The sequence below is a fragment of the Klebsiella sp. 141162 genome, assembly GCF_050600755.1.
GTDB classification, from domain to species: domain Bacteria; phylum Pseudomonadota; class Gammaproteobacteria; order Enterobacterales; family Enterobacteriaceae; genus Klebsiella; species Klebsiella aerogenes.
This window is the reverse complement of record NZ_JAQIRI010000009.1, coordinates 57,672-114,223: the sequence shown is the minus strand read 5'-3', so window position 1 is coordinate 114,223 and position 56,552 is coordinate 57,672. Positions and strand designations below refer to the sequence as shown.

Here is a 56,552-nt window from a genome sequence, read left to right as displayed (position 1 = left end):
CGGCCAGCTGAGAATGTTTGCTGGGGTGATCCAGCGCGGCGATACCTTCACCGCCCGTATTGATACCGCCTTAGCCGACCGTCAGCCGCTGCCGCGCCCGGACCTGCGCCAGTATCAGCTGGCGTTAGGGCCGGTGGCGGTGTTTGGCGCCAGCAACTTTCCGTTGGCCTTTTCCACCGCCGGCGGCGATACCGCCTCGGCGCTGGCGGCTGGCTGCCCGGTGGTGGTGAAGGCCCATCCGGGCCATATGGCCACCGCCGAGCTGACCGCTGAAGCGATCGTCCGGGCGGTGGTGCGGTGCGGTTTACCCGGCGGCGTATTCAATATGATTTTCGGGACCGATATTGGCGCCGAATTGGTCCGCCATCCGGCGATTCAGGCCGTTGGCTTTACCGGTTCGCTGGCCGGTGGTAAGGCGCTGTATCAGCTGGCGCAGCAGCGCCCGCAGCCAATCCCGCTGTTTGCTGAAATGTCGGCGATTAACCCATTGATTATTCTGCCGCAGGCGCTGCAGACGCGGGCCGAGGCGCTGGCAAACGAGCTGGTGGCGTCATTCACCCTCGGCGGCGGCCAGTTCTGTACCCGTCCGGGGCTGATTCTGGCGCTGCGCGGCGCCGGGCTGGAACGCTTTAAGTCGGCGCTGTGCGCGGCGGTAGCGGGCTCCCCGCCGCAGGTGTTGCTCAATGCGCCGACCCTTCAGCACTACCATCAGGGCGTGGCGGCGCTTGCGGCGCACCCGCGTATCGAGAAGCTGGCGAACGGCATCGCCGCCGGCGCCGGGCAGGCGCAGACCCTGCTGTGGCAGGCTCAGGCCGAGGATCTACTGGCGCAGGATACGCTGCTGCAGACTGAGGTTTTCGGCCCGTTATCGCTACTGGTGGAAGTGGACGACGTGGCCCAGCTGCAGGCGGTGGTGAAAGCGCTGCAGGGGCAGCTCACCGCGACGCTGCATGCCGAGGCGGATGATGGCCCGCTGGCGGCGAGCCTGCTACCGCTGCTTTGCGAAAAGGCCGGACGGGTACTGTTTAACGGTTATCCCACCGGCGTGGAAGTGTGCGATGCGATGGTCCACGGCGGCCCGTGGCCGGCGACCACCGACGCGCGCGGGACTTCGGTTGGCAGCCGGGCGATTGAACGCTTTCTGCGCCCGGTCTGTCTGCAGAACGCGCCCGCCGCCCTGTTACCGCCGGCGCTGCAGGATGCGAACCCTTTGAACCTGCTGCGCCTGGTCAACGGCCAGTGGACCCGGGAAGCGATTTCCTCCTCTCATTGACGCAAGGGCATCACCATGACCATTCACTCTACGCATAACAGTCAAACCCGCGTTGCAGAGTCGGGTAAGTTTAAAAAACAGCTGACCCTAACGGATCTCACGTTTATCGGCCTGGGCGCGATTTTCGGCTCCGGATGGTTATTCGCCGCCAGCCACGTGGCCTCCATCGCCGGTCCGGCCGGGATCGCGTCGTGGGTGATCGGCGGTTTTGCAGTATTGCTGTTGGGGATTGTCTACTGCGAACTGGGGGCGGCGCTGCCGCGCGCCGGCGGCATTATTCGCTACCCGGTCTTTTCCCACGGTGAGCTGATGGGCTATCTGCTGGGGTTCATCACCTTGATCGCTTTCTCCAGCCTGATCTCAATTGAAATCGTCGCCGCCCGGCAATATGCCGCGGCCTGGTTTCCGGCGTTGACCCAGCCGGGTTCCAGTTCGCCGACGCTGCTGGGGTGGGTGGTGCAGTTCCTGCTGCTCTGTTTCTTCTTTGCGCTGAACTACTACAGCGTCAAGACCTTCGCCCGATCGAACAACTTCATCAGCGTGCTCAAGTTTCTGGTGCCGCTGCTGGTGGTGGTGACGCTATTCGCCTTCTTTAAACCGGAGAACCTGCACGCTCAGGGTATTGCGCCATTCGGCATGTCCGGGGTGGAAGCGGCGATCAGTGCGGGGGGAATTATCTTCGCTTATCTAGGATTGACGCCGATTATCTCGGTAGCCAGCGAAGTGCAAAAGCCGCAGCGCACTATCCCTATCGCGTTGATTTTATCAGTGGTGCTGTCGACGATTATCTACGTGCTGCTGCAGCTGGCGTTCCTTGGCAGTATCCCCACCGAGATGCTAAGCGGCGGTTGGGCCGAGGTGAGCAAACAGTTCTCGCTGCCGTATCGCGATATCGCTATTACCCTCGGCATGGGCTGGCTGGCCTTTATGGTGATAAGCGATGCGATCATCTCCCCGAGCGGCACCGGCAATATCTATATGAACGCGACGCCGCGGGTGATCTACGGCTGGGCGAAGGCGGGTACCTTCTTTAAAGCCTTTACCCATATTGATAAAGAGTCCGGTATTCCGCGCCCGGCGCTATGGCTGACTTTTGGACTGTCGATTTTCTGGACGCTGCCGTTCCCCTCCTGGGAACAGCTGATTAGCGTGGTGTCGGCTGCCCTGGTGCTGAGCTACGCCATCGCCCCGGTAACCGCCGCCGGGCTGCGCCGCAACGCGCCGGATCTGCCGCGGCCTTTCCGCGTGCGCGCCTTCGGCATCATCGGCCCGGTATCGTTTATGATCTCGGCGCTGATTGTCTACTGGTCCGGCTGGAATACGCTCTCGTGGCTGTTGGGGCTGCAAATCGTGATGTTTGTCGTCTATGTGATGTGCAAAGGTAAGGTGCCGGAACATACCGTGAGCCTGGCGCAGCAGGTGAAATCGTCGCTGTGGCTGATCGTTTTTTATGCGTTGATTATCCTCTTTTCCTGGCTGGGCAGCTTCGGCGGGCTTAATGTCATAGGTCACCCCTGGGATACGGTGCTGGTGGCGGCGATGTCGTTGGGGATTTACTACTGGGGCGCGCGCAGCTGCCTGCCGCAGGCTAACTTTAGCGGAGACGAAGAAGAGTAAAGGAGAACAGTATGGAGTCGGTAACTCTATCGTTACCTGAAGCTTATGACCTGGCGCTGGAGGTACTCAGCGCCAATGGATTTAGCGCCGACCACGCGGCGGCCATTGCACGTAATGTGGCCGCCGGGGAGCGCGACGGCTGCGCTTCCCACGGCCTGTGGCGGCTGTTGGGCATTGTCGATACCTTGCGTAAAGGCAAGGTATCGCCTGATGCCGAGCCGCAAATCCACGATCAGGCGCCGGCGATTGCGCGGGCGGACGCCGGCGGCGCCTTTTCGCTGCTGGCCTACGAGCGCGCGCTGCCGTTACTGCTGGAGAAGGCGCGGCACAGCGGCATTGCGGCGTTGGCGATTAACCGCTGCGTCCATTTTTCCGCGCTGTTTGCCGATATTGAGCCGTTGACCGAGGCAGGGCTGGTGGGGCTGTCCTGCACGCCAAGCCACGCCTGGGTCGCCCCGGCGGGCGGCACGCGTCCGCTGTTCGGCACCAACCCTATCGCCTTTGGCTGGCCGCGGCGGGATAAGCCGCCGTTTATTGTTGATATGGCGACCAGCGCCGCGGCGCGCGGCGAGATCCAGCTGCATCAGCGCGCCGGCAAAGCGCTACCGCAAGGGTGGGGAATCGACAGTCAGGGACAGCCGACGACCGATGCCGCGGAGGTGCTGAACGGCGCGATGTTAACTTTCGGCGGCCATAAGGGCTCGGCGCTGGCGGCAATGGTCGAGCTGCTGGCCGGGCCGCTTATCGGCGATATGACCAGCGCCGAATCGCTGGCGTGGGATAACGGCGCGGGCGGTCTCCCCTACGGCGGCGAGCTTATCCTGGCGCTGGATCCGCAGCGCTTTCTCGGCGCGCAGGCACAAGAGCAGCTGGAGCGCGCCGAAACGCTGTTCAATGCGATGCAGGATCAGGGCGCGCGGCTGCCGGGCGAGCGGCGTTTCGCCTGCCGCCAGCAGAGTGAGCGGCAGGGGGTAGTCATCAGCCGTTCATTGCATGATGAGATTTGCGCCTTGCGCCAGGGCGGGTAAGGCGCAGCCGCCACCCGGGACATCCCCCGGCTTGCGCTACGCTTAGTCGGGCTACCGAACGCCGCGGGTTGTGTAGCCCGGGTAAGGCGCGAAGCGCCGCCACCGGGACATCCCCCGGCTTGCGCTACGCTTAGCCGGGCTACCGAACGTCGCGGGTTGTGTAGCCGGGGTAAGGCGCGAAGCGCCGCCACCCGGGATATCTGTCAAAACAGCGTGTCGAGCTCGTCCAGCACGTTGTAGTCGTTATCGACCAGCAGCAACGTCTTCCACTTATCAAAGGTCAGACACGGGTGCGAGGTGCCGAACAGCAGAATATCGCCGACCTGCACATCGCTGCCCGGCGCCAGGCGCAGCATGCAGTGCTGGTCCATGATGCCGGTGCTGACGATCGACTCCGCGCGCAGCGCTAACTGGAGGCCGTTACGATAATGGGCGATCGGCTGCGGCAGCCCGGCGTCGAAAGCGCAGTCGCGCTTGCCGAAATTCACCACCGCGCGATCCGCCTCCGGCACCGATTGCACCATCGCCATCAGCTCCAGCGCTGAAGTGAGATCGCCGGCGAGATCGCAGGCAATCGGATCGCGGGCGATCAGCTCTTGTTGTGCGAGATCGTAGATCCCGCGATCGTGGGTGATATAACAGCCAGGGCGAATAACGATACGGCAGCGGCGCGGTTTTGCCGCCGCCAGCCAGATGTTGCACACCACGTCATACCAGACTGTGCCCGCGCCGGTGAGAATAAATTCGCCGTCAACCAGCGGCTCCATGCGGCAGGCAAGCGCCGCGGCCTGCTGTAACAGCGCCTCTACCTGCGGCTGCGGATCGTCGCCGTGCAGCACTCCTTCATACAATTCCAGTCCGCGTAGCCGTAACCCCGGCAGGTCGCTTACCCGCTGCGCCAGCGCCAGCGCGTCATCGACGCTACGACAGCCGCAGCGCCCGCCCGGCACGCCAAGTTCAATCAGCACATCCAGCGTTTGCCCCTGGGCGGCGAAGAACTCGGAGAGGGCGCGCACATTGGCCTCGCTATCGACGCAACAGATAAAATCCACTGCCCGATAGTGGGCTTTTAGCTGCGCGACCACCTGCATATTGGCCTTGCCGACCAGTTGATTGACCATCAGGATGCGTTGGATGCCGCTGGCCATCGCCGCGCTGGCCTGCCAGGCGCTACCCACGCCGATCCCCCACGCTCCCGCTCGCTGCTGCGCCTGAAATATCCATGGCGTCATTGTCGTTTTACCATGCGGCGCCAGCGACACGCCGCGGGCGTCGGCATAGCGCTGCATCCATGAAATATTGTTTTCCAGCGCCGACTTTTTTAACAGCGCGGCGGGCAGACAGACCTCTTCCGCCAGCAGATTAGCCGGCGCGGACATGAGGGCGGATTTGTGCGGGATGAGCGGTGCTGAATGGTATTTCATAACACTATCCTTTCAGGGTTTATAATCGGTTAGTCGCTGGGTATCATTTATAACTATTTGATAAATATATTTTTAATATAAAAATGTTATTTGTTTTGAATAAAAGTATCACAAAATGATCTGGGTTTTGCGTAGTTTTCCACTGTTTTTTGCGCTTGTAAATGGTTAACTTATCGGCATGTCGAAAGGGAGTAATTGCTATGAAAGTTGACTGGCTTTTCAAAAACGTCACGGTGATCGACGGGAGCGGCGGGCCGCAATACCGTGCCGATGTGGCGGTGAAGGGCGACCGAATAATCGCTATCGCCCCGGCGCTGGACGTCGCGGCGGAGCAGGAAATTGATGGCCAGGGGCGGGTACTGGCGCCGGGCTTTATTGATGTGCATACCCATGATGATATCAACGTTATCCGCATGCCTGAGTACTTGCCGAAGCTCAGCCAGGGGGTGACGACGGTGATCGTCGGCAACTGCGGGATTAGCGCGGCGACCGCCACTATGCGCGGCGAGGTGCCGGACCCGATGAATCTCCTTGGCGAGCAGCAGCACTTTATCTATCCCACCGTGGAGGCTTATGCCCATGCGGTTGAAGCGGCGCGGCCGTCGCTGAATGTCGGCACGTTAATCGGTCACACCGCGCTGCGCAATAACCATATGGACGATCTGTTTCGTCCGGCGAACGAGACGGAAATCGCCGGCATGCGCGTACAGCTACGCGATGCGCTGCGCCAGGGGGCATTAGGGCTCAGTACCGGGCTGGCCTACGCCAGCGCCTTCCAGTCGACCACCGAAGAGGTGATGGCGTTGGCGGAAGAGCTAGCCGCCGGGAAGGGTGTCTATACCACCCATTTACGCTCGGAGTTCGAGCCGATTCTTGAGGCGCTGGACGAAGCCTTCCGTATCGGCCGTCACGGCAACGTGCCGGTGGTGGTTTCGCACCACAAGTGCGCCGGGGCGAAAAACTGGGGGCGTACCAAAGAGACGCTGGCGTTTTTCGATGAGATGCGCCAGCAGCAGGATATCGCCTGCGACTGTTATCCCTACTCCGCCAGCTCGTCGACGCTGGATATGAAACAGGTGACCGATGAGTTTGATATCGTGATCACCTGGTCCGAAGCGCAGCCGGAGCAGGCGGGGAAAACGCTGCAGCAGATCGCCGATGAGTGGCAGGTGAGCCTGCACGAGGCCGCGGCGCGGCTGATGCCGGCGGGCGCTATCTACTACAACATGGATGAACAGGACGTACGGCGGGTGATGCGCTATCCGGTCACCATGATTGGCTCTGACGGGCTACCGAACGATCCGATGCCGCATCCGCGCCTGTGGGGCGCCTTCCCGCGGGTACTTGGTCACTATAGCCGCGACGAGCAGCTATTCCCGCTGACTACCGCGGTACACAAGATGACCGGGCTGTCGGCGGCGCGCTTCCAGCTGGCGGATCGCGGGCTGGTGAAAATTGGCTACTTCGCCGACCTGGTGCTGTTTGACCCGCAGACGGTGCGCGATGTCGCCAGTTTCTCCGACCCGAAACGCCCGGCGGACGGCATTGAGGCGGTGATGGTCAACGGCGTGATGAGCTACGGCAGTGATAAGAAAATTACCGGGCGGGCAGGGCGTTTCCTGCGCCGTCGGATGGACTAAGGAGTTGAGTATGAGTATCAAACGTTATGGCGTGGAAGGCGGTACCGGAACCGGCGGTCAGCATCTGCCGTTCGCCCGCGCGGTGGAAGCGGGCGGCTGGCTATATGTCTCCGGGCAGACGCCGATGAAAAATGGCGAAGTCGTGGAAGGCGGCATCGTCGAACAATCGCGGCTGGCGATCCAGAACTGCGTCGACATCATGAGCGAAGCAGGTTACGGCATGGCGGACGTGGTGCACGTGAAAGTGATCCTCACCGACGCGCGCTATTTTCAGTCGTTCAATAAGGTTTTTCGCGAGTTCTTTGGCGATAATCCGCCAGCGCGCATTTGCTGCGTGGCGGACCTGGTGGTGGATTGTAAAGTAGAAGTGGATGTGACCTGTTTTAACGCTGCGCGACAATAACGCCCGAAACCTAAAAATAAATCCCTCCCTTTGCGGGAGGGAGCATCAAAAAAGTGTGATATCGGCACCAGAGTGAATAAATAAATCGGTGCCACTGGGTTCGCTATGCCTTTTTTCAGGCATGGTTCCTGTTAACTCATAATATTCAGCGGCACGAATATTATTTATTACGTCTGGATGTGAGCCATGAATAATATGTCATTTATGATTTGGTTTTCCGTTTATGCCTGCGCGATGATTACCTTAGGCTGGTACGTTTCGCGCAAACAGAAAACCGGCGAAGACTTTTTACTTGGCGGCCGTTCGCTGCCGATGATCCTCACTCTCGGTTCGACGGTCGGCACCATGGTGGGCACCGGCTCCAGCGTCGGCGCCGTCGGCTTTGGCTACAGCAACGGCTGGGCCGGGATGCTTTACGGCCTCGGCGGCGCGGTGGGGATTCTGCTGGTGGCATGGTTATTCGCTCCGGTACGTAAACTTCGCTTCATGACCATGAGTGAAGAAATGTCGTATTACACCGGCGGCAGTAAAATAATTAAAAACCTCGTCGCGATACTTATTTTTATTGCCTCTATCGGCTGGCTGGGAGCGCATATATTAGGTGGCGGATTATATCTGGCGTGGGCCAGCGGCATTGATATTAATGTCGCGAAAATTATTATCGCGCTGGCTTTTGTGGTTTATGTCGGTATTGGCGGCTATTCCGCGGTGGTGTGGATCGATACTATTCAATCGATCGTGCTGTTCGTCGGCTTTATTTTAATGGCGGTACTCGCAGTCCATCACGTTGGCGGCTGGAGCCATATTCAGCAGGCCGTCGATCCGGCGGCGCAAAGCCTGTTCGCGGTCGATAAATTAGGCGTGCTGCCGGCGCTATCGCTGGCGATGGTGATCGGCGTCGGCGTGCTGGCGACCCCTTCTTATCGCCAGCGTATTTACTCGGCGAAGACCGTCTCTTCGGTACGTCAGTCCTTCACGATTACCGGCCTGCTGTATTTGGGATTTTCCTTCCTGCCGGCGATCATCGGTATGGCGGTATGGACCATGAACCCGCAGTTGGAGAACAGCGGCTTCGCCTTCTTGTTTGCCACCCAGGTGCTGCCGCCGGTGCTGGCGATGGCGATCCTGATTGCCGGCATGTCGGCCAATATGTCTTCCGGCAGCTCTGATGCCATCGCCGCGGTGTCCATTATGCTGCGCGACCTCTACACCCTGGTGACCGGCCATATGCCCGCGCCGGAGAAAGCGATTCGCCTGTCGCGGATCTTCCTGGTTCTGGTGATTGCGCTGGCGCTGCTGTTTGCCCTGACCTCCAACGACATCATCAGCTATATCACCAAAATGATCTCGATGATTATGTCCGGGATGTTTATCTGCACCATGCTTGGCCGTTTCTGGACACGCTTTAACTGGCAGGGCGCGGTCGCTGCGCTGGCCGGCGGCGCCGGGGCATCGGTTGCGGTGCTGGTGGATAGCGACTGGCTGGCGTTCTGGGGCAACCCGTGTATTCCGGCGGTACTGACGAGCCTGGTGGCTTCGGTTGTGGTGACGTTAGTGACCCCGGCCAGCAGCCTGAGCCGCGAGCAGGCGCTGGAAATGATTACCCACGAACGTGAAAGCCGCCCAACGCCGCCGCCGCTGCCAATTGGCAAACGTCATACCTCACGCGGGTAAGGGGCCATCATGAACGAGTATATTGCCGTCGATTGGGGCTCTACGCAGCTGCGGGCATGGCGGATGCGCGATGGCGAATGCATCGACAAGCTGAAGCTGCCTTACGGCATCACGCGCCTGAACGGGCAGCGCGCCGAAGCGGTTTTTCAGCAGCAGCTGGCGCCATGGCGCGGCGACCCCGCGCTGCCGGTGGTGATGGCGGGCATGATCGGTAGCGATGCTGGTTGGCAACCGGTGGCTTATCTGGCCTGCCCGCTGGCGCTGGAGGCGCTCAACGGTCAGTTACATGAGGTGGCGGAAAAAGTGTGGATCGTGCCGGGGCTGAAAGTAGCGCAGGCCGCAGAGTACGACGTGATGCGCGGCGAGGAGACCCAGCTGCTGGGGGCCTGGCAACGGATGCCCGCGGAGTGTTACGTGATGCCCGGCACCCACTGCAAATGGGTGCAGGTGCAGAACGGCGTGGTGCGCCAGTTCGCCACCGCGATGACCGGCGAACTGCATCACCTGTTGCTTAACCATTCGCTGCTCGGCCAGCAACTGCCGGCACAACAACCTGATGACGCCGCTTTCGCCCTCGGTATGGAAAAAGGGCTAAATCAGCCGGCGCTGCTGGACGGGTTATTCAGCGCTCGCGCCGCGCGGGTGTTAGGGGCGCTGGCGGCAACTTCGGTGAGCGATTATCTCTCCGGGCTGTTGATTGGCGCGGAAGTGGCGACCTTTAGCGAACGCTACCGCGCCAGCCGCGTGGTGCTGGTTGGTGAGCACTCGCTCAGCGCACGTTATCAGCAGGCGATGGCGGCACGCGGATTGGCCGTTTCTTGTTGTTCCGGCGAGGCGGCGTTTCTTTCGGGTATGGCGAGGATGATAGATGGACAAGGTTAAACTGGTGGCGATTTTACGCGGTATTCAACCCGATGAGGCGGCGGAGCATATCGCCGCGCTAATCGATGCGGGTTTTCGCTATATTGAAATTCCGCTTAACTCGCCGGACTGGCAGCAGAGTATTCCAGCGATGGTGCGCCAGTTTGGCGAGCGGGCGGTGATTGGCGCAGGGACGGTGCTGAAGGTTGAACAGGTTGATTTTCTGGCTGAAGCCGGGGCGAAGCTTATCGTGACGCCCAATACGGCCCCGGCGGTGATCCGCCGCGCGGTAGATAAGGGGATGCTGGTGTGCGCCGGCTGCGCGACGGCCTCCGAGGCGTTTAGCGCGCTGGATGCCGGGGCGCAATGGCTGAAAATCTTTCCGTCATCGGCATTCGGCCCGGACTATATCCGCGCGCTGAAAGCGGTGTTGCCGCCGGAGGTGCCGGTGCTGGCGGTCGGCGGCGTGACGCCGGAAAATCTGCACAGCTGGCGTCAGGCGGGCTGCGCGGGGGCGGGATTAGGCAGCGATCTCTACCGCGCCGGGCAGCCGTTGGCGCGTACCCGCCAGCAGGCGCAACGCTTTATCGCCGCCTGCGGCGATTAATCGCCGAGCGGCAGTCGGTCGACGCCGTCACGGTGGTCGTCGAGCGCCAGCTTAATGCGGCGCAGACGGTCTTTCGCCTGCGGTTTATTGGCCATCGCCAGCTCGGTGGCCAACACATCTACCATCGCCAGCATCGCATAGCGTGAAGCGCTGGGCTTAAAGATATAGTCGTTTTCGCTCACCAGTAGCGGCAGCACGATATCGGCCTGCGCCGCCAGCGGCGTTTCCGGCGGGGTAATGGCAACAATTTTCGCCCCGTATTGCCGGGCGATGGCGGCGCTTTCGATCATCTCTTTGGTATAGCCGCCGAGCGACAGCACAATCACCACATCTTTCGCCGTTACCGCTGAACTCATCATGCGCACCAGCAGGCCATCGCTCTGGCTGACTACCGGTAACCCGAGGCGGAACAAGCGATACTGGATCTCCTGCGCGCAGATGGTCGAACCGCCGCCCATACCCAGCGCAAGCACCTGACGGGCGTCGCTAATCCATTCCACCGCGCGTTTCAGCGCCGCAAGATCCAGCGCCCGGCGGTTGGTTTCCAGCACGCTGATGATCGACTCATAAATTCCCTGTACGCCTTCCAGATCCGGCACATCGAGAATAAAGCGCTGACCAATGGCCAGCGACTGGGCGAGCTTCATTTTCAGTTCGCGCACGTCTTTACAGCCCAGCGCACGCGCAAAGCGCGTCACCGATGCCTGGCTGGTGTCGGTCAGGCGCGCCAGTTCGGCAATCGGCATTTCCGCCGCGGCGGCGACGTCGTCGAGAATAAACTGCGCAATGCGCTTTTCGGTCGCGGTCAGCGCCATAAAGCGGTCGGTGATGCAGGAGATGATATCGATCGAGTAGGCCATTCCGGGTATCAGGTTATGTATTGGGAATGGTACTTTGTACCATATACCGGTGACAAAATCAGCGCGGCGCCTCTCGCGGCGTTAAAAATCAAGGCGCATCGCGCAGCGGGTTTCCGCCGTCAGGCCGTGCTCTGCTTCCAGCGCGCGTTTCGCCGCCAGCCCTTCGGGTAGGTGCAGTTCATTGAGGATGGTGAAGCCCAGCCGGGTATAAAAGGGCGCGTTCCACGGCACCTCGCGAAAGGTGGTGAGCGTCACCGCCGGGAAGCCGTCGCGGCGGGCGGTGTCGATAGTTTGGCTAAGCAAGGCGCGGCCAATGCCCTGGCCCTGCCACTGCTGATGGACGGAGATTTCTACAATAAATAGCGCATCGTTCAGCGGCTCGCTCAGCAGGAAACCGACGGGCCTGTCGTCAGCGAGCGCCAGTAGACTGTGGCCGGTTTCCAGGTATTGCCGGTGCTGTTCAACGCTCATCACCGGGCTTTCCGCCAGCCAGGCGAAAGCGGGAATGCGCGCAAAGGACTGTGCCGCCGAACGTTCCAGCGCGGGCAGCAGCGGCAGATCGCGTTCTTCGGTCAGGCGAAAAGTGATGGTGGGGTTTATAGTGTTAGTTTTCATTGCCTCAGCATAGCAGCCTCAGGGAGAAATGCATGGAGTTCACCGCCGTTCCTGCCGTCCAGTTTAGCGGCGCGCAGTTGACTACGATTTTGAATGACTGCTTTGCCGATTATCTGGTGCCGGTGTCGATGTCGGTAGATCTGTTTGTACAGCGCTTTAGCGCAGAAGGGTTAAACCTGTTGCAGTCTAAAGTGTGGTTGGCAGGAGATGAACCGGCCGCTATCGGGCTCATCGCCCGCCGCGGGCGCGATGCGCGGCTGGCGGCTTTTGCTATTCATCCCGGCTTTCGCGGCAAAGGACGAGGGCGACAATTGATGACTTCGCTTATCGCCGATTTACGCGCTCAGGGCGTACAGCGAATGTGGCTGGAAGTGATCCGCGATAATCACCGGGCGGTGGCGCTGTATCAGTCATTGGGTTTTACCGTGCGTCACGGGCTGTGCGGCTATCTCAGCGCGGCGCAAGCGGACCCGCGTGAGTCCACCCTGGAGGATTACGATTTGCTGAGCCTGCTGCGTCATGCAAGCGTAGAGCTGGAAGGACAACTGCCGTGGCTGCTGGATCCGCTGACCTTTATTACCTTGCCCTGTCGGGCGTTGACGCTGCAGCAGCAGGCCTTCGCCGTGCTGGCAATCACCGCCAGCAAGCCGCAGCTACAGTTTTTATGGCTGACGCCTGCGGCGCGCGGACGCGGGCTGGGGCGAGAAATGCTGCTCGCGCTGGCTCAACAGTTTCCTGGACTAAGCACTTCGGTGACCATCCCGGAAACCTTCACGCCGCTGTTTAAATCGGCGGGCTATGCGCCGCTGACGCTGCAGCAGTACGAGATGTGCCTACCGTTGAACTAGCCCGGCGGCGGAGCCGGGCTACGGGTATTAGCCTTCGCGTCTGACGATTTTAATATCCACCATGCCAATGCCTAACTGGCGCGGCGCGTGACCGACAATGTTGCCTTCGTTGGTGGACTGCGGTTCCGGCGGAGTGATAGTTAAGGTGTTGCTGCGCGCCGGATTGTCGAAATGCAGCGTTGTGGTGGTCACTTCATTGGCTAAAGTAAGTACTTGCTCACTTTTCCCGACGCGTACCGGTATCTGCTGGTTGGCGTTCGGGCCGAAGGCTTTGGCGGTGATCACCAGGTCGAATTTTTCCGGCAGTGGCTCTTTGTACTCAATCTTCACTTCGTCTCCGAGCTGAGCGTTGGACCAGCGTCCCCATAGCTCAGGTCGCGAGATGCCGCTGAACTGTTTAACTTCTTCCGGCGCGCCGGCGACGTTAAACACGAAACTGTCGGCTTTGTAGCGAATATCGTTATCGACAATTTTCAACGTATCGACGTTGCCTTTATAGCGCTCCATATCGATGACGGTATCTTTGAAGGCGGTTTTGCCCTGCCACTGCGGCTTATCGACATGCTGTACTTTTTGTTCGCCGCCCAGTTGACCCTGAGAGACGCACCAGTCGGTGGACAGCGCCAGTTCCGGCCGCCACAGTTGGCCCATCTTGTAGCAGCGGTCGACCCATACGAAGTTGTCGCGCGGGGCGAAGTCCGCCAGCTGAAAGCGCAGCGGCGCCGAGTATTCGCTTTCCGGAATCGGTTCGACGCGCTGATCCGAGACCCGCAGCAGCAGCGGCAGACGGAAGTGGCTACCGGAGAATGCGATCATGTTCTTCTGCGAGTCGATACTGAAGCTCTTAATCTCCTTCGGGAAATTCCACAGACGAATGACATCCGGCTTCCAGGCCAGCACTTTCTCTTTCATATTCATGAAAATGGTTGAAAGCGATTCGGCGGAAAGGCTGCTGCGGCCGAGGCCGATATAGTTATCGCCGCCGAGAATATCCAGCACCGTTGCGCCGTTATCCATGGTATTACGCTTCACGGCCAGCACATCCTGTTGAGGCTGGTCGCCGCGCAGGATAAAGAACAGATTGCTGCGATCCTGTTTGTTCAGATAATCCCAGGCGCTGTTTTTCATCGCCAGATGATCGGACGAGACCACGATGACCGTATTTTTGAAGTACGGCGAGGCCTTAATCTTTTCAATCAGCGCGGCGATGTGCTCCTGGCTACAGGCCACGGCGCTGAAGGAGAGGTTCTTTTTGCCATCCATGTCATAGCGTTTGCGCTCGCAGGTGCGCGAGATAAAGCCGTCAGGGTGGTGGGTATCGACGGTGAGGGCGAACAGCGAGAAGCGTTTGCCGGATTGGGAGAGCTCTTCGAACTTTTTCCACGTTTCGTCGAGCACGGTGTCGTCGTAGAAGCCCCAGTCGTTGCGGTAGGAGGGGTCGGCCACCGTTGTTTTCAGCTCTTCCGCGCCGAACAAGTGATCGAAACCGTGAGATTTGAGGAAAACGTCTTTACCGGCAAAACGCAGGTTGGCGCCCTGCACAAAGTAGTTTTCGTAACCGGAGTTTTTCAGGATATCGCCAAGGCAGATATTTTGCGGGAAGAAGCTGGATACCGCCGCGGAAGCGTTGCCTTCGAACGGCGCGAACAGCGGAATACCGCACTGGGAAGCGACCATACCGGCGATGGTGTAATCGGTGCCGGGAAGCTGCGCGGTGTTGCTGAAATCCAGCCCTTCGCTTTTGATTTTACCCAGTTCCGGCGTCAGCTCCGGGAAAGCCTCGTTATTGAAGTAGGTGCGTTCCAGGCTCTCGCCGTAGATATAGACCAGATTCAGATGCGGATTGTTGATGCTTTTCGACGGCTCTTTGTAGTAAGCCGTGAAGTCCGGATCGCCGTCGCGGGACTGCGATTTCACGAGTTCGGTGATTTGGCGGAACGCCGGGCTGGCGTCGACGGAGGCCAGCGCCAGTACCAGCGCAATCAGGCTGTAGCCAAAGTGATGCGGATGATGGCGGCGACGGCGTAATATCCAGCCGAGAGCGCCAAATACGGCGACCAGCGCCAGCACCAGACCGATACCTGGCAGAATATATTTACTGACGCCCGCGCCGGTCAGGCTGTTGGTCAGGGTATAAAGTACCGCGTCGTTAATACCGTCGCCGGTGAAGTAGTCGCTGGCGTAGAGGGTGATATTGAGCACAACAAACAGCCCCAGCACCGCAAGAGTGGCAGAAAACCACCAGGTATTGCGACCGGCTTTCCAGGCATAGATCACCACCGAGGCGAGAAACAAGGCGATGGATAACAACTCTGACACAGCTAACCCTCATGTGCGCCAGCGGCGGGCTGGCCGGATAGATCGATTTTCACGCTACACTGTAATGGCAGCGTCTTTCTGCTGCAATTGTAGTGTCATGAAAGTGTGCTGTGATTCAGAATTGGTTTAGAAAGCGTCTTTTTTGTACGATGTCTCATCCTGTCATAGCGCGGAAAACAGGAGCAGAAAAGTAAAAATAGCGATTGCGGCCGCGCTGGCAACGCTAAAGCGCCAAACGCGGCATCGGCGGGGAAATTTAAGACAGGAAATTAACGCCCTGTTTCAGCACCAGGTCACAGGCCTTGGTCTTCACTTTTTCAGCCAGCGGGCTGCTGCCGAGGGTGTTGAGATTCAACTGCTGGCCGTTATTGCTGCTCAGCAATCCCTGTAGCCCTTCCAGATAACCGGTATCTTGTTTCTGTTTCTCCGGCGTGCTCAGGCCAAGCTTATCCAGTACCTGGTTTTTCACGTTGTCGGCGTTGGTGACCGAGGTCAGTTTTTTTTGCGCGCAGTAAGAGAGAACGCCGGCGGCATTGTTCATGCTGCTGGAGGTGAGCGCCTGGTTGCCGCCGTTGAGCAGGCTGGTTAAGGACGACATCGACATACCGCCGCCGCTCTGTTGGGAACTGCTGCTGCTGAGCTGGCTGGCGGCGCTATTGAGTGAGTCCTGCCAGGAGGCGGCGTAGGTGGGGGCCGCCATCACCGCGCCGGCTGCGATAGCGGCGCAAAAAGCTGTCTGCAAAGATTTCATAAACGTACTCTTCGTCGTTACTTAAGAATCTCTTCAGTATAACGCCGCTTGAGCTCGGAAATCTCTCAATACTCTTTACCGGTAACGCGATCGCGGTAGCTATCCCAGGTGAAGTTCACCCACAGGCTATTGCCGAGGCGCATGCGATCCATGACGCGTTCGCCGAGCAGTTTGTTCATTTCGTCCATCGTACTGTTGGTCAGCATGCCGGTTGGACGTTTCGAGGAGGAGCGACGATCGACAATCTGGTTGATGATCACTTTCTCGTAGCGCGATTCCGTTTGCATACCGATTTCGTCGATAACCAGCAGATCGACCCGGCTCAGGTCGCTTAGCAGTTGCTCTTCGCTGGTTTCCCGATTACCGAAGGTATCTTTCATTGCCGACATAATATCGGCGACGGTGATGATTAATACCGATTTACCGCGCAGCAGCAGCTCGTTGCAGATAGCGGCGGCAAGATGATTTTTACCGGTGCCCGGCTTGCCGGAGAAAATAAAGCTCGCGATGTTGCCGTCAAACTCTTCAACGTACTGACGAGCGCGGGACAGGGCGATCATCTGCCCGTCGTTTTCGACGCGGTAATTATCGAATGAACAATTTTGATGTAAGGGGCGGATCCCGGAGCGGTTAAAGGTGCGCTGCATTTTCATCGCCCGGTTTTCCCGCTCCAGCGCCTCCGAACGCAGCTTGCCTTGTTCTTTTTGCCAGGCCAACAGCTCTTCGCCGGTTTTAAACGCCGGTTGCACGTGGGCTGGCATCATTTTTTGCAGGCGCTTCATAAGATCGCCAACGTTTTTCATGCTCATCCTCGGAAACCTCGCGGGATCTGGTTATCGGGTTCGCTAATGGTGTTTACGTCGCGCTTCGGCTGCCCGCCGTTGCTGGCGCGGCCAATTTGCACGCTACGCGCCAGCTTTTGCTGCCACTGCACGTGGTGGAAAACTTTGCCTTCCGCCTGCCAGTAGGCGACGAAGGCGGCCAGTTCTTCCGGGGTGACCGGCTGCGTCAGGGCGATGCCCCATAACGCCGCCAGACGTTGAAAATCGGCATCCGGCTGCCAGCCGGCATACATGGCGAATTTACCCATCGGCACGGCGACGGGCGCGGCGCTCGGCTCGTCAAAGAACTGCGCATCCAGCGCGATATCGCTGGTGGGGCGCGCCAGTTTCGCTTCCAGCTCCAGCAGCTGCGCCAGGCGCTCCGGCGTCAGCGCGTAAAACGCCGGGGCGTTATTGGCAAACACGGCGACGGCGCCGCTGGCTGATTTTTGCAGCCTGGCCGCGTGGTTCTCGACGAAATCGTCAAGACCGCAAAAGTCGGTGGTTAAAATTCGTGAAGACATAACGCTATCTCAACTCTGAACAGCAAAGAGTGGGGGAATTGCTGACATAGTAGCATAGTGCGAGGCCAGGAAGCAGCGCTGCCGGTTACACGCGCGGGCGTTTGCGGTACAGCCACAGCCCAGGGATAGAAAGCCCGATAGAGAGCGCCCCGACGATGGAGGAGGCTTTTAAAAAATTGCTCAGCAGCATAATCATCATCTCCTCGGAATAACCAAAATGGCTGATTTTGACGGCCGAGATCATCGCCGTATAGGCCGAAATACCCGGAAACATTGGGATCACCGCGGCGACGGTAAATATCTTCGGATGCGCCAGATACCAGCGCGACCACTGAATGCCGATACTGCCGACCAGTAACGCGGCGAGAAAGGTGGCCCATTCAATATTGAAGCCTGCGCTCATCATTACCATCCGCGAGCCGTGGCCGATAGCGCCCAGTAATGCGCACCAGCGCAGCGCGCGCTGTGGGACGTTGAACACCATCGCAAAGCCGACTGCAGGGATGGCCGCCAGCGCCATATCCTGCGCCAGGTCGAAAAGAAAAGAGATTATGCCCATCCTCGTAGCCCCCACACGGTCATTGCCATCACCACCCCGATACAGGTCGCCAGCGTCAGCAGGCTGGCGATCGCCCAGCGGGCCAGCCCGGTATTGATATGGCCCTTGAACATATCGGCGACGGCGTTAATTAACGGAAAGCCGGGAACCAGCAACAGCACGCTGGCGGCCATGGCGATAGTCGGCGTGTCGCTAAATGCCGGCAGGCGCAGCATTAGCCCGGAAATCGTGGTGGCGACGAAGGCGGTAATGCAGAAATTAATCTGCGGATGCATGGAGCGATGGGTCAGCAACTGGCGAATATACATGGCGACGGTGCTGGCAAAGAAGGTGACCACCGCGCCATCCCAACCGCCGTTGTTCAATTTACAAAAGCAGGCGCAGGAAAGGCCAACCATCAACACCAGCAGCCAACGCGGGTAGCGTAGGGGTTTAATTTGCGCGAAGCGCTTCTCGACGTCTTTATAATCCAGCAGCTTATGTTCGGCCATGATCACGATATGCTGTACCTCCGTCACCACGTGCATGTTAATTCCGCGATCGCTGTTTTTGCGCGTGGACGTCAGGCATTCACCATCTTTAATCGTCGTTAGCACAATCGCGTTAGAAGAGATGGCGCTCTCAACGCTATCCATGCCTAATGCCCGCCCAAGGCGGGTAGAAAGCTCTTCCACCAGCGCGCTTTCCGCGCCGTGCTGGAGTAAATAAAGGGCACACTGAATACACAGCCGGGTGATGGCGCGCTGTTCTGATTTATCTACCTGCATAAGTACCTGCTGTCCGCGTCTCTATTGATACTTTTACCTGAACTCCACCCCGTTGTGCGGCGTGCGGGATCAAACAATGTGCAAAAATTGCTCCATCAATGGCGTTGGCTGAAATTTGAACCGCGCCACACTTTCGTCACTTCGTTGGAAAGTGCAATTTTTACCGCCATTCATCCCTTCTTTTTCCCGTTTGAGTTATCAAAAATGCATCTGTGAACTTTTAATAAACAAAAAACAAACAAATAATTAACTTTCGAGAGCGAGTACCCTATGAGAACACAGGTTGCCATTATTGGCGCGGGCCCGTCGGGGCTGCTGTTGGGCCAACTGCTGCATAATGCTGGTATTCATACCGTTATCCTTGAGCGTCAGAGTGCGGAATATGTGCTGGGGCGCATCCGCGCCGGGATACTGGAAAATGGTACCGTCGAGCTACTGCGCGAAGCAGGGGTGGCAAAGCGAATGGACGCGGAAGGGCTGGTTCATCATGGCGTAGAGTTTTTATTTGAAGGCCAACGAGTGCCGGTACCGCTCAGCGAGTTGACCGGCGGTAAAAGCGTGATGGTCTATGGTCAGACCGAAGTTACCCGTGACCTGATGGCGGCAAGACGCGACAGCGGCGCGCCGATTATTTATGGCGTTAGCGAGGTTGCACTCGAAGATGTTAAAAGCGATCGGCCGGCAGTCTCATACGTAAGCGGCGGCGAAAAATGTCGCCTGGAGTGCGATTTTATTGCAGGTTGCGATGGCTTCCACGGCGTTTCGCGGCAAAGCATTCCACGTGACATTCTCAAAGAGTATGAAAGCGTGTGGCCGTTTGGTTGGTTAGGTTTGCTGGCGGATACGCCGCCGGTGAATCCGGAACTGATTTACGCCCATCATGAACGCGGGTTTGTATTGTGTAGTCAGCGCTCACTCACCCGCAGCCGCTATTACCTGCAGGTACCGCTAAGCGATAGCGTCTCGGCGTGGTCTGATGAACGCTTCTGGGATGAGCTAAAACGCCGTCTGCCGGAGGATCTGGCAAATAAGTTAGTGACTGGTCACTCACTTGAGAAAAGTATTGCGCCGCTGCGCAGTTACGTCGTTGAGCCGATGCAGTACGGCAGACTGTTTCTGGTCGGCGATGCCGCGCATATCGTGCCGCCAACCGGCGCAAAGGGGCTGAATCTGGCGGCGTCGGATGTCAATTATTTATGGCGGATCCTGCGCGAATATTATCACCATGGCCGCGAGGACCTGATCGCCAGCTATTCACGCTTTGCTCTCGATCGCGTGTGGAAAGGAGAAAGATTCAGCTGGTTTATGACTCGCCTGTTGCACGACTTTCCTGAACAGAATGAATTCGATAAAAAAATGCAGGCCGCCGACCGCCGCTACTATCTGGGTTCTCGCGCTGGGCTAACGACCATTGCCGAAAACTATGTGGGGTTGCCGATGGAGCGCGTCACGTAACGACAAACGAAAACTGGAGAGACCATGTTAACCGCGAACACGATTCCCGTTTTTACCTTGTATGGCGAAGAGCGCGGTTGGCCGACGCCGGATCTGCTGCATTGCGAATCCATTTTGCAGCGCAGCAGCCTTTATGAGTGGCATATCCGCGTACATCAACATGCCGAAATGGTACAGCTGTTATATCTGCATAAGGGGCGTGCTGAAATTGAAATTGAAGGCGTCACCAGGGTGATGACCGAAGCCTGTATTCAGGTCGTGCCGGCATTATGCATCCACGGCTTTCGTTTCTCGCCCGGTACCCAAGGGTTTGTCCTGTCGCTGTCGCAGCCGTTGCTGAGCCGCTTTGAAAACCAGTTTGGGCGTACGCTTGATGTGCTATCGCAGCCGCAGTGCGTGGCGGTGAAACGCTCCCGCGGCCATATTCGTTCACTGTTTACCGCCTTGCGTGAAGAGTATTGCGAGGAGCATGATGCGCGCGAAATGATGCTGCATTCGCTGCTGGGAGCACTATTGGTATGGTTAAATCGCCAGTGCCAGCCGACACCAATGACAGAGGACAAAGCAGAGCGTAAGCGCAGCGTCATGCGGCATTTTTCACGTCTGATTGAAAGCCACTATCGGGAACATCTGCCGCTGGCTGAATATGCAAGGCTAGTGGGGCTCTCCACAACGCATTTAAATTATTTGTGTCGTGAATTTCATGGCTGCAGCGCATTAGGCGTATTACATCAACGTTTAATGTTAGAAGCACGGCGTAACCTACAATATACCAGCATGACTATCACCCAACTTTCTGATTATTTAGGATTTACTGATGCTGCTTATTTTTCGAGATTCTTTAGGCGCTATAGCGGGATCTCACCGAAAGCATTTAGGAAAGAAATTAAATAAGTTATTTATTTAATTTTAAAGGTAATTTTACTAATGAGGGTTTTAATTTTTTCTAATTTATTGATGACATCATTTTGTGTTAGGGTAAATCGCTGGTGAGAGTAATGCTAATATATCTCTCATGGTTATGGAATGAAGTTCAGGGCATACGTCATGCCCGCCAGGGACGATAAAGATTCAATTGGCAAATAATATTATTGTAGCCATTAATCCATTACTTATTTGGGTTTGAATCTTTGACAGGAGGTGGAGGTTTTATGTTGCCAGGACAAGGTAAGTTTGGCGTCATCATTAGTAGAATACCGGTTATGCAATCGGGTTTGAACGCTATTTTAAGGGAGCATCTCCCTGATTACGATTTGAGTTTCTGTGCTTCACAGGATGAACTCACGCTACTTCAGCTTCGGCGCGCCGTGCTGGTCCTCGTCGACTTCTCCGGTCACATTGAACACCCGCGAGATATTTGTGAGCATTATTATTCATTAATGAATCAATACCGGGACATTCACTGGATCTTTATGGTTGGTCACTCCTGCTTTCCACTGGCAGTTGAGTTTTTGATGCGGCCGGAAAGCTCTCTGATTTCTGATAGCGAGCCGGTTAAACGTTTCATCGAGGTCATCCGTGCTGGTAAAGCTTCTGCCGAAAGAATTAGTCAGACACTTTTTTCACCCGAGATGGACAACTTAGGTGATGATGCTAGTGATACGGTCATCTTAACCTTTTCAGAGCGTAAAGTTTTGCGGCTACTGGCAAAAGGGTGGGGAATTAACCAAATTGCTGCCTTGCTGAAAAAAAGCAATAAAACGATAAGCGCGCAGAAAAATAGCGCCATGCGCCGACTGTCGTTACGCAGTAATGCAGAAATGTATGCCTGGATCAATAGCGCTCAAGGAATGAAGGAACTGAATCTGTATTCAGCCTATGGAGATAACACGGAATGGAAAAAAATCTCACAACACGATGTGTCGCTATCGTAGAAAAATGCGCAATGACTGAAATGGCGCTTCGTTATATTTTAGATAACGAAGCAGGTAAAAAATATAGCATTCATTTTTATAAAAATACTCAGGCCTTAAAGCGTGAATTCGCTTCCAAAAACTTTATCGCCGTTATCTTTTCCCTTTCCGGTAGTCGACGTATTCGTCTGGAAAGCCTGCTTTTTTTACATGAAATAGCGCAAACACGCCCCGAAATACAGCGAATTGTACTGGCGGATAATACTGCGGAAATGCGTCTGATCAGTCATCTGACACCTTCAAGCCCGCAAACTATTTTGAATAAATCATCTTGTCTTACTCGTTTGCAGGAGCGTTTACTGCAGCTGATCGAGCAGGCGCCGCTGGATAAAGAAAGCATTCTGGAGCGTAGCAATAGCTCCTGCGGGCAAATTCTTAGCCCGACGGAGCATACGATACTTCGTTATATGACCTATGGTTATTCGTTGCCCGAAATCGCTACCCAGCTTGATAGAAATATCAAAACTATTCGCGCACATAAATTTAACGCGATGACCAAACTGGGCGTTAACTCTGATATTGGCCTGCTCAGCGCGGCGGACATTCTGCTGTGTCTGCCGGCGAATAACGACGATGGGCAGGGAATGTGCCTGGCGCAATAATTGGCAATTTACAGACAGACGTCAACCCAGTCGGCTTCTGTGAGTTGTGCCATGCGCTCAGGCGAAATTCGTACCGCGCTATGAATGGCACCTGCTGCCGGTAGAACTTCGGCATACTGCTTGAGTGAAACATCACAATAGACCGGCAGAGGGTTTTCCAGGCCAAATGGACAGACGCCGCCGACGGGGTGGCCGGTTAGCGTAACAACTTCATCACTGCTGAGCATCCGCGCTTTTGCGCCGAAGGCGTCTTTCAGCTTCTTGTTATCAAGGCGAGCATCGCCTTTAGCGACGATCAATATAACCCGATCTTTTACCTTTAAAGATAAAGTCTTAGCGATTTGCCCCGGCTCGACACGATGCGCGGCGGCGGCAAGCGCAACGGTCGCCGTACTTTGATTCAACTCGATGATTTCAATATCGGGGGCATGTTCAGCAAAAAACTGCCTCACGGACTGCAGACTCATGGGGTTCTCCTGGTAGTTATCCGCTTAAATCTGTCACAAGGCCGGAAATCTGTAAATATTGTCGATGGATAATCAGGAATTATTCCGATTTCTGGATCTTCTTCACAATCGCCGCAACCGGTTACTGTAACCGGTTGCAGGATCGCGCTCGTCGATGAATACTGACAGGGTAACTCCCTGTTCCAAAGATAACTAACAGCCGCGCATGAGATGTTCCTGCTGACAATATGGCGACCTGACATCCCGGTCAGCCACAGTCCGTAGGCAGTTAATTTCAGCATAGCGGCAAGATTACCGTTGTTGGGCCTGTTTCGATAGCCTGTCAGGAGGGCTGCTATGTCTGCAAACCATGCTGCGTTTAATCTGATATTTCGCTTTGTAGAGAACTATATAAGTCCCGTTGCCGGGCGCATTTCTTCGCAGCGCCACGTCATGGCTATTCGTGACGGATTTATCTCGGCCATGCCGTTTATGATCGTAGGTTCCTTTCTCTTAGTCTTCGCTTATCCGCCTTTTTCACCGGATACCACCTGGGGCTTCGCCCGTGCCTGGTTGGATTTAGCCAAAGAGTTCGAAGGACGCATTCTGACGCCTTTTGATATGACCATGGGCATCATGTCCATTTATATCTGCGCGGCAATTTCCTACAATCTGGGCAAACATTATGAAAAGGCGCACCAGCTCGATCCTTTCATGTGCGCCATGCTGTCGATCATGGCGTTCCTGCTGATCGCTGCGCCAAAAACCAATGGTAATCTGCCGGTTGATAGTTTGGGAGGCACCGGGATCTTTACCGCGATCCTGGTGGCGATTTACTGTGTAGAGATGATGCGTTTCTTAAAGGCGCACAACATCGGGATCCGTCTGCCGGATCAGGTGCCGCCGATGATCAAAAACTCATTTGATCTGTTGATCCCAGTTCTGGTGGTGGTACTGACGCTTTATCCGCTGAGCTTGTTTATCCAACATCATTTCGACATGCTGATCCCGCAGGCAATCATGGCTATCTTTAAGCCATTGGTCTCTGCCGCAGATTCATTACCGGCTATTTTACTGGCGGTTTTGATTGGCCACCTGCTATGGTTTGCCGGGATTCACGGGGCGGCGATAGTCTCCGGTATGCTGCAGATGTTCTGGCTCACTAATCTGGGGATGAACCAGCAAGCACTGGCGCAGGGCGCACCGCTGCCGCATATTTTTATGGAAGCGTTCTGGACGTTCTTTATTGTCGTTGGCGGTTCCGGCGCCACGATGGGGCTGGTGTTCTGTTATTTGCGCAGTCGTTCTGCGCATTTGCGCTCGATAGGTCGTTTAAGCGTGGTGCCAAGCCTGTTTAACATTAACGAACCGGTTATCTTCGGCACGCCCATCGTCATGAACCCGGTATTCTTTATTCCGTTCCTGTTGGCGCCGATGGTTAACGCAGTCATTGCCTGGGCGGCCATGAAGTTAGATCTGATCGGCCGTGTTATCTCCGTTGTGCCGTGGACGGCGCCGGCGCCGATTGGCGGCGCATGGGCTTTGGGATGGGATTTCCGTGCGGCGATCCTGGTCGTTATTCTCGCTTGCGTGTCGGCTATCATCTACTTCCCGTTCTTTAAGGTGTACGAAAAGCAGCTGCTGGCACAGGAAGCTGAAGAGGCGCAGCGCGCGGCGCAGGAGAACGAGCAGACCGCGTAAAATAACAACGGGCGGCATATTGCCGCCCGTCAGATGATTACTTTAACGTGCAGTCGCCGCATTGCTGAACGTCCGGCAGGCGATAACGCTGACAGCAAGTTCGGCGTACCAGTAGACCTTCACGCAAGACCACCGTTCGCCACAGCGGGTTATCCTCGCCACTGGTCTGCTGCTTTGCAAAAAAACAGTGTTGACGTAACGCGTTCACCCGCTCGTCGCCAAGCAGATTTTTCATTTCACCGAGATACCAGTTAATCAGATAGCCGGTATTGCTCCAGATAAGCTTACCGTTAATGTCGCCGGTCGCTTCCAGCGCTTCCACCACCGGTTTCAGCGCTTTATTGACCAACATATCCATACGCGCTTGTGCGGAAAGCGTCAACGCATCATGGTTGGCATGCACGTCAATCCAGAAGCAGGCCGCGCGTCCGCTTTCATGGAATTCAACGCGGAAATGCTCCGGTTCAAGGCTAATAGCCTGTTCTTCAGTGAGTAACGCCAGCATCAGCGGCGGCACCAGCAGGCCGATATACCACTGCGCCCACAGTGAAAGCAGGGGTTTTTGTTCGCGTGGCTGGCTGGGTTGGTGACGGTAAATATGGTCGGAATAGGTAGCCAGCAGCGAAGTAAGGGTAGTAGGTTGCGACCATTGCGCGAGGGTTAGGGCACGCGGCGGCGCTTCTTCATCCAGACGCAGGAAATCCAGCAGATGCGGGCGTACCGCCGCGATCTTTTCCCGTACCGCATTCGCCAATGCATGCTCGACGGGCGCAAGCGGCGCACGCCAGATGATTTCATCGCTGAAGGAGAAGGTACGGTAAGCCATCAGATTTCCAGATACAAATCTAAATGATAATGATTGCTGATACTAGTTGTTCGTTGCAGGGAGCGCAAGCGATTTGTCAGCGCCGCATATCCCTCGCGGCGGGCTGGAGGGGTTAGTTGACGAGAATGATATTACGCCCCTGGTTTTTGGCTTCATATAGCGCGCTATCGGCGCGTTTTATCGCACTGTCGATATCGCTATTCACCAACGGAGTCATACCGATACTGATGGTGACATTGGTGGCGACGCTTTCATTAAAACGGTGTGCGATTTTTAAATCGTAAACCCGCTGGCGAATACGCTCTGCTGTCTGGAATGCGGTTTCCGCCGTGCTACTGGTCAGTACCACCATAAACTCTTCACCGCCAAAGCGAGCAACGATATCGCGTGAGCGCACGGAATTACGAATCGCCGCCGATACCTGAATTAGCGCCTGGTCGCCCATCATATGGCCATAGTTATCGTTGTAGGCTTTGAAGTGATCAATATCCAACAGCAGGATGAAATGTTCGCGCGAATCCACTGTCAGGATGTTATCCAGCCGGTTTTGCAGGCCACGACGGTTATACAGGCCGGTCAATGGATCAAGCATACTGAGATCGTTCAGGGTGTTACGCTCTTGCAGCAGTTTATCCATTAGCCCTTGGGTAAAATTATCGCTGCGCTTTTGCATAATGTTCTGCAACGTAATTCCGGCAACCGGCAGGACAAAGCAGTAAAACATCCGCATCCATTGTTCTCCGCCAGCCAGCGCCAGACACACAATAAAAGTGGGTAGGGAATGTAGAGTAAAGGCAATGATATTGTTAGAAAAAGCGATAGTTCCAATAAACAGAATGCTTAATAAGGCGATAACCAGGAAGTTAAAATGCGGTGGCGGTAACAATGAGGCTTTTATTACGATGTGCCAGGCCCATAGCATGCCAAATAACAGAGAAATAACAGGAATATTTATTTTCTGTTGTGGGAATTTCCAATTCCATAACAAGAGGCCCAGGCTGGCCGCGCATATCAGCGCACACGGTAGCGTGACGGTGACAATGGTAAACAGCGGGCTGAGCAGCGACAGAGCGGCAGAAACACAATTAAGTAATAAAAAAAGTCGTAAGGAATACTGATATTTTTGCTCGTAATGAGCCCGCCAGGTTTGTGCAGTCATATTGGTACTATCATTATTAGTAGTTAAGTTTCAAGATGATGGCTGCCAAAGGGGAAAAATATAAAACAACACGTAATATAAGGCTATCTGCGCAAATGATCAGACAATTTAATATATAGATTTAATTTGCTTAATTTATCATCTCAATGAATGTATGTCATTACTCCTGAGTGCAAGAGTAATAAAAGTTAAACGGCTCGGCATGACAAATGATAAAAATTATCATATGATATTGGTTATCATTATCGTTGTGAGAGGCGAAACCATGTTGCAGCGAGCTTTAGGGAGTGGTTGGGGAATTCTGCTGCCGGGCGTACTGGTGATGGCGTTAGGCATAATTGGCCTGCCGGTAGAAGCCTGGCGCGTGATGATTGCTCTGGGATTACTACTATCGGCGGCAATGATCTGGCACCGTCAGTTGCGTCATTTCGTACTGTTGCCGTCAAGCGTAGCGCTGATCGGTGGAATGATGCTGATAATGTTGAATTTGAAGCTGATGGGATAAAACAGAGAAGGGTAAGAATATTGGTGCGAGGGGGGGGACTTGAACCCCCACGTCCGTAAGGACACTAACACCTGAAGCTAGCGCGTCTACCAATTCCGCCACCTTCGCACAGTATTCTTAATCTGATATCGCCTCGTTGGTGCGAGGGGGGGGACTTGAACCCCCACGTCCGTAAGAACACTAACACCTGAAGCTAGCGCGTCTACCAATTCCGCCACCTTCGCACAGTGCGAGCGATATCAACGTGGATTATGGTGCGAGGGGGGGGACTTGAACCCCCACGTCCGTAAGGACACTAACACCTGAAGCTAGCGCGTCTACCAATTCCGCCACCTTCGCATACCATCGACACTATAAAAGTATCGTTACCACGGAGGCGCATTCTAGTGGTTTTCGGCGACACGTCAATAGTTAATTATGCAGGTTTTCTCGATTGCTGCAAAAATGGGCTATTCAGAGCCCAGGGAAGTACCGGCGGCACGTCGAGCATGCCGCCGATGGGAAACGAAGATTATTTCTTCGCCTGGCGAGTCATCACCGTGCGGTAAACTTTGAAACGGCCGGTTTGGGCGATTACTTCATGAAAACCAAACGTCTCATCCAGCACCTGTGGATAGGGCAGGAAGGCGTTGGCGACGATACGCAGTTCGCCGCCGCTGTTCAGATGGCGCACCGCGCCGCGGATCAGCGCCTGCGCCGCTTCCAGGCTGGTTTGCAGACCGTCGTGGAATGGCGGATTTGAGATGATCATGTCAAAACGGCCGTTGACCTCAGAGAAGACGTTGCTGGCAAAAACCTCACCTTCAAAACCATTCGCGGCAAGCGTCGCGCGGCTGGCTTCGACCGCCGGAGCGCTGACGTCGCATAGCGTCAGGCGTACCTTCGGCGAATGGCTGGCCAGTACCGCGGCCAGCACTCCAGCGCCGCAGCCGACATCGAGCACTTTGCCTTTAGTATGCGGTTGCAGAGTCGACAGCAGCAGTTGGCTGCCAACATCAAGGCCGTCGCGGCTGAACACGCCCGGCAGCGTTTTAATGGTCAGGTTATCGAGCGCGTACTCGTTCCAGTACTGTTCGGCGTTGAAGGAGGGCTGTTTTTCCAGACGGCCGTGGTAGAGACCGCAGCGGCGGGCGCTATCCACTTTATTCAGCGGCGCGTATTCGGCGAGCATCTGCTCGGCGCTACGCACGCCGCTGCGGTTTTCGCCGATCACGAAAATATCGATCCCCACCGGCAGCAGAGAGAGCAGGTTCATCAGCTGGAACTGCGCTTCCGGCTTGTTCTTCGGCCAGTAGTAGATCAGGGTGTCGCAATCGGCGACGTCGGCGGCCTCGGCTACTAAGCTAAAACGGACGTTATCGCCCATCTGGCGATTCAGGACCTGCCAGTGGTGGAATTGTTGGGTATGAGCGCGGCTGGCCGCGGTATCCAGACGTGCAGGCAGGTCATCCTGCAGGTCACCGGCAAACAGAACGCGGGCGGACTCGAAATCATCACTGTGGCGCAGCAAGACTTCACTTGCCGGGGTAAAAGCTGACATGAAACACTCCTTCAATAAGACTGGCGCCGATTATAGTAGTTTGTTGGCGCAGATACGACGGATTTGCTATATTGCGCGCTTGTTTAACAGGAGTGTTTCGCTATGACTTCCCGACGAGACTGGCAATTACAGCAACTGGGGATTACCCAGTGGTCGCTGCGTCGCCCAGGGGCGTTGCAGGGCGAAATCGCTATCTCGCTTCCTGAACATATTCGTCTGGTGATGGTGGCGGAAACCCCGCCGTCGCTGACTGAACCGCTAATTAGCGATATTCTGCGCGCGCTCTCGATTAATGCCGATCAGGTGCTGCAACTTACGCCGGACCGGGTAGCCATGCTGCCGCAAAATAGCCGCTGCAACAGCTGGCGACTGGGCTGCGAGACGCCGCTGTCGCTGGCGGGCGCCCAGGTCTCGACGCCCGTTTTTGATGAACTTCAGAGCAGCGTGCCGGCTCGCATCGCGCTCTGGCAACAAATCTGCGCACATGAACACGATTTCTACCCTCAGCACGGCTGATTTATCCAAAGCCTGGCAAATCGAAAAACGCGCCCACGCTTTTCCGTGGAGCGAACAAACCTTTGCCAGCAATCAGGGTGAACGTTATCTGAATTACCAACTAGCAGTTGATGGGGAAATGGCGGCCTTTGCCATCACCCAAATTGTCCTTGATGAAGCGACGCTTTTTAACATCGCCGTCGACCCCGCATACCAGCGCCGCGGCCTGGGACGGGAACTGCTGGAACATGTTATTGATGAAGTCGAAAAACTCGGCGTCGTTACGCTGTGGCTGGAGGTGCGGGCATCGAATGTCGCCGCCATCGCGCTCTACGAAAGCTTAGGCTTTAACGAGGCGACTATCCGCCGCAATTACTACCCTACGGCCGATGGGCGTGAGGACGCAATTATAATGGCTCTGCCAATCAGTATGTAAGACAAGGTGAAACGATGAAATGGGACTGGATTTTCTTTGATGCCGATGAAACGTTGTTTACGTTTGACTCTTTCAGCGGCTTACAGCGGATGTTTCTCGACTATAGCGTGACATTTACCGCCGAAGATTTTCAGGACTATCAGGCCGTTAATAAGCCGCTGTGGGTGGATTATCAAAACGGCGCCATCACCTCGCTACAATTACAGCATCAGCGTTTTGATAGCTGGGCGGAACGTTTGAACGTCCCCCCGGGCGAACTGAACGACGCTTTCATGAATGCGATGGCCGAAATCTGCGCGCCGCTGCCGGGCGCCGTATCGCTGCTGGATGCGCTGCAGGGCAAGGTAAAAATGGGCATCATCACCAACGGTTTTACCTCGTTGCAGCAGACTCGTCTGGAGCGTACCGGCCTGCGCGATCACTTTGATTTGCTGATTATTTCTGAGGAAGTCGGCGTCGCGAAGCCGGATGCGCGTATCTTCGATTATGCGCTGGCGCAGGCGGGTAATCCGTCGCGCGACAGGGTATTGATGGTCGGCGATACCGCTGAGTCGGATATTCGCGGCGGCGTCAACGCCGGGCTTGCCACCTGTTGGCTGAATGCGCACCAGCAAACGCTGCCGGCAGACCTGCAGCCTGACTGGACGGTGACCTCTTTAAGCGAACTGGAGCAACTCCTGTGTAAACACTAATTGCCTCCCCCCCATTGATGGGTAAAATAGCCGCAATTTTTCGTATTCCACATGCGCGGCCCATTGCCGCGTTTACTTAGAAGATTGAATTATGACGTTGTCTCCTTATCTGCAAGAGGTGGCCAAACGCCGCACTTTTGCCATTATTTCTCACCCGGATGCCGGTAAGACCACCATCACTGAAAAAGTGCTGCTGTTCGGACAGGCGATTCAGACCGCCGGTACCGTGAAGGGCCGTGGTTCCAGCCAGCATGCAAAATCCGACTGGATGGAAATGGAAAAGCAGCGTGGGATCTCGATTACCACCTCGGTGATGCAGTTCCCGTATCATGACTGCCTGGTTAACCTGCTGGATACCCCGGGGCACGAAGACTTCTCCGAGGATACCTACCGTACCCTGACGGCGGTTGACTGCTGTCTGATGGTTATCGATGCGGCGAAAGGCGTCGAAGATCGTACCCGCAAGCTGATGGAAGTTACCCGTCTGCGCGATACGCCGATCCTCACCTTTATGAACAAACTCGACCGTGATATCCGCGATCCGATGGAATTGCTGGATGAAGTCGAAAATGAGCTGAAAATAGGCTGTGCGCCGATTACCTGGCCTATCGGCTGCGGCAAGCTGTTTAAAGGGGTTTATCATCTTTATAAAGATGAAACTTACCTCTATCAGACCGGTAAAGGGCACACCATTCAGGAAGTGCGCGTGGTTAAGGGGCTGAATAACCCTGAACTCGATGCCGCGGTGGGCGACGATCTGGCGCAGCAGCTGCGCGATGAACTGGAACTGGTACAGGGCGCATCGAACGAGTTCGATAAGGATCTGTTCCTGGCGGGCGAAATTACTCCAGTGTTCTTCGGCACCGCATTAGGCAACTTCGGCGTGGATCATATGCTGGATGGCCTGGTGGAGTGGGCGCCGGCGCCGATGCCGCGTAACACTGATACCCGTGAAGTGATGGCCGCAGAAGAGAAATTCACCGGCTTCGTGTTTAAGATTCAGGCCAACATGGACCCGAAACACCGCGATCGCGTGGCGTTCATGCGCGTGGTTTCCGGCAAATACGAGAAAGGCATGAAGCTGCGTCAGGTGCGTATCGGCAAAGACGTGGTGATTTCCGACGCGCTGACCTTTATGGCGGGCGACCGTTCGCACGTTGAAGAAGCCTACCCGGGTGATATTATCGGCCTGCATAACCACGGCACCATTCAGATTGGCGACACCTTTACCCAGGGCGAAATGATGAAGTTCACCGGTATTCCGAACTTCGCGCCGGAACTGTTCCGTCGTATTCGCCTGAAAGATCCGCTGAAGCAGAAACAGCTGCTGAAAGGGCTGGTTCAGCTCTCTGAAGAGGGCGCGGTACAGGTCTTCCGTCCTATTGCGAATAACGATCTGATCGTCGGCGCCGTCGGCGTGCTGCAGTTCGATGTGGTAGTTGCGCGTCTGAAAAGCGAATATAACGTTGAAGCGATTTACGAATCCGTCAACGTGGCCACCGCGCGCTGGGTTGAATCAACTGACGTGAAGAAATTCGAAGAGTTCAAGCGTAAGAACGAAGTTCAGCTGGCGCTGGATGGCGGCGATAATCTGACCTATATCGCCCCGACGATGGTTAACCTGAACCTGACGCAAGAGCGTTATCCTGATGTGGTGTTCCGCAAAACGCGCGAGCACTAATATCTCTCTGGAGCGCGGCGATGCTGCGCTCCAGCCCGTTTTGTCCGCCTTCATCCTTACCATAGAAAGTTCTTAAATCTGCGCAAATCGTAGCTTTTTTATTCAAACCCTCCGCCGCATCTCCGCTCATCTACTATATTTATTAAGCACTTTTCAGAAACCTGGCTGAATAAATAGCCATTTGTTTTACCAAAGCAGACATCGTGAGGGCATACCAATGACCAGACTAAAGAGCGCCAGGCTATTGCTGCCTCTCTTCTTAGGCTCAGCGTTGATAAGCGCCTCGACCTATGCGGAAACCACCGCAACCGATAGCGCGAAGGCTGCCGCGACCAGCGCCGGAGAAAGCGTCGATAAATCGATCAACAAGGTTGGCGATTTTATGGATGACAGCACGATCACCGCCCGTGTTAAAGCGGCGCTGATTGATGACAAAAGTATCCGTAGCACCGATATCTCGGTGAAAACGGAAAACAAAGTCGTGACCTTAAGCGGGACCGTGGAGAGCGCTGAGCAAAAATCACAGGCCGTCAGCGCGGCGAAAGGCGTCGAAGGAGTGAGTTCGGTAAGCGATAAGCTGACCGTGGCGGGGGAAAAATCAGCCAGCCTGAAGGGCTATGCTGGCGATACCGCAATCACCAGCGAAGTCAAAGCCAAACTGCTGGCGGACGATATCGTTCCGTCGCGTAAGGTTACGGTGGAGACCAGCAACGGGGTAGTTCATCTCTCCGGGACGCTGGAATCCAGCAAGCAGGTCGATCGCGCGGCAGACATTGCCAAAGCGGTAACCGGTGTTAAGAGCGTGAAGAACGATCTTAAAGTGCAGTAAGGGTATTCATTAAAAGATATTCGCCAGCGGCGAGACCGCTGAGCGAGTTGTACGCAGGGTTGATGTATGCGCGGCCTGAGCGCGCAGAAAAGCGACCGTTAATCATATGGTAAGGAGAACAGTATGTTTAGATGGGGCATTATTTTTCTGATCATCGCGTTGATTGCCGCCGCATTGGGCTTTGGTGGTCTGGCGGGTACCGCGGCGTGGGCGGCTAAAATCGTCTTTGTTGTCGGTATTATCATTTTCCTGGTCAGCCTGTTTACCGGTCGAAAACGACCCTAGAGGCGATGTGCCGAAAGGCGTGAATCAATAACCGCGCAGTGATGACATAACGTCTTACATAAAGCCAGTCAATGTGACTGGCTTTTGCGGTTTCAGGGGACGACAATTTGCGTTACTTTAATGACAGAAAATAAACAAACAGGAAAGCAGGGTGGGGCAGCGCATTCCCGTGACGTTGGGCAATATTGCCCCGTTAGCGGTAAAACCCTTCCGTCCAGGCAAACTTGCTCTGGTGTGCGAAGGCGGTGGTCAGCGAGGTATTTTCACAGCCGGGGTTCTGGACGAATTCATGCGCGCCGGATTTAACCCTTTCGACCTGATGCTTGGCACTTCCGCTGGCGCGCAAAACATCTCCGCTTATATCTGTAATCAGCAGGGCTACGCCCGCAAAGTCATTACGCGTTATACCACCTCAAGGCAGTTTTTCGACCCGATGCGCTTTGTTCGCGGCGGCAATCTTATCGATCTCGATTGGCTGGTCGATTCCACTTCGCAACAAATGCCGCTGGCGATGAACTATGCCGAGGAGCAGTTTGCGCTGGGTAAAGAGCTGTGGATGTGCGCCTGCCGCGGTGACGACTACACGGCAAACTATTTTTCCCCCACCCGCCAGACCTGGCTCGACCTGATCCGCGCCTCCAGCGCCATTCCCGGCTTCTACCGTAGCGGTGTCCTGCTGGATGGCGTGAGCTACCTCGATGGCGGCGTCAGCGATGCGATCCCTGTGCAGGAGGCGGCGCGCCGCGGCGCGCAGACTATCGTGGTGATCCGTACCGTCCCTTCGCAGATGTTCTACACCCCGCAGTGGTTTAAACGAATGGAACGCTGGCTGGGAGAAAGCAGCCTGCAGCCTTTTGTGAACCTGGTACAGCACCACGAAACCACCTATCGCGCGACGCAGCAGTTTATTGAAAAACCGCCGGGTAAACTGCGGATATTCGAAATTTATCCGCAGCGGCCGCTGCGCAGTATGGCGCTTGGCAGCCGTCTGCCGGCGCTGCTGGAAGATTATAAAACCGGGCGCCAGTGCGGCCGCTACTTCCTCGCCACGGTAGGGAAACTGCTGACCGAGCAACCGCCTCTGTTACGCCATGCGCCGCGTGTGGCAAGGCCGACGCCGGTGGTGGTGCCGCCGCTGCCGGTGGCTAACGAAACGCCGCAACAGGCGATTATCACCGCGCCGCAGGCTAATGACCCCAGCTTTAATAACGAGGATCTGGCGTGACGTTACGCTTTATTGATACCCACTGTCACTTCGATTTTCCCCCGTTTACAGAGGATGAACCCGCAGGTATCGCGAGGGCGGCGCAGGCCGGCGTTGGGCGTATTATCGTGCCGTCGATATCCGCCGCGCGCTTTGCTCGCGTGCTGGCGCTGGCGGAGCAACACGAGCCGCTGTATGCCGCGCTAGGGATGCATCCTATTGTTATCGAACAGCATGATGACCGCGGATTAGCGCAACTGGAAAGCTATCTTGCACAGCGTCATCCGAAACTCGTGGCCCTCGGAGAGATTGGCCTCGATCTCTACCGTGACGATCCGCAATTCGATCGCCAGCAGGCGCTGTTGGAAGCGCAGCTGCGGCTGGCGAAGCGTTACGATTTGCCGGTGATCCTGCATTCGCGGCGCACCCACGATAAGCTGGCGATGTTGCTAAAAAAACATAACCTGCCGCGCGCTGGGGTGGTGCATGGTTTTGCCGGCAGCCTGCAGCAGGCGGAACGTTTTGTACAGCTGGGCTATAAGATTGGCGTCGGCGGCACCATTACCTATCCCCGCGCCAGCAAAACTCGTGATGTTATGGCGCGTCTGCCGCTTTCTTCGCTGTTGCTGGAAACCGATGCTCCGGATATGCCGCTCAATGGTTTTCAGGGGCAGCCGAACCGCCCGGAACAGGCGGCCCGCGTCTTTGACGCGCTATGTGAACTGCGCGCGGAACCGGCGCAGGAAATTGAAGCGGCGCTACTGGCGAATACCAAAAGCCTCTTTACCGCGCTAACCCTCTAACGCCCCCACATTCTGGACAAAATCGTCCCGGTTTTGACGGGTTGTGACAATCCCATCATTTTTGGTAAATATAAAATCTATTAAATTTCAATGCGAAAGTGTTTTTATGTCCCGGTATTGCACAATTTGTGCGCCACATCGTCGAGATAATACGTTTCGTTATGTTAGAATAATAACATCATCATGAGCTTCGATTTGCCAATTATGCTTAAACAGGACCTCACGGTGAGGATCGAAGTAAATGGTAGGTAATTGTGATTTGTATCACGTTACAGTAATGCAAATTAGTAACTAGTTTTCATTAACTGTGATGAATGTCGAAGTGTAATGGCGAGCGGATGTTACAATAGTAACAGGCTCGCATGGTGAACAAACTATTGAACCGGCAACACGCCGTCGGAGTATGAAATGACTGATTTAAAAGCAAGCAGCCTGCGCGCGTTGAAACTGATGGATCTGACCACCCTGAATGATGACGACACCAATGAGAAGGTGATCGCGCTGTGCCATCAGGCAAAAACCCCGGTGGGCAATACCGCTGCAGTCTGCATTTACCCGCGTTTTATCCCGATTGCCCGTAAGACACTGAATGAGCAAGGAACACCGGACATCCGTATCGCGACGGTGACCAACTTCCCGCATGGTAACGACGATATCGATATCGCGCTGGCGGAAACCCGCGCGGCAATCGCCTATGGCGCGGATGAAGTGGATGTGGTTTTCCCGTACCGCGCGCTGATTGCTGGTAACGAGCAGGTAGGTTTTGATCTGGTGAAAGCCTGTAAAGACGCCTGTGCGGCGGCGAATGTGCTGCTGAAAGTGATCATCGAAACCGGCGAGCTGAAAGAAGAAGCGCTGATTCGTAAGGCATCTGAAATCTCTATTAAAGCGGGCGCGGATTTCATCAAAACTTCTACCGGTAAAGTGCCGGTGAATGCGACGCCGGAAAGCGCGCGCATCATGATGGAAGTCATCCGCGATATGGGCGTTGAGAAAACCGTTGGCTTCAAACCTGCCGGCGGCGTGCGCAGCGCGGAAGACGCGCAGCAGTTCCTGGCGATTGCCGATGAACTGTTCGGCGCCGACTGGGCTGATTCCCGTCACTACCGTTTTGGCGCATCAAGCCTGTTGGCTAGCCTGCTGAAAGCCCTGGGTCACGGCGACGGTAAGAGCGCCAGCAGCTACTAATCCCTTGATATGCCGGATGGTTATGCGCTTATCCGGCCTACGAATTGATGCCTGTAGGCCGGATAAGGCGCCCGCGCCGCTATCCGGCAATTTATACCCGTTGGGAGGTTACCGTGTTTCTCGCACAAGAAATTATTCGTAAAAAACGTGATGGTCATGCATTAAGCGATGAAGAAATTCGCTTTTTCATCAACGGCATCCGCGATAATACTATCTCTGAAGGACAGATCGCCGCGCTGGCGATGACCATCTTCTTCCATGATATGTCTATGCCGGAACGTGTCTCGCTGACCATGGCGATGCGGGATTCAGGGACCGTTCTCGACTGGAAAAGCCTTAACCTCAACGGCCCGATCGTTGATAAACACTCGACCGGCGGCGTGGGTGACGTTACCTCGCTGATGCTGGGGCCAATGGTTGCCGCCTGCGGCGGTTACGTACCGATGATCTCCGGGCGCGGCCTCGGCCATACCGGCGGTACGCTTGATAAACTGGAAGCGATCCCGGGCTTCGATATCTTCCCGGACGACGCGCGATTCCGCGAAATTATTAAAGATGTCGGCGTGGCGATCATCGGGCAGACCAGCTCGCTCGCGCCGGCTGACAAACGTTTCTATGCCACCCGCGATATTACCGCGACGGTGGATTCCATCCCGCTGATTACCGCATCGATCCTGGCCAAGAAACTGGCGGAAGGTCTGGATGCGCTGGTGATGGACGTTAAAGTCGGCAGCGGCGCCTTTATGCCGACTTATGAGCTTTCAGAAGCGCTTGCCGAAGCGATCGTTGGCGTCTCCAACGGCGCCGGCGTGCGCACGACCGCACTGTTAACCGATATGAACCAGGTGCTGGCCTCCAGCGCAGGTAACGCCGTTGAAGTTCGCGAAGCGGTACAGTTCCTGACCGGGGAATACCGTAACCCGCGTCTGTACGACGTCACCATGGCGCTGTGCGTGGAAATGTTGATTTCCGGCAAGCTGGCGGCGGATGACGCCGAGGCGCGCGCGAAATTGCAGGCGGTGCTGGATAACGGTAAAGCGGCGGAAGTCTTTGGCCGCATGGTGGCGGCGCAGAAAGGGCCGAACGACTTTGTCGAAAACTATGCGAAATACCTGCCGACGGCAATGCTGAGCAAAGCGGTCTATGCTGAAGGCGCCGGATTTGTCTCTGATATGGATACCCGCGCGCTGGGGATGGCGGTGGTGTCGATGGGCGGCGGTCGTCGTCAGGCATCCGATACCATTGACTACAGCGTTGGTTTTACTGATATGGCGCGCCTTGGCGATAAAGTCGATGGCGAACGTCCGCTGGCGGTGATTCATGCGAAAGATGAATCCAGCTGGCAGGAGGCGGCCAAAGCCGTGAAAGCGGCAATTAAACTGGACGCTCAAGCCCCAGAAATTACACCGACGGTCTATCGCCGAATCACCAAGTAGCGATATACTGATCTGATCGCTTTTTTGCAGCGCATGATGTATGGAGAACAAGATGAAACGTGCATTTATTATGGTGCTGGACTCCTTTGGGATTGGCGCAACGGAAGACGCTGACCGCTTTGGCGATGTGGGCGCCGATACCATGGGCCACATTGCGGAAGCCTGCGCCAAAGGTGAAGCTGACAATGGTCGTAAAGGCCCGTTGAATTTACCTAACCTGACCCGCCTGGGCCTGGTGAAAGCGCATGAAGGTTCTACCGGTAAAATTGCCGCCGGTATGGACGGTAATGCTGAGGTCGTTGGCGCTTACGCCTGGGCGCATGAACTCTCTTCCGGTAAAGATACGCCGTCTGGCCACTGGGAAATCGCCGGTGTGCCGGTGTTGTTTGACTGGGGCTACTTCAGCGATCATGAAAACAGCTTCCCGCAGGAACTGCTGGATAAACTGGTTAAGCGCGCGAACCTGCCGGGCTACCTCGGCAACTGCCACTCTTCCGGTACCGTGATTCTGGACCAGCTGGGTGAAGAACATATGAAAACCGGGAAACCGATTTTCTATACCTCTGCTGACTCGGTATTCCAGATCGCCTGTCACGAAGAGACTTTCGGCCTCGACAAGCTGTATGAGCTGTGCGAAATCGCCCGTGAAGAACTGACCGAAGGCGGCTATAACATTGGCCGCGTGATTGCGCGTCCGTTTGTCGGCGACAAAGCCGGTAACTTCCAGCGTACCGGTAACCGTCACGACCTGGCGGTCGAGCCGCCGGCGCCGACCGTGCTGCAGAAGCTGGTCGACGAGAAAAACGGCCACGTGGTTTCCGTGGGTAAAATCGCCGACATTTACGCCAACTGCGGTATCACTAAGAAAGTGAAAGCCACCGGGCTGGACGCGCTGTTCGACGCGACCATCAAAGAGATGAAGGAAGCGGGCGACGAGACTATCGTCTTCACTAACTTCGTCGACTTTGACTCCTCCTGGGGTCACCGTCGTGACGTCGCGGGCTACGCGGCGGGTCTGGAACTGTTTGACCGCCGTCTGCCGGAGCTGATGGAGCTGGTTGGGGAGGACGACATTCTGATCCTCACCGCCGACCACGGCTGCGACCCGACCTGGACCGGTACCGACCACACCCGCGAGCACATTCCGGTGCTGGTATATGGCCCGAAAGTGAAACCAGGTTCGTTAGGCCACCGCGAAACCTTCGCCGATATCGGCCAGACCCTGGCGACATACTTTGGTACGTCGCCAATGGCGTACGGTAAAAACATGCTGTAATACCCGTTGTCTTTCGCGCTGTAGATGCGTTGACTTCATTCGCTCACCCCGGTCACATAGTTAATCTATGCTCCGGGGATTCACGAATTCGTCGCCTTCCTACACCGCGAAATCTTTAGGGTATTTGAATACGTTTTGTAGGCCTGATAAGGCGTAGCCGCCATCAGGCACGAACAATTTATATAAGGATAAAACGATGGCTACCCCACACATTAACGCAGAAATGGGCGATTTCGCTGACGTAGTTTTGATGCCGGGCGACCCGCTGCGCGCGAAGCACATTGCCGAAACTTTCCTTGAAGACGTGCGTGAAGTAAACAACGTGCGCGGCATGTTGGGCTTCACCGGTACCTACAAAGGCCGCAAAATCTCCGTGATGGGCCACGGTATGGGTATCCCATCCTGCTCTATCTACACCAAAGAGCTGATCACCGATTTCGGCGTGAAAAAAATCATCCGCGTTGGATCCTGCGGCGCGGTACGTGAAGATGTCAAACTGCGTGATGTGGTTATCGGCATGGGCGCGTGCACCGACTCTAAAGTCAACCGTCTGCGTTTCAAAGACCATGATTTCGCGGCGATTGCCGATTTCGGCATGGTGCGTAACGCGGTAGACGCGGCGAAAGCGCTGGGCGTTGACGCGCGCGTCGGCAACATCTTCTCTGCTGACCTGTTCTATACGCCGGACCCGTCTATGTTCGACGTGATGGAAAAATACGGCATTCTGGGCGTGGAAATGGAAGCGGCCGGCATCTATGGCGTCGCGGCGGAGTTCGGCGCGAAAGCGCTGACCATCTGCACCGTTTCCGATCATATTCGTACCCACGAGCAGACCACTGCCGCTGAACGTCAGACGACCTTCAACGATATGATCAAAATCGCGCTGGAATCCGTACTGCTGGGCGATAAAGAGTAAGGCCTGTTGTGCCGGGTGGCGGCTTCGCCTGACCCGGCCTACGGTTTCCCAGGCCCGCTAAGCGCAGCGGGCTTTTTTATTAGCGCACCGCGCCAGCCATCCACGCCGACAGTTCTTTCAGTTCCGCTTCCTGTTCAGGGTAATCTCTAATCAACGCCTCACACTGCTGCTGCAGGACCTCCGCCCGATACTGACTGCCGACTAAGCGTGCCGCCAGCGCCTCCAGCGGCGCCGGATTCAGGCTATCGGTAAAAGCCTGGGCGCGGGTGATATGGCCTTTTTCCACGTCAAAATGCAGCTCGACGCCGCCCCAGCGAAAGCGCTCATCCAACAGGTGGGAGAAAGCGGGCGCCTGACCGAAGTTCCACTCCCAGCTGCTCTGGCGAGCGAAGGTCTCGGCAAAATTCGGCAGATCCGGCGTATTGTCCGGCGATATGACTTCCGCCTCTACCCGCTCGCCGTAATGGCTGAAGAATGCTTCCTGAATGGCTTCGCAAATTTGCTGATGGGTGATACCCGGCAGCAGCTCAACCAGGTTCGCTACGCGCCCGCGCACTGAGGTAATGCCTTTGGCCTGCAGCTTTTTCTTGTCCGGATTGAGGTAGTTAGCGAGACGGCTTAGGTCGGCGTTCAGTAGCAGGGTGCCGTGATGAAAACCGCGGTCCATCGTTTCGCGATAGGCGGACCCGGAAACTTTGCGGTCGCCGTTGTCGGTTTTGACCACCAGATCGTTGCGCCCGGAGGCTTCAGCCGTTACGCCGAGCGAATTCAACGCCGCCAGCACGATAGCGGTGGAGACGGTTTTGTCGTATTCCGGTTTACCCGCCATAAAGGTAAAGCAGGTGTTGCCGAGGTCGTGGAATACCGCGCCGCCGCCGCTGCTGCGTCGGGCCAGCCGCACGTTATCTTCTTCCATGCGCCGGGTATTGCACTCCTTCCACGGATTCTGCGCGCGACCAATAACCACGGTATCGGCGTTGCGCCACAGAAACAGCACCCGTTGGGTGGCCGGCATCTGGCGGAAAATACACTCTTCGACCGCGAGGTTAAACCAGGGGTCGTAGGAGTCGGAGAGCAGCAGGCGGAGCGTCGGCATAGGATATCCTTGTCTGGTTAATCTTTATCTTCGTCCTGGACGGGCTTATTCGCGGTGAGCAGGAAGGGCGATTGCTGCCAGCGGGTACGTTTGCCCTGCAGCAACGTGCGGGTCAGCACCACGCCGATGGCCAGCGACAACAGCAGCATCAGGCGTAAGATATTGGTGGTATTATCCACCTGTTTCGCCTCGGTCGCCAACGTGTGGGTATCCAGCGTCAGGCGCAGATAGCCGACCGGGCCGTTTTTGCCGAGGATCGGCTCGACGATTTGCTGGTTAAAGTAGCCGCCGGCTTTTTTGCCATCCAGCGCCAGGCGGTCGCGCACATCAACGCTTTCGCCGGAGCGAGCCACCAAATCGCCTTGTTCATCATATACCCCGGCATCGAGCACCCGACTTTTATCCGTCAGCTGTTCCAGCAAGCGGGTAATGCGCTTTTCGTCGGGCGTTTCGCTGCGCATCAGCGGCGCCAGGTTCAGCGTAACCTGCTGCGCCAGCGTCCGCGCCAGCTCTTCCAGCTGCGGATTACGCTGCTTTTGGCTATTCTGACTGAACCACGAGGCGCCCTGCATCAGCGCGACGAGAAGCGCGAGACAGATCAGAACAATGACGGCGCGATGCAGTCGGAATTTCAGTTTTGCTCGTACCATATTCCACCTTTGAAAATTTGCAGCTTAATGTTGCCAGAAGCGCTGGTTACAAGGTAGCCTCATGCGTTATTTTCCTCGCCTGAATGAAGAGATGTGGAGCCGTAATGCCTAACAGTTTGACCTGGTGCGACCTGCCCGAAGATGTTTCCTTGTGGCCTGGGTTGCCGCTTTCCCTGAGCGGCGACGAGGTCATGCCGCTGGATTATCACGCCGGGCGCAGCGGCTGGCTGCTGTATGGTCGCGGTCTCGATAAACGTCGGCTGACGGCGTGGCAGCGCGAACTCGGCGCGGCGCTGGTTATCGTCTCTTCCTGGGTCGTGGAAGACTATCAGGTGATCCGTCTGGCGGGCTCGCTGACGCAGCGCGCCACACGCCTGGCCCATGAAGCCGGGCTGGACGTCGCGCCGCTGGGCAAAATCCCGCATCTGCGCACGCCGGGCCTGTTGGTGATGGATATGGACTCCACGGCGATTCAGATCGAATGTATCGATGAAATTGCTAAGCTTGCCGGCACCGGCGAGCTGGTTTCGGAAGTGACCGAACGCGCGATGCGCGGCGAGCTCGACTTCACCGCCAGCCTGCGCCAGCGCGTCGCCACCCTGAAAGACGCCGACGCGAACATCCTGCTGCAGGTGCGGGAAGCGCTGCCGCTGATGCCGGGGCTGACGCAACTGGTGCTGAAGCTGGAAACGCTGGGCTGGAAGGTAGCCATCGCCTCCGGCGGCTTTACCTTCTTTGCCGAATACCTGCGCGATAAGCTGCATCTCGACGCGGTATTCGCCAACGAGCTGGAAATCATGGACGGCAAGCTCACCGGCAACGTTATCGGCGACATTGTCGATGCCAAATATAAAGCCAATACTCTGCGTAAACTGGCGGAAAAATATGAGATTCCGCCGGCGCAAACCGTGGCGATTGGCGATGGCGCCAACGATCTGCCGATGATCAAGGCGGCAGGCCTCGGCATTGCCTATCATGCGAAACCAAAAGTCAATGAACAGGCGGAAGTCACCATCCGCCACGCTGACCTGATGGGGGTATTCTGTATTCTCTCCGGCAGCATGAATCAAAAGTAAGAGGTTAACGTGGCGAAAGCTCCAAAACGCGCATTTGTCTGTAATGAATGTGGTGCGGATTATCCGCGCTGGCAGGGGCAGTGCAGCGCCTGTCATGCCTGGAACACCATCACCGAGATGCGCATCGCCGCCTCGCCGCAGGTGGCGAGAAACGAGCGTCTGTCAGGTTACGCCGGTAATGCCGGCGTGTCGAAGGTACAGAAGCTGTCGGAGATAAGCCTGGAGGCGCTGCCGCGTTTCTCCACCGGATTTAAAGAGTTCGACCGCGTGCTCGGCGGCGGCGTGGTACCGGGTAGCGCCATTCTAATCGGCGGCAACCCCGGCGCCGGGAAATCGACGCTGCTGCTGCAAACGCTCTGCAAGCTGGCGGAAGGAATGAAAACGCTGTACGTCACCGGGGAAGAATCCCTGCAGCAGGTCGCGATGCGCGCGCATCGTCTCGGGCTGCCGACGGCGAACCTGAATATGCTCTCGGAGACCAGCATCGAGCAAATCTGCCAGATCGCCGATGAAGAAAAGCCTCAGCTGATGGTCATCGACTCCATCCAGGTGATGCATATGGCTGATGTCCAGTCGTCGCCGGGGAGCGTGGCCCAGGTACGCGAAACCGCGGCCTATCTGACGCGCTTTGCCAAAACTCGCGGCGTGGCGATTGTGATGGTCGGCCACGTCACCAAAGACGGCTCGCTGGCCGGTCCGAAAGTACTGGAACACTGTATTGACTGCTCGGTGCTGCTGGACGGCGATGCGGATTCCCGTTTCCGCACGTTGCGCAGCCATAAAAACCGCTTTGGCGCGGTCAATGAACTCGGCGTCTTCGCGATGACCGAGCAGGGCCTGCGCGAAGTCAGCAACCCCTCCGCCATCTTCCTCAGCCGCGGCGATGAAGTCACCTCTGGCAGCTCGGTCATGGTGGTATGGGAAGGCACCCGTCCGCTGCTGGTTGAGATCCAGGCGCTGGTCGATCACTCGATGATGTCTAATCCGCGTCGCGTCGCGGTAGGCCTGGAGCAGAACCGTCTGGCGATCCTGCTGGCGGTGCTGCACCGTCATGGCGGCCTGCAGATGGCCGATCAGGACGTCTTCGTTAACGTGGTTGGCGGGGTCAAAGTCACTGAAACCAGCGCCGACCTGGCGCTGCTGCTGGCGATGGTTTCGAGCCTGCGCGATCGCCCGTTGCCGCAGGATCTGGTGGTCTTTGGCGAAGTCGGATTAGCCGGTGAAATTCGCCCGGTGCCAAGCGGCCAGGAACGTATTTCCGAGGCGGCGAAGCACGGGTTCCGTCGCGCCATCGTACCTGCGGCCAACGTGCCTAAAAAAGCGCCGGAAGGGATGCAAATCTTTGGCGTGAAAAAACTGGCCGATGCGCTGAGCGTTTTTGACGACTTATAATGATACCCGTCATACTTCAGGGTATGACGGGGATCAAACCCGAGTTTGCAGGAGGCACGCATAAACTATGTCGTCATTCGACTATCTGAAAAACGCCATTAAGCAAAAGGGTTGTACGCTGCAGCAGGTGGCGGAAGCCAGCGGGATGACCAAAGGTTATCTCAGTCAGCTATTAAACGCGAAAATCAAAAGCCCGAGCGCCCAGAAACTCGAAGCCTTACACCGCTTCCTCGGCCTTGAATTCCCGCGCAAACAGAAAAGCGTCGGGGTGGTTTTTGGTAAATTTTATCCGCTGCATACCGGGCATATTTACCTGATTCAGCGCGCCTGTAGCCAGGTCGATGAGCTTCATATCATCATGGGCTATGACGACACTCGCGACCGCGAGCTGTTCGAAGAGAGCGCCATGTCGCAACAGCCGACGGTTCCCGATCGTCTGCGCTGGCTGCTGCAAACCTTTAAATATCAAAAAAACATTCGCATCCATGCCTTCAACGAAGAGGGGATGGAGCCGTACCCGCACGGTTGGGACGTCTGGAGCCGCGGGATCCGCGCCTTCATGAGCGAGAAAGGGATCGAACCTAACTGGATCTACACCTCGGAAGAGGCCGATGCGCCGCAGTATCTGGAGCATCTGGGGATCGAAACCGTGCTTATCGATCCGAAGCGAACCTTCATGAGTATCAGCGGCGGCCAGATCCGCGAAAACCCGTTCCGCTATTGGGAATATATTCCGACCGAAGTAAAACCGTTCTTTGTGCGTACGGTGGCGATCCTAGGCGGCGAGTCGAGCGGTAAATCGACGCTGGTGAATAAGCTCGCCAATATCTTCAATACCACCAGCGCCTGGGAATACGGCCGCGATTACGTCTTTTCACACCTCGGCGGCGATGAAATGGCGTTGCAGTATTCCGATTACGATAAAATCGCGCTGGGGCATGCACAGTACATTGATTTCGCGGTGAAGTATGCCAATAAGGTGGCGTTTATCGATACCGACTTCGTCAGCACTCAGGCCTTCTGCCTGAAGTACGAAGGCCGCGAGCATCCGTTCGTGCAGGCGTTAATCGATGAATACCGCTTTGATCTGGTGATCCTGCTGGAGAACAACACGCCGTGGGTGGCCGATGGGCTGCGTAGCCTCGGTAGTTCGGTAGATCGCAAAGAGTTTCAGACGTTGCTGGTGTCGCTGCTGAAAGAAAACGGCATCGAGTTCGTCCACGTGGAAGAGTCGGACTACGACGCCCGGTTCCTGCGCTGCGTTGAGCTGGTGAAGCAGCTGATGGGCGAGCAGGGGTAGAAGCTCTGCGGGCTGTAGCCCTCACCCCAACCCTCTCCCAATGGGAGAGGGAGCAAACACTAAAAAAGGCAACTTGCGTTGCCTTTTTACATTTACCTTACCCTCACCCCGGCCCTCTCCCAATGGGAGAGGGAGCAAACATTAAAAAAGGCAACTTGCGTTGCCTTTTTACATTTACCTTACCCTCACCCCAACCCTCTCCCAATGGGAGAGGGAGCAAACATTAAAAAAGGCAACTTGCGTTGCCTTTTTACATTTACCTTACCCTCACCCCGACCCTCTCCCATAGGGCGAGGGAGCAAACATTAAAAAAGGCAACTTGCGTTGCCTTTTTGTATTTTATTTTGAGATACGTTTGTACTTGATACGCTTCGGCTCCAGCGCATCGGCGCCGAGGGTGCGTTTCTTGTACTCTTCGTACTCGGTAAAGTTACCTTCGAAGAACTCAACTTTACCTTCATCCTGGTAATCCAGAATGTGGGTCGCAATACGGTCAAGGAACCAGCGGTCGTGCGAGATAACCATGGCGCAGCCCGGGAACTCCAGCAGGGCGTTTTCCAGCGCGCGCAGGGTTTCGATATCCAGGTCGTTGGTTGGTTCATCGAGCAGCAGTACGTTACCGCCGACCTGCAGCAGCTTCGCCAGGTGCAGACGACCGCGTTCACCGCCGGACAGCTCGCCAACGCGTTTGCCCTGGTCGACGCCTTTGAAGTTAAAGCGGCCAACGTAGGCACGGCTTGGCATCTCTGTGTTGCCGATCTTCATGATATCCAGGCCGCCGGACACTTCTTCCCAAACGGTCTTGCTGTTGTCCATCGCATCGCGGAACTGATCGACGGAGGCCAGCTTAACGGTTTCACCCAGCGTGATGGTGCCGGAATCAGGCTGTTCCTGGCCGGACATCATGCGGAACAGGGTGGATTTACCCGCGCCGTTCGGACCGATGATACCAACGATAGCGCCTTTCGGTACGGAGAAGCTCAGATCGTCAATCAGTACGCGGTCGCCGTAAGATTTGCGCAGATTGCTGACTTCCAGAACTTTATCGCCCAGACGCGCTCCTGGCGGAATGAACAGTTCGTTGGTCTCGTTACGTTTCTGGTATTCGACGTTGTTAAGCTCTTCAAAGCGCGCCAGACGAGCTTTGCCCTTAGACTGACGGCCTTTCGCGCCCTGGCGAACCCACTCGAGTTCTTTCTCGATAGATTTGCGGCGTGCGGCTTCCTGAGAAGCTTCCTGCGCCAGACGCTGATCTTTCTGCTCCAGCCAGGAGGAGTAGTTGCCTTCCCACGGAATACCTTCGCCGCGGTCAAGCTCGAGGATCCAGCCGGCGACGTTATCGAGGAAGTAACGGTCGTGGGTAATCGCCACTACGGTGCCTTCGAAATCGTGCAGGAAGCGCTCCAGCCAGGCGACGGACTCGGCGTCGAGGTGGTTGGTCGGTTCGTCGAGCAGCAGCATGTCTGGTTTTTCCAGCAGCAGGCGGCACAGCGCGACGCGGCGGCGTTCACCACCGGAAAGATTGGCGATTTTCGCATCCCAGTCCGGCAGGCGTAGGGCATCGGCCGCACGCTCCAGCTGCACGTTCAGGTTATGGCCGTCGTGCGCCTGGATGATCTCTTCGAACTTGCCCTGTTGCGCGGCAAGCTTATCGAAGTCCGCATCCGGCTCGGCGTATTTGGCATAAACTTCGTCCAGGCCTTTCAGCGCGTTAACCACTTCGGCGACCGCTTCTTCAACGGATTCGCGTACGGTGTGCTCCGGATTCAGCTGCGGCTCCTGCGGCAGGTAGCCGATTTTGATCCCGGGCTGCGGGCGCGCTTCACCTTCGATCTCGGTGTCGATACCGGCCATGATGCGCAGCAGGGTAGATTTACCGGCGCCGTTCAGACCGAGAACACCGATTTTCGCGCCAGGGAAGAAACTGAGGGAGATATTTTTCAAAATATGACGTTTCGGCGGAACCACTTTGCCGACACGATGCATGGTATAAACGAATTGAGCCACGTTGGACTTCGCCTCTTTCTATTCTGATAGATAGTTCAAAGGCGAAGTGTAGCCTTTTTCGCGCGGTAATCCCAGCGAGGCGACAGGATTCACAGAAGCGTAAAAAAATGTTCAGGACATGGCATGTTTTCAGTTGTCTGATTAGCATAACTAAGCAATACCTGATTTTTTTGAAGCGGCACGATGCCGCGGTGATGCACCAAACTAGAGGAAGAGCTTGTGGAAAAAGCCAAAACTACGGCATGGCGTCTTCTGGCTGCCGGCGTGAGTCTGCTGACGCTAAGCCAGCTGGCGCATGCGGATTCACTGGATGAACAGCGCAGCCGCTATGCTCAAATTAAACAGGCGTGGGACAACCGCCAGATGGATGTCGTCAACCAGTTGATGCCCACGCTCAGCAGCTATCCGCTGTATCCCTACCTGCAATATCGACAAATTACCGATGACCTGATGAACCAGCCGCCGCTGGTGGTCACTAATTTCATTGCGGCGAACCCGACGCTACCGGCGGCGCGTTCGCTGAAATCACGCTTTGTTAATGAGTTGGCGCGGCGTACCGACTGGCGAGGCTTACTGGCGTTCAGCCCGGATAAACCGGCGACAACCGAAGCGCAGTGTAACTACTACTACGCTAAACTCAGCGTCGGCCAATCGCAGGAAGCGTGGAGCGGGGCGAAAGAGCTGTGGCTGACCGGTAAGAGCCAGCCAAATGCCTGCGATCCGCTGTTTAGCGCATGGCGCGATTCCGGGCAGCAGGATCCGCTGGCCTATCTCGAACGAATCCGCCTGGCGATGAAGGCCGGCAATACCAGCCTGGTCCGCGTGCTTGCTCAGCAGATGCCGTCAAACTATCAGAGCATCTCTTCGGCAGTGGTGGCGTTGGCCAACGATCCTAATAGCGTGATGACCTTTGCCCGCACCACCGGGGCCACCGACTTTACCCGCCAGATGGCGGCGGTCGCTTTTGCCAGCGTCGCGCGTCAGGATGTGGAAAACGCCCGTCTGATGATCCCATCGCTGGTGCAGGCGCAGCAGTTGAATGAGGATCAAACCCAGGAGCTGCGCGATATCGTCGCCTGGCGCCTGATGGGCAGCGATGTGACCGAAGCGCAGGCGGAGTGGCGCGATGACGCGATCATGCGTTCGCAATCGACCCCGCTTGTGGAACGCCGGGTTCGTATGGCGCTCGGCAACGGCGATCGTCATGGGCTGAACACCTGGCTGGCGCGTCTGCCGATGGAGGCGAAAGAGAAAGACGAGTGGCGCTACTGGCAGGCGGATCTGCTGCTGGAGCGCGGGCGCGATGACGAAGCGAAAGCCATCTTGCATTCGCTGATGCAGCAGCGCGGCTTCTATCCGATGGTTGCCGCTCAGCGTCTGGGCGAAGAGTACACCTTCCGCATTGATAAAGCCTCCGGCACTATCGACCCGGCGCTGGCCTCTGGCCCTGAGATGGCGCGCGTTCGCGAGCTGATGTACTGGAACATGGACAACACCGCGCGCAGCGAATGGGCGAACCTGGTGAGCAGCCGGACCAAATCGCAGCAGGCGCAGCTGGCGCGTTACGCTTTTGATCAACACTGGTGGGATCTTAGCGTACAGGCGACGATCGCCGGTAAATTGTGGGATCAGCTGGAAGAGCGCTTCCCGCTGGCGTACAACGATCTGTTCGCGCGTTATATTAGCGGCAAAGATATTCCGCAGAGCTACGCGATGGCGATTGCGCGTCAGGAGAGCGCCTGGAACCCGAAAGTGCGTTCACCGGTCGGCGCCAGCGGCTTGATGCAGATTATGCCGGGCACCGCGACGCATACCGTTAGCATGTTCAGCATTCCTGGCTATAGCGGCCCGTCGCAGCTGCTGGATCCGGAAACCAACATCAACATTGGTACCAGCTATCTGCAGTACGTCTACCAGCAGTTCGGCAATAACCGTATTTACGCTTCCGCCGCCTATAACGCCGGGCCTGGACGCGTGCGAACCTGGCAGGGCAATAGCGCCGGGCGCATCGATGCGGTGGCATTTGTCGAGAGTATTCCGTTCTCGGAAACCCGCGGCTATGTAAAAAACGTCCTCTCTTACGATGCCTATTACCGCTACTTTATGGGCAAGCAGGATAACTTGCTGAGCGACGCCGAATGGCAACAGCGTTACTGATTGTTCGGAAGTATGTTATTCTTTGTACTCGTTGATGAGTACATTCGACGGGCAGCCTGGCTGCCCGTCTCAACATGGCGACGTAACATGACCCAACAATCTCCCTATTCAGCGGCCGTGGCCGAACAACGTCATCAGGAGTGGCTACGTTTCGTGGCGCTGCTGCAGCAAGCTTACGCCGAAGACCTTCACCTGCCGTTACTGCAGCTGATGCTGACGCCCGACGAGCGCGAAGCGCTGGGCACCCGGGTGCGTATTATTGAAGAGTTGCTGCGCGGCGAGATGAGCCAGCGCGAGTTGAAAAACGAACTCGGCGCCGGTATTGCCACCATTACCCGCGGTTCGAATAGCCTGAAATCGGCGCCGGTAGAGCTACGCCAGTGGCTGGAACAGACCCTGCTTAACGATAAATAGCGTTATGGAATGGGCTGAGTGCCAGCACGACCGCCTGATGGTAGACGCTGCTGCGCGTCAGCTTGCCGCCGGTAAAGACGCCAATAGCGCCCTCTTTGCGGCCTATCTCATCGATACCGGTATGCTGCGACATGACCGGCCCCAGCGCTTCCCCGGCGCGAACCTGCGCAAGAATGACTTCCGGCAGCGGCAGGGTTGCCGAGCGCGCTTCGCCGCGCTGCTGCTGGCTCTCAATTACCACCCAACTGAAGGTGCTGCCTTCATCGATCCCGGCTTCTATCGCCACCCAAAAATCGGCTTGCGGCTGCGCGATACGGGCATTAGCGACGCGATTTCGTGCGCCAGCCCGCGTTTCCTCGCTGCCGAAGGGCTGTTCCGGCACGCCGCTCTCGACGGCGACGGACTCAATGTGGCAGGATCCTTCGCCGAAGATCTCGTTAAAAGCCTGCAGAATTGCCTGAATTTTGGCGGGATTAGTGGTAGCTGAGACAACATGGTGCATAATCAAAACAACTCAGAATTAATTAACGTCATCGCAGTATACTCTAAATCACTCTGGCGGTAGCCGATAGCGCCGATCGTCGATTGATGAAGGGTTCAGAACGGAAAATAAGCATGTTACAGGTATACCTTGTTCGCCACGGTGAAACGCAGTGGAACGCCGAGCGACGTATTCAAGGCCAGTCCGATAGCCCACTGACCGCTCACGGCGAGCGCCAGGCATGGCAGGTGGGCGAGCGCGCCAGAACGTTGGGGATCACCCATATTATCGCCAGCGACCTCGGACGTACCCGCCGCACGGCAGAAATTATCGCTGAAGCCTGCGGCTGCGGCGTCGTTACCGATCCGCGCCTGCGCGAGCTGGATATGGGGGTGCTGGAGAAGCGCCATATCGACTCGCTTAGTGAGGAAGAAGAGGGCTGGCGCCGTCAGTTGGTCAACGGTACGCCGGATGGGCGCATACCGCAGGGCGAATCCATGCAGGAGCTGAGCGAGCGTATGCGCGCGGCGCTATCATCCTGTCTGGAATTACCGCCAGGTAGCCGGCCGCTGCTGGTGAGTCATGGGATGGCTCTGGGCTGTCTGGTGAGCACAATCCTCGGGCTGCCTGCTTATGCGGAGCGCCGTCTGCGCCTGCGCAACTGTTCGATTTCACGCGTTGATTATCAGCAGAGCCCGTGGCTGGCGTCAGGATGGGTGGTGGAGACCGCGGGGGACGTTTCGCATCTCGATGCCCCCGCGATGGACGAACTACAGCGTTAACGACGAATCGGAATCAGGTATTCGCAGCGCAGCTGAATTGGCGTGGCCTGGTTCCGGTTATCATCTTCCGGATAGAAGCGCTCAATATCCAGGCCTTTGCGGCGGGTGAGGTTCAGCATCGGCATACAGGTGCCGTATACCGTCAGGATAAACTCCTGCAGCCCGGTGCCTAATCCTTCGTAAGTGAACATTACATACTCGCCGCCTTCCAGAATCACCGGATGAGAGTTATGCAGGTGCCCGTTCGCCAACTCCGGCGTTAGCGCGGTGGTGTAGAACACCTCCTGCTCGTCATCTTTTTCCAGACTTGGACGCGGTTCATGCAGGCCGTACAGCGTTGGCGGAATGCTGGGCGCATTGCCGAGGAATTCGCGCCAGAACTGAACGCGCATCTGGTTACGGAATTCAGAAATCTCTTCAAGCTTACAGGTATAGCTTTGGGTCACGCCGACCAGTTGCGTGGTGCTCAGGGTCACAAACTCATGCTTCGGCATGGTAAATTCGCCGAGCCGCAGCGGCGGACGCATACCGAACGAGCTCCAGTCCGGAGAACGGCGGTAGAGCGCTGGGGTCAAATTAAACTGTTTTTTAAAGGCGCGGGTGAACGTCTGTTGAGAATCGAAGCGATACTGCAGCGCGATGTCGAGAATCGGGCGTGCGGTCAGGCGTAGCGCCACGGCGGATTTGGAGAGACGGCGTGCGCGAATATAGGCACCGATAGCTTGACCCGTGACGTCTTTAAACATACGTTGCAAATGCCACTTGGAATAACCTGCCTTCGCCGCCACATTATCCAACGAGAGGGGCTGATCCAGGTGACCTTCCAGCCAGCTCAGGAGATCGCGAATAATCCCAGCTTGATCCATAAAATGTCCCCATCCTTTAAACTCAGGTACCTATATTAAGGTAGCGGATAATAGCATTTTTTGATGTTTTAGCATTCAGTGTTTTTTTTGCTTATAAATGCGATTATCTGGTGGATATCGTTGGTAATTTTGTAAAGCTGTGATCTTTAAACCTTTTCCACAGCGTTTGTGATTATCACGCAGCGGAATTTTAAGAAATGGTAACAATATGAAATACAAGAAGTTAGTGGCAGGTTTGTTCTTGCTGGCCGCAGGCCAACTGGCGCACGCCGAGCAAATCGGCTCCGTCGATACGGTATTTAAATGGCTGGGGCCGGATCATAAAATCGTGGTCGAAGCCTTCGACGATCCCGATGTACAAAACGTCACCTGCTATATTAGCCGGGCAAAAACAGGCGGCATTAAAGGCGGTCTGGGGCTGGCGGAAGATACCTCAGACGCCGCCATCTCCTGCCAGCAGGTCGGGCCGATTGAGTTGACGGATAAAATCAAAAACGGCAAAAGCCAGGGCGATGTAGTATTCCAGAAACGTACCTCGCTGGTGTTCAAAAAACTGCAGGTCGTACGCTTCTATGACGCTAAACGCAATGCGCTGGTGTACCTGACCTATTCGGATAAAGTGGTCGACGGCTCGCCGAAGAATGCCATCAGCGCCGTGCCGATCATGCCGTGGAATAAATAAACGGGAGTCACAATGCAACAGCCACGGATTTGGTTAGTTGAGGATGAACAGAGTATCGCCGATACCCTTGTTTACATGCTGCAGCAGGAAGGATTCGACGTGACCGTCTTCGAGCGCGGGTTGCCCGCGCTTGATGCGGCGCTGCATCAGAGCCCGGATTTAGCGATCCTCGACGTCGGCTTGCCGGATATTAGCGGCTTTGAACTATGCCGACGACTGCTGGCGCGCCATCAGGCATTGCCAGTACTGTTTTTGACCGCACGCAGCGAAGAGGTTGATAAGCTGCTGGGGCTGGAAATTGGCGCTGACGACTACATCGCCAAACCGTTTTCGCCGCGCGAAGTCTGCGCGCGGGTGCGTACCGTTCTGCGTCGCCTGCAGAAATTTTCTACCCCTTCGCCGGTGGTGCGCGTTGGCGAGTTCGTGTTGGATGAGCTGGCGATGACAATTAGCTGGTACGGTCAACCGCTGAGCCTGACGCGTTACGAATTCCTGCTGTTGAAAACCCTCATTAACGCCCCCGGTCGCGTGTTCTCTCGCCAGCAGTTGATGGAGCGAGTGTGGAGCGATGCTTACGAGAGTATCGATCGTACCGTCGATACCCATATCAAAACCCTACGCGCCAAGCTGCGGGCGGTGAATCCTGATATTAACCCGATTAATACGCATCGCGGTCTGGGCTATAGCCTGGGGGGCTATTGATGCGTATCGGGATGCGCCTGTTACTGGGGTATTTCTTGATTGTCGGCATTGCCGCGTGGTTTGTGCTCTCTATCTTTGTGCAGGAAGTCAAACCGGGCGTGCGCCGGGCAACGGAAGGCACGCTTAACGATACCGCAACGCTATTGGCGGCGCTGGCCCGGGAGGATCTTCTTTCGGTAAATCCGCAGCAGGGGCGGCTGGCGCAGGCCTTTCAGTCGCTTAATCAGCAGCCCATCAACGCCAATATCAGCGGTATCAGGAAAATGCGCAATGAGTATCGCGTCTATCTGACGGATGCTCAGGGGAAGGTGGTGTTTGACTCCAGTGGGGAAGCGGTTGGCCAGGATTATTCGCGCTGGAATGACGTCTGGCTTACCCTGCGCGGCCAGTACGGCGCCCGCAGTTCGCGCAGTGACCCCAATGATGATAATAGCTCAGTCATGTACATTGCCGCGCCGGTGATGGATAACGGGCGTATCATCGGCGTGGTCAGCGTTGGTAAACCTAATCTGGCAATGACGCCGGTGATTAAACGCAGCGAGCGGCGGATATTGTGGGCCGGTGGCGCGCTGCTGGGGATTGCTTTACTGATCGGCGCCGGGATGGTCTGGTGGATTAACTTCTCTATTGGCAAACTGGTGCGTTACACTGATTCGGTGACTGCCGAGCGTCCGTTGCCTCTGCCGAACGTCGGCAGTAGCGAGTTAAGCAAGCTGGCGCAGGCGCTGGAGAGCATGCGCGTGAAGCTAGAAGGCAAGAACGCGATCGAAAACTATGTCTACGATCTCACTCATGAACTCAAAAGCCCGCTGGCGGCGATCCGCGGTGCGGCAGAGATCTTGCGCGAGGGGCCGCCGCCTGAGGTCGCCGCGCGTTTCACGGCAAATATTCTTGCGCAGAATACCCGCATGCAGCTGTTGGTGGAAAAACTGCTGCAACAGGCGCGGCTGGAAAATCGGCTGGAGATAACGCCGCAGTTGGTTTCGGTTGATGCACTTTTCCAACGTCTGGTGGATGAACGCGACATTGCTCTGGAGGCGAAAGCCATCACCCTGCGCTGGCAGAAGAGCGGGGTAACGGTGAATGGCGATAGCGAACTACTGGCGCAGGCGCTGGGCAATCTTATCGATAATGCGATTGACTTTACCCCCCGCGGCGGTGAAATCGCTCTGGCGGTGGAGACGTGCCACGAAGAGGCGCAGCTAAGCGTGACGGATAACGGTCGCGGTATTCCTGACTTTGCGCTGGCGCGCGTCTTTGAACGCTTTTACTCGCTGCCGCGGGAAGATGGCCATAAGAGCAGCGGTTTAGGACTGGCGTTTGTGCGTGAGGTGGCGCGTCTGCATCAGGGTGATATTAGCCTGCGTAATCGCCCTGAAGGCGGCGTTGTCGCGACGCTACAACTTCACCGTCCCTTCACATAGCTTCAAACACACTGCACATAGCCGCCCTACAGTGAGCCCATCACGATAGGGAGAAGGCTATGATGAAATCACCATTATTCTGGAAAATTAGTACGCTGTTGGGCTGTATTTTGCTGTTGTCCGTGCCGCTGATGATGGTCAGAGCGCTTATTAGCGAGCGTGCGGACTATCGCAGCGATGTAGTGGATGCGATAGAGCACAGTACCAGCGGTTCACAAAAGCTGACGGGGCCGCTGGTTGCTATCCCGGTGACCGAGACGCTATTTCGTATGGAGAACCAAAAAGAGGTTGAATATCAGCGTCGCTGGATCTACTACTGGCTACCGGAAACGCTGACGGTTAACGGTGTGCAAAATGTGGAGTCGAGAAAAGTCGGCATATACAGTGGGCAGGTCTGGCATAATGCCCTGCAAATTCAGGCGCAGTTCGATCCTTCGCGGCTGAAAGAGCTGCAAAAGGCAAATATCAATTTAGGAAAACCGTTTTTAGTGCTTAGCGTGAGCGATGCCCGCGGCATCGGCGTGATCAACGCGCCGGTAATTGACGGTACGGCACTGACCGTTGAACCGGGATTGGGATTGAACGGCGGCGGGGTAGGTATTCATATGCCGATGCCGGCGTTAAACGCAGACAATAAACCGCTGGATATTGCTTTTACCCTCAATCTTAACGGTACCGGCGGCTTCTCCGTTGTACCGTTGGGCCGCAACAGCGAGCTGCAGCTAACCAGTAACTGGCCGCATCCAGGATTCCTTGGCAGATTCCTGCCTACGAAACGCGAAGTGAGCGCCTCGGGTTATAGCGCGCACTGGCAGAGCAGTTGGTTTGCCAACAATATGGGCAACTATTTCGCCGATGACACCGATATTGAGTGGTCGCGTTTACCCGCCTTTAGCGTGGACGTGATGTCGCAGGCCGATCAATATCAGCTCACCGACCGGGCGACTAAATACGCCATCCTGTTAATCGCACTGACTTTTATGGCCTTCTTCGTTTTCGAGAGCCTGACGCATCGTCGTCTGCACCCGATGCAGTATCTGCTGGTCGGCTTATCGCTGGTGATGTTCTACCTCGTGTTGCTGGCGCTCTCTGAGCATATTGGCTTTACCCGAGCCTGGGCGATAGCCAGCCTGATTGGCGCGGTAATCAACGGTATTTATTTACAGGCGGTACTGAAAGGGTGGCGTAATAGTCTGTTATTCGTCGTGGCGCTGCTGCTGCTGGATGGCGTGATGTGGCTACTGCTGCGTTCTGAGGATAGCGCGCTGCTGCTCGGCACCGGGGTGCTACTGCTGGCGCTGTGCGCGTTGATGTTCCTGACCCGCCGCGTGGACTGGTATGCCTTATCTCTACCGCAGAGCAAACCGGAAAAACCGCAAAGCAAGGATGACGACACGCTACGTATCTGGAAGTAAAAGTAGCATAAAAAAACAGCGCCAGAAGGCGCTGTTTTTGCATTATAGCTGCGGGATAACCAGAATTATTCCTGCAGATCGCCGCAGAAACGGTAACCTTCACCGTGAATCGTGGCGATGATTTCCGGA

Annotated in this window: 57 protein-coding genes and 3 tRNA genes (2 of these 60 cut by a window edge); 37 read left to right on the top strand and 23 right to left on the bottom strand. The window is 56.2% G+C overall.

Annotated features, from left to right (window positions below):
• The 3 genes in view from PGR23_RS20405 to PGR23_RS20395 are tightly spaced (at most 15 nt apart) and all read left to right on the top strand, a layout consistent with a single transcriptional unit that may run on beyond the window.
• A protein-coding gene (locus PGR23_RS20405; RefSeq protein ID WP_047078026.1) for an aldehyde dehydrogenase (NADP(+)) crosses the window boundary here: on the top strand, positions 1-1,273 show its 3' portion. It extends 332 nt beyond the left edge of the window; 1,273 of the gene's 1,605 nt are visible here — the last part of the coding sequence; its start codon lies beyond the left edge, outside the window; it ends in the stop codon at positions 1,271-1,273.
• Between the two features lie 15 nt (positions 1,274-1,288).
• Entirely contained in the window at positions 1,289-2,890 is a 1,602-nt protein-coding gene (locus PGR23_RS20400) for an APC family permease (protein WP_045395494.1), read from the top strand.
• An 11-nt stretch (positions 2,891-2,901) separates the two neighbouring features.
• Positions 2,902-3,918, top strand: a complete 1,017-nt coding sequence (locus PGR23_RS20395) for an Ldh family oxidoreductase (RefSeq protein ID WP_047078025.1) — start codon at positions 2,902-2,904, stop codon at positions 3,916-3,918.
• Positions 3,919-4,121: 203 nt separating this feature from the next.
• Here the strand turns inward: PGR23_RS20395 and PGR23_RS20390 are convergent, their stop codons facing one another.
• Positions 4,122-5,342, bottom strand: a complete 1,221-nt coding sequence (locus tag PGR23_RS20390) for an amino acid deaminase (protein WP_396279952.1) — start codon at positions 5,340-5,342, stop codon at positions 4,122-4,124.
• Between the two features lie 43 nt (positions 5,343-5,385).
• On the bottom strand, positions 5,386-5,565 hold the full coding sequence (locus PGR23_RS20385) for a hypothetical protein (protein WP_042929906.1): 180 nt from the start codon (positions 5,563-5,565) through the stop codon (positions 5,386-5,388).
• On the opposite strand from PGR23_RS20385, the gene PGR23_RS20380 reads away from it, so the two are divergent.
• The 5 genes from PGR23_RS20380 (at position 5,543) to PGR23_RS20360 (ending at position 10,527) form a co-directional block, all read left to right on the top strand.
• The gene (locus PGR23_RS20380) at positions 5,543-6,982 is read left to right on the top strand and encodes an N-acyl-D-amino-acid deacylase family protein (RefSeq protein WP_047078023.1); all 1,440 of its coding nucleotides are present in this window, start codon (positions 5,543-5,545) and stop codon (positions 6,980-6,982) included. The genes PGR23_RS20385 and PGR23_RS20380 overlap by 23 nt on opposite strands.
• Positions 6,983-6,992: 10 nt before the next feature.
• The gene (locus PGR23_RS20375; protein ID WP_047043872.1) at positions 6,993-7,385 is read left to right on the top strand and encodes a RidA family protein; all 393 of its coding nucleotides are present in this window, start codon (positions 6,993-6,995) and stop codon (positions 7,383-7,385) included.
• 186 nt (positions 7,386-7,571) lie between these two features.
• Positions 7,572-9,059 carry a sodium:solute symporter family protein gene (locus PGR23_RS20370; RefSeq protein ID WP_047043874.1) on the top strand — a complete coding sequence of 496 codons (1,488 nt, stop codon included), beginning with the start codon at positions 7,572-7,574 and terminating at the stop codon, positions 9,057-9,059.
• Between the two features lie 9 nt (positions 9,060-9,068).
• On the top strand, positions 9,069-9,941 hold the full coding sequence (locus PGR23_RS20365) for a 2-dehydro-3-deoxygalactonokinase (protein ID WP_396279951.1): 873 nt from the start codon (positions 9,069-9,071) through the stop codon (positions 9,939-9,941).
• Positions 9,928-10,527 carry a 2-dehydro-3-deoxy-6-phosphogalactonate aldolase gene (locus tag PGR23_RS20360; protein WP_047043878.1) on the top strand — a complete coding sequence of 200 codons (600 nt, stop codon included), beginning with the start codon at positions 9,928-9,930 and terminating at the stop codon, positions 10,525-10,527. The genes PGR23_RS20365 and PGR23_RS20360 overlap by 14 nt, the downstream gene beginning before the upstream one ends.
• Here the strand turns inward: PGR23_RS20360 and PGR23_RS20355 are convergent.
• Together PGR23_RS20355 and PGR23_RS20350 are read right to left on the bottom strand one after the other, a co-directional pair.
• Positions 10,524-11,387, bottom strand: coding sequence for a MurR/RpiR family transcriptional regulator (locus PGR23_RS20355; RefSeq protein WP_015368411.1), 864 nt, complete (start codon positions 11,385-11,387; stop codon positions 10,524-10,526). The two genes, PGR23_RS20360 and PGR23_RS20355, sit on opposite strands and share 4 nt — an antisense overlap.
• 81 nt (positions 11,388-11,468) lie before the next feature.
• Positions 11,469-12,002, bottom strand: a complete 534-nt coding sequence (locus tag PGR23_RS20350; RefSeq protein WP_396279949.1) for a GNAT family N-acetyltransferase — start codon at positions 12,000-12,002, stop codon at positions 11,469-11,471.
• Between the two features lie 32 nt (positions 12,003-12,034).
• Here PGR23_RS20350 and PGR23_RS20345 point away from each other — a divergent pair, with 32 nt between their 5' ends.
• A complete protein-coding gene (locus PGR23_RS20345) occupies positions 12,035-12,850 on the top strand; it encodes a GNAT family N-acetyltransferase (protein WP_396279948.1) in 816 nt (271 codons plus the stop codon).
• 27 nt (positions 12,851-12,877) lie between these two features.
• On the opposite strand, the gene opgB is transcribed toward PGR23_RS20345, so the two are convergent.
• From opgB to PGR23_RS20315, 6 genes are all read right to left on the bottom strand, one after another.
• Positions 12,878-15,169, bottom strand: a complete 2,292-nt coding sequence (gene opgB / locus PGR23_RS20340; protein WP_396279947.1) for a phosphatidylglycerol--membrane-oligosaccharide glycerophosphotransferase — start codon at positions 15,167-15,169, stop codon at positions 12,878-12,880.
• Between the two features lie 256 nt (positions 15,170-15,425).
• Positions 15,426-15,920: a DUF2501 domain-containing protein gene (locus tag PGR23_RS20335; protein WP_316423468.1), complete on the bottom strand. Its 495-nt coding sequence runs from the start codon at positions 15,918-15,920 to the stop codon at positions 15,426-15,428.
• Between the two features lie 65 nt (positions 15,921-15,985).
• The gene (dnaC, locus tag PGR23_RS20330) at positions 15,986-16,723 is read right to left on the bottom strand and encodes a DNA replication protein DnaC (protein WP_026612409.1); all 738 of its coding nucleotides are present in this window, start codon (positions 16,721-16,723) and stop codon (positions 15,986-15,988) included.
• Between the two features lie 2 nt (positions 16,724-16,725).
• Positions 16,726-17,265 (bottom strand): primosomal protein DnaT, encoded by a 540-nt coding sequence (gene dnaT / locus PGR23_RS20325; protein ID WP_047043888.1) that lies wholly within the window; start codon positions 17,263-17,265, stop codon positions 16,726-16,728.
• Between the two features lie 85 nt (positions 17,266-17,350).
• Positions 17,351-17,824 carry a threonine/serine exporter gene (locus tag PGR23_RS20320; protein WP_045395512.1) on the bottom strand — a complete coding sequence of 158 codons (474 nt, stop codon included), beginning with the start codon at positions 17,822-17,824 and terminating at the stop codon, positions 17,351-17,353.
• Complete coding sequence (locus tag PGR23_RS20315; RefSeq protein ID WP_047043890.1) at positions 17,815-18,591, bottom strand: threonine/serine ThrE exporter family protein; 777 nt, start codon at positions 18,589-18,591, stop codon at positions 17,815-17,817. The genes PGR23_RS20320 and PGR23_RS20315 overlap by 10 nt, the downstream gene beginning before the upstream one ends.
• 270 nt (positions 18,592-18,861) lie before the next feature.
• Here PGR23_RS20315 and pobA point away from each other — a divergent pair, with 270 nt between their 5' ends.
• The 4 genes from pobA to bglJ all read left to right on the top strand — a co-directional run bounded on the left by pobA (position 18,862) and on the right by bglJ (position 22,561).
• Positions 18,862-20,046, top strand: a complete 1,185-nt coding sequence (gene pobA / locus PGR23_RS20310) for a 4-hydroxybenzoate 3-monooxygenase (RefSeq protein ID WP_045395516.1) — start codon at positions 18,862-18,864, stop codon at positions 20,044-20,046.
• A 24-nt stretch (positions 20,047-20,070) separates the two neighbouring features.
• A complete protein-coding gene (locus PGR23_RS20305) occupies positions 20,071-20,940 on the top strand; it encodes a helix-turn-helix domain-containing protein (RefSeq protein ID WP_045395518.1) in 870 nt (289 codons plus the stop codon).
• 257 nt (positions 20,941-21,197) lie between these two features.
• On the top strand, positions 21,198-21,920 hold the full coding sequence (locus tag PGR23_RS20300; protein WP_396279945.1) for a helix-turn-helix domain-containing protein: 723 nt from the start codon (positions 21,198-21,200) through the stop codon (positions 21,918-21,920).
• The gene (gene bglJ, locus PGR23_RS20295) at positions 21,881-22,561 is read left to right on the top strand and encodes a DNA-binding transcriptional activator BglJ (protein ID WP_045395522.1); all 681 of its coding nucleotides are present in this window, start codon (positions 21,881-21,883) and stop codon (positions 22,559-22,561) included. Before PGR23_RS20300 ends, bglJ begins: the two co-directional genes overlap by 40 nt.
• Before the next feature lie 8 nt (positions 22,562-22,569).
• Here bglJ and PGR23_RS20290 read toward each other — a convergent pair whose 3' ends face one another.
• Complete coding sequence (locus PGR23_RS20290) at positions 22,570-23,028, bottom strand: YbaK/EbsC family protein (RefSeq protein ID WP_045395524.1); 459 nt, start codon at positions 23,026-23,028, stop codon at positions 22,570-22,572.
• Between the two features lie 336 nt (positions 23,029-23,364).
• Between PGR23_RS20290 and PGR23_RS20285 the strand changes: the two genes are divergently transcribed.
• Positions 23,365-24,708, top strand: a complete 1,344-nt coding sequence (locus PGR23_RS20285; protein ID WP_045395526.1) for a PTS sugar transporter subunit IIC — start codon at positions 23,365-23,367, stop codon at positions 24,706-24,708.
• Between the two features lie 37 nt (positions 24,709-24,745).
• On the opposite strand, the gene fhuF is transcribed toward PGR23_RS20285, so the two are convergent.
• A complete protein-coding gene (gene fhuF, locus PGR23_RS20280; protein ID WP_045395528.1) occupies positions 24,746-25,534 on the bottom strand; it encodes a siderophore-iron reductase FhuF in 789 nt (262 codons plus the stop codon).
• 112 nt (positions 25,535-25,646) lie between these two features.
• A complete protein-coding gene (locus tag PGR23_RS20275; RefSeq protein ID WP_396279944.1) occupies positions 25,647-26,693 on the bottom strand; it encodes a GGDEF domain-containing protein in 1,047 nt (348 codons plus the stop codon).
• Positions 26,694-26,958: 265 nt separating this feature from the next.
• Here PGR23_RS20275 and PGR23_RS20270 point away from each other — a divergent pair, with 265 nt between their 5' ends.
• Complete coding sequence (locus PGR23_RS20270; RefSeq protein ID WP_045395533.1) at positions 26,959-27,198, top strand: DUF1435 domain-containing protein; 240 nt, start codon at positions 26,959-26,961, stop codon at positions 27,196-27,198.
• Positions 27,199-27,219: 21 nt separating this feature from the next.
• Here the strand turns inward: PGR23_RS20270 and PGR23_RS20265 are convergent.
• From PGR23_RS20265 to rsmC, 4 genes are all read right to left on the bottom strand, one after another.
• Positions 27,220-27,306 (bottom strand) — tRNA-Leu (locus PGR23_RS20265).
• Positions 27,307-27,335: 29 nt separating this feature from the next.
• A tRNA-Leu gene (locus tag PGR23_RS20260) sits at positions 27,336-27,422 on the bottom strand.
• A gap of 28 nt (positions 27,423-27,450) precedes the next feature.
• Positions 27,451-27,537 (bottom strand) — tRNA-Leu (locus PGR23_RS20255).
• Positions 27,538-27,709: 172 nt separating this feature from the next.
• Positions 27,710-28,738 (bottom strand): 16S rRNA (guanine(1207)-N(2))-methyltransferase RsmC, encoded by a 1,029-nt coding sequence (gene rsmC, locus PGR23_RS20250; RefSeq protein WP_045395931.1) that lies wholly within the window; start codon positions 28,736-28,738, stop codon positions 27,710-27,712.
• A gap of 102 nt (positions 28,739-28,840) precedes the next feature.
• Here rsmC and PGR23_RS20245 point away from each other — a divergent pair, with 102 nt between their 5' ends.
• The 12 genes from PGR23_RS20245 (at position 28,841) to deoD (ending at position 39,979) form a co-directional block, all read left to right on the top strand.
• Entirely contained in the window at positions 28,841-29,254 is a 414-nt protein-coding gene (locus tag PGR23_RS20245) for a DNA polymerase III subunit psi (protein WP_045395927.1), read from the top strand.
• Positions 29,223-29,669 (top strand): ribosomal protein S18-alanine N-acetyltransferase, encoded by a 447-nt coding sequence (gene rimI, locus PGR23_RS20240; RefSeq protein ID WP_015368389.1) that lies wholly within the window; start codon positions 29,223-29,225, stop codon positions 29,667-29,669. The genes PGR23_RS20245 and rimI overlap by 32 nt, the downstream gene beginning before the upstream one ends.
• Positions 29,670-29,683: 14 nt before the next feature.
• Positions 29,684-30,361, top strand: coding sequence for a pyrimidine 5'-nucleotidase (gene yjjG, locus PGR23_RS20235; RefSeq protein ID WP_045395924.1), 678 nt, complete (start codon positions 29,684-29,686; stop codon positions 30,359-30,361).
• Between the two features lie 91 nt (positions 30,362-30,452).
• Positions 30,453-32,042, top strand: coding sequence for a peptide chain release factor 3 (gene prfC, locus PGR23_RS20230; RefSeq protein WP_213797754.1), 1,590 nt, complete (start codon positions 30,453-30,455; stop codon positions 32,040-32,042).
• A 217-nt stretch (positions 32,043-32,259) separates the two neighbouring features.
• Positions 32,260-32,871: a molecular chaperone OsmY gene (osmY, locus tag PGR23_RS20225; RefSeq protein WP_020079668.1), complete on the top strand. Its 612-nt coding sequence runs from the start codon at positions 32,260-32,262 to the stop codon at positions 32,869-32,871.
• Positions 32,872-32,994: 123 nt separating this feature from the next.
• Positions 32,995-33,156 (top strand): DUF1328 domain-containing protein, encoded by a 162-nt coding sequence (locus PGR23_RS20220; RefSeq protein ID WP_015368384.1) that lies wholly within the window; start codon positions 32,995-32,997, stop codon positions 33,154-33,156.
• Positions 33,157-33,307: 151 nt separating this feature from the next.
• Positions 33,308-34,381 (top strand): patatin-like phospholipase family protein, encoded by a 1,074-nt coding sequence (locus PGR23_RS20215; protein ID WP_045395919.1) that lies wholly within the window; start codon positions 33,308-33,310, stop codon positions 34,379-34,381.
• Complete coding sequence (locus PGR23_RS20210) at positions 34,378-35,163, top strand: TatD family hydrolase (protein ID WP_320482988.1); 786 nt, start codon at positions 34,378-34,380, stop codon at positions 35,161-35,163. The genes PGR23_RS20215 and PGR23_RS20210 overlap by 4 nt, the downstream gene beginning before the upstream one ends.
• A gap of 408 nt (positions 35,164-35,571) precedes the next feature.
• Positions 35,572-36,351, top strand: coding sequence for a deoxyribose-phosphate aldolase (gene deoC / locus PGR23_RS20205; protein ID WP_045395915.1), 780 nt, complete (start codon positions 35,572-35,574; stop codon positions 36,349-36,351).
• Between the two features lie 113 nt (positions 36,352-36,464).
• Positions 36,465-37,787, top strand: a complete 1,323-nt coding sequence (gene deoA / locus PGR23_RS20200) for a thymidine phosphorylase (RefSeq protein WP_045395933.1) — start codon at positions 36,465-36,467, stop codon at positions 37,785-37,787.
• Positions 37,788-37,839: 52 nt separating this feature from the next.
• The gene (gene deoB / locus PGR23_RS20195) at positions 37,840-39,063 is read left to right on the top strand and encodes a phosphopentomutase (RefSeq protein ID WP_045395913.1); all 1,224 of its coding nucleotides are present in this window, start codon (positions 37,840-37,842) and stop codon (positions 39,061-39,063) included.
• 196 nt (positions 39,064-39,259) lie between these two features.
• Positions 39,260-39,979: a purine-nucleoside phosphorylase gene (gene deoD / locus PGR23_RS20190; RefSeq protein ID WP_002887789.1), complete on the top strand. Its 720-nt coding sequence runs from the start codon at positions 39,260-39,262 to the stop codon at positions 39,977-39,979.
• Positions 39,980-40,058: 79 nt separating this feature from the next.
• Here the strand turns inward: deoD and lplA are convergent, their stop codons facing one another.
• On the bottom strand, positions 40,059-41,075 hold the full coding sequence (lplA, locus tag PGR23_RS20185; protein WP_315712555.1) for a lipoate--protein ligase LplA: 1,017 nt from the start codon (positions 41,073-41,075) through the stop codon (positions 40,059-40,061).
• A gap of 17 nt (positions 41,076-41,092) precedes the next feature.
• On the bottom strand, positions 41,093-41,725 hold the full coding sequence (locus PGR23_RS20180) for a YtjB family periplasmic protein (protein WP_015368377.1): 633 nt from the start codon (positions 41,723-41,725) through the stop codon (positions 41,093-41,095).
• Between the two features lie 104 nt (positions 41,726-41,829).
• Here PGR23_RS20180 and serB point away from each other — a divergent pair, with 104 nt between their 5' ends.
• From serB to nadR, 3 genes are all read left to right on the top strand, one after another.
• On the top strand, positions 41,830-42,801 hold the full coding sequence (serB, locus tag PGR23_RS20175) for a phosphoserine phosphatase (protein WP_015704324.1): 972 nt from the start codon (positions 41,830-41,832) through the stop codon (positions 42,799-42,801).
• A 9-nt stretch (positions 42,802-42,810) separates the two neighbouring features.
• Entirely contained in the window at positions 42,811-44,193 is a 1,383-nt protein-coding gene (gene radA, locus PGR23_RS20170; protein WP_015368375.1) for a DNA repair protein RadA, read from the top strand.
• 67 nt (positions 44,194-44,260) lie between these two features.
• The gene (gene nadR, locus PGR23_RS20165; RefSeq protein WP_045395907.1) at positions 44,261-45,493 is read left to right on the top strand and encodes a multifunctional transcriptional regulator/nicotinamide-nucleotide adenylyltransferase/ribosylnicotinamide kinase NadR; all 1,233 of its coding nucleotides are present in this window, start codon (positions 44,261-44,263) and stop codon (positions 45,491-45,493) included.
• Positions 45,494-45,832: 339 nt separating this feature from the next.
• Here nadR and ettA read toward each other — a convergent pair whose 3' ends face one another.
• Complete coding sequence (gene ettA / locus PGR23_RS20160; RefSeq protein ID WP_023291900.1) at positions 45,833-47,500, bottom strand: energy-dependent translational throttle protein EttA; 1,668 nt, start codon at positions 47,498-47,500, stop codon at positions 45,833-45,835.
• Between the two features lie 219 nt (positions 47,501-47,719).
• Here ettA and sltY point away from each other — a divergent pair, with 219 nt between their 5' ends.
• Together sltY and trpR are read left to right on the top strand one after the other, a co-directional pair.
• Entirely contained in the window at positions 47,720-49,657 is a 1,938-nt protein-coding gene (gene sltY, locus PGR23_RS20155) for a murein transglycosylase (RefSeq protein ID WP_047043908.1), read from the top strand.
• A gap of 87 nt (positions 49,658-49,744) precedes the next feature.
• Positions 49,745-50,071 carry a trp operon repressor gene (gene trpR, locus PGR23_RS20150; RefSeq protein ID WP_015368371.1) on the top strand — a complete coding sequence of 109 codons (327 nt, stop codon included), beginning with the start codon at positions 49,745-49,747 and terminating at the stop codon, positions 50,069-50,071.
• Here trpR and yjjX read toward each other — a convergent pair.
• Positions 50,058-50,573: an inosine/xanthosine triphosphatase gene (yjjX, locus tag PGR23_RS20145; RefSeq protein WP_045395903.1), complete on the bottom strand. Its 516-nt coding sequence runs from the start codon at positions 50,571-50,573 to the stop codon at positions 50,058-50,060. The genes trpR and yjjX overlap by 14 nt on opposite strands.
• A 113-nt stretch (positions 50,574-50,686) precedes the next feature.
• Between yjjX and gpmB the strand changes: the two genes are divergently transcribed.
• Entirely contained in the window at positions 50,687-51,334 is a 648-nt protein-coding gene (gpmB, locus tag PGR23_RS20140) for a 2,3-diphosphoglycerate-dependent phosphoglycerate mutase GpmB (protein WP_015368369.1), read from the top strand.
• Here the strand turns inward: gpmB and robA are convergent.
• Complete coding sequence (gene robA, locus PGR23_RS20135) at positions 51,331-52,200, bottom strand: MDR efflux pump AcrAB transcriptional activator RobA (protein WP_047065121.1); 870 nt, start codon at positions 52,198-52,200, stop codon at positions 51,331-51,333. The genes gpmB and robA overlap by 4 nt on opposite strands.
• Positions 52,201-52,408: 208 nt before the next feature.
• On the opposite strand from robA, the gene creA reads away from it, so the two are divergent.
• The 4 genes from creA to creD are packed head-to-tail and all read left to right on the top strand — an operon-like array spanning position 52,409 to position 56,423.
• A complete protein-coding gene (gene creA, locus PGR23_RS20130) occupies positions 52,409-52,882 on the top strand; it encodes a protein CreA (protein WP_020079661.1) in 474 nt (157 codons plus the stop codon).
• A gap of 12 nt (positions 52,883-52,894) precedes the next feature.
• A complete protein-coding gene (creB, locus tag PGR23_RS20125; protein WP_045395896.1) occupies positions 52,895-53,584 on the top strand; it encodes a two-component system response regulator CreB in 690 nt (229 codons plus the stop codon).
• Entirely contained in the window at positions 53,584-55,008 is a 1,425-nt protein-coding gene (gene creC, locus PGR23_RS20120) for a two-component system sensor histidine kinase CreC (RefSeq protein WP_396279943.1), read from the top strand. Before creB ends, creC begins: the two co-directional genes overlap by 1 nt.
• A 59-nt stretch (positions 55,009-55,067) precedes the next feature.
• Entirely contained in the window at positions 55,068-56,423 is a 1,356-nt protein-coding gene (gene creD / locus PGR23_RS20115; protein WP_396279942.1) for a cell envelope integrity protein CreD, read from the top strand.
• 65 nt (positions 56,424-56,488) lie between these two features.
• On the opposite strand, the gene arcA is transcribed toward creD, so the two are convergent.
• Positions 56,489-56,552, bottom strand: the end of a protein-coding gene (gene arcA / locus PGR23_RS20110) for a two-component system response regulator ArcA (RefSeq protein WP_002887843.1). Its footprint extends 653 nt past the window's final position; only the last 64 of its 717 coding nucleotides appear in the window; its start codon lies beyond the right edge, outside the window — the gene reads right to left on this strand; the stop codon is at positions 56,489-56,491.

Coding starts and splice junctions, on each gene's coding strand:
- PGR23_RS20400 (WP_045395494.1), top strand. CDS start 1,289: ATGACCATTCACTCTACGCATAACAGTCAAACCCGCGTTGCAGAGTCG.
- PGR23_RS20395 (WP_047078025.1), top strand. CDS start 2,902: ATGGAGTCGGTAACTCTATCGTTACCTGAAGCTTATGACCTGGCGCTG.
- PGR23_RS20390 (WP_396279952.1), bottom strand. CDS start 5,342: ATGAAATACCATTCAGCACCGCTCATCCCGCACAAATCCGCCCTCATG.
- PGR23_RS20380 (WP_047078023.1), top strand. CDS start 5,543: ATGAAAGTTGACTGGCTTTTCAAAAACGTCACGGTGATCGACGGGAGC.
- PGR23_RS20375 (WP_047043872.1), top strand. CDS start 6,993: ATGAGTATCAAACGTTATGGCGTGGAAGGCGGTACCGGAACCGGCGGT.
- PGR23_RS20370 (WP_047043874.1), top strand. CDS start 7,572: ATGAATAATATGTCATTTATGATTTGGTTTTCCGTTTATGCCTGCGCG.
- PGR23_RS20365 (WP_396279951.1), top strand. CDS start 9,069: ATGAACGAGTATATTGCCGTCGATTGGGGCTCTACGCAGCTGCGGGCA.
- PGR23_RS20360 (WP_047043878.1), top strand. CDS start 9,928: ATGGACAAGGTTAAACTGGTGGCGATTTTACGCGGTATTCAACCCGAT.
- PGR23_RS20355 (WP_015368411.1), bottom strand. CDS start 11,387: ATGGCCTACTCGATCGATATCATCTCCTGCATCACCGACCGCTTTATG.
- PGR23_RS20350 (WP_396279949.1), bottom strand. CDS start 12,002: ATGAAAACTAACACTATAAACCCCACCATCACTTTTCGCCTGACCGAA.
- PGR23_RS20345 (WP_396279948.1), top strand. CDS start 12,035: ATGGAGTTCACCGCCGTTCCTGCCGTCCAGTTTAGCGGCGCGCAGTTG.
- PGR23_RS20335 (WP_316423468.1), bottom strand. CDS start 15,920: ATGAAATCTTTGCAGACAGCTTTTTGCGCCGCTATCGCAGCCGGCGCG.
- dnaC (WP_026612409.1), bottom strand. CDS start 16,723: ATGAAAAACGTTGGCGATCTTATGAAGCGCCTGCAAAAAATGATGCCA.
- dnaT (WP_047043888.1), bottom strand. CDS start 17,265: ATGTCTTCACGAATTTTAACCACCGACTTTTGCGGTCTTGACGATTTC.
- PGR23_RS20320 (WP_045395512.1), bottom strand. CDS start 17,824: ATGGGCATAATCTCTTTTCTTTTCGACCTGGCGCAGGATATGGCGCTG.
- PGR23_RS20315 (WP_047043890.1), bottom strand. CDS start 18,591: ATGCAGGTAGATAAATCAGAACAGCGCGCCATCACCCGGCTGTGTATT.
- pobA (WP_045395516.1), top strand. CDS start 18,862: ATGAGAACACAGGTTGCCATTATTGGCGCGGGCCCGTCGGGGCTGCTG.
- PGR23_RS20305 (WP_045395518.1), top strand. CDS start 20,071: ATGTTAACCGCGAACACGATTCCCGTTTTTACCTTGTATGGCGAAGAG.
- PGR23_RS20300 (WP_396279945.1), top strand. CDS start 21,198: ATGTTGCCAGGACAAGGTAAGTTTGGCGTCATCATTAGTAGAATACCG.
- bglJ (WP_045395522.1), top strand. CDS start 21,881: ATGGAAAAAAATCTCACAACACGATGTGTCGCTATCGTAGAAAAATGC.
- PGR23_RS20290 (WP_045395524.1), bottom strand. CDS start 23,028: ATGAGTCTGCAGTCCGTGAGGCAGTTTTTTGCTGAACATGCCCCCGAT.
- PGR23_RS20285 (WP_045395526.1), top strand. CDS start 23,365: ATGTCTGCAAACCATGCTGCGTTTAATCTGATATTTCGCTTTGTAGAG.
- fhuF (WP_045395528.1), bottom strand. CDS start 25,534: ATGGCTTACCGTACCTTCTCCTTCAGCGATGAAATCATCTGGCGTGCG.
- PGR23_RS20275 (WP_396279944.1), bottom strand. CDS start 26,693: ATGACTGCACAAACCTGGCGGGCTCATTACGAGCAAAAATATCAGTAT.
- PGR23_RS20270 (WP_045395533.1), top strand. CDS start 26,959: ATGTTGCAGCGAGCTTTAGGGAGTGGTTGGGGAATTCTGCTGCCGGGC.
- rsmC (WP_045395931.1), bottom strand. CDS start 28,738: ATGTCAGCTTTTACCCCGGCAAGTGAAGTCTTGCTGCGCCACAGTGAT.
- PGR23_RS20245 (WP_045395927.1), top strand. CDS start 28,841: ATGACTTCCCGACGAGACTGGCAATTACAGCAACTGGGGATTACCCAG.
- rimI (WP_015368389.1), top strand. CDS start 29,223: ATGAACACGATTTCTACCCTCAGCACGGCTGATTTATCCAAAGCCTGG.
- yjjG (WP_045395924.1), top strand. CDS start 29,684: ATGAAATGGGACTGGATTTTCTTTGATGCCGATGAAACGTTGTTTACG.
- prfC (WP_213797754.1), top strand. CDS start 30,453: ATGACGTTGTCTCCTTATCTGCAAGAGGTGGCCAAACGCCGCACTTTT.
- osmY (WP_020079668.1), top strand. CDS start 32,260: ATGACCAGACTAAAGAGCGCCAGGCTATTGCTGCCTCTCTTCTTAGGC.
- PGR23_RS20220 (WP_015368384.1), top strand. CDS start 32,995: ATGTTTAGATGGGGCATTATTTTTCTGATCATCGCGTTGATTGCCGCC.
- deoC (WP_045395915.1), top strand. CDS start 35,572: ATGACTGATTTAAAAGCAAGCAGCCTGCGCGCGTTGAAACTGATGGAT.
- deoB (WP_045395913.1), top strand. CDS start 37,840: ATGAAACGTGCATTTATTATGGTGCTGGACTCCTTTGGGATTGGCGCA.
- deoD (WP_002887789.1), top strand. CDS start 39,260: ATGGCTACCCCACACATTAACGCAGAAATGGGCGATTTCGCTGACGTA.
- lplA (WP_315712555.1), bottom strand. CDS start 41,075: ATGCCGACGCTCCGCCTGCTGCTCTCCGACTCCTACGACCCCTGGTTT.
- PGR23_RS20180 (WP_015368377.1), bottom strand. CDS start 41,725: ATGGTACGAGCAAAACTGAAATTCCGACTGCATCGCGCCGTCATTGTT.
- serB (WP_015704324.1), top strand. CDS start 41,830: ATGCCTAACAGTTTGACCTGGTGCGACCTGCCCGAAGATGTTTCCTTG.
- nadR (WP_045395907.1), top strand. CDS start 44,261: ATGTCGTCATTCGACTATCTGAAAAACGCCATTAAGCAAAAGGGTTGT.
- trpR (WP_015368371.1), top strand. CDS start 49,745: ATGACCCAACAATCTCCCTATTCAGCGGCCGTGGCCGAACAACGTCAT.
- yjjX (WP_045395903.1), bottom strand. CDS start 50,573: ATGCACCATGTTGTCTCAGCTACCACTAATCCCGCCAAAATTCAGGCA.
- gpmB (WP_015368369.1), top strand. CDS start 50,687: ATGTTACAGGTATACCTTGTTCGCCACGGTGAAACGCAGTGGAACGCC.
- robA (WP_047065121.1), bottom strand. CDS start 52,200: ATGGATCAAGCTGGGATTATTCGCGATCTCCTGAGCTGGCTGGAAGGT.
- creA (WP_020079661.1), top strand. CDS start 52,409: ATGAAATACAAGAAGTTAGTGGCAGGTTTGTTCTTGCTGGCCGCAGGC.
- creB (WP_045395896.1), top strand. CDS start 52,895: ATGCAACAGCCACGGATTTGGTTAGTTGAGGATGAACAGAGTATCGCC.
- creC (WP_396279943.1), top strand. CDS start 53,584: ATGCGTATCGGGATGCGCCTGTTACTGGGGTATTTCTTGATTGTCGGC.
- creD (WP_396279942.1), top strand. CDS start 55,068: ATGATGAAATCACCATTATTCTGGAAAATTAGTACGCTGTTGGGCTGT.